Source organism: Shinella sedimenti, assembly GCF_022601905.1.
Classification (GTDB): domain Bacteria; phylum Pseudomonadota; class Alphaproteobacteria; order Rhizobiales; family Rhizobiaceae; genus Shinella; species Shinella sedimenti.
The window spans coordinates 1-57,671 of the sequence record NZ_JAKVIN010000013.1; the positions used below are offsets into that span (position 1 = coordinate 1).

The following is a 57,671-nucleotide window of genomic DNA, read 5'->3' on the forward strand; positions in this document are numbered from 1 at the left end:
GGGGTGGCCCAGCAGCGAGATCGACGCTCTCATGCCATGGAATTACCAGGCCTAAACGGCCTCAGCTCCCCGCTTACGCGAAGCCCTTTCCAAAGCCCAGTCAAAAAACCGATATCGCGGCCGATGTTGTTGCCGAAGGACGGTTCCCGATGAAGACGGTGGCAGATGTCCTGGGTGTGTCACGGTCCAATCTCGCCGAGCGTCTCAAAGGCAAGTCCAAGCCGCGTGGCTCATACCTCAAAGCGGACGATGCCGAGGTGCTGCCTGCCATTCGCAGGCTTGTCGATGCTCGACCGATATATGGCTATCGCCGGATCGCTGCCCTTCTCAACAGACAGCGGCGGCCGCCGATCTACCCGTTGTCAATCGTAAGCGGGTTCACCGCATCATGGCCAATCATGTCATGACCCTTGAGAAACACACGGCGGTGCGAATAGGCCGGTTCCACAATGGCAAGGTCATGGTGATACGGTCTAACCTTCGCTGGTGCTCAGACGGCCTTGAGTTCACATGCTGGAATGGCGAGGTGGTCCGTCTCGCGTTCATCATCGATGCGTTCGACCGGGAAATCATCTCATGGGCAGCCGTCGCCAATGCCGGGATATCCGGCTCCGACATTCGAGATATGATGTTGGAGGCCATCGAAAAGCGCTTCGGCACAACAAGCGCCCCGCATGCCATCGAACACCTGTCTGATAGCGGCAGCGCCTATACCGCGCGAGAGACCAGGCTGTTTGCTCAAGCCCTCAACCTGATCCCATGCTTCACGCCGGTAGCCAGCCCACGGTCGAACGGCATGTCTGAAGCCTTCGTCAAAACTCTGAAACGCGACTACATACGCATCTCACCTATTCCGGATGCCGACACAGCTCTCCGGAAAATCGACTGATGGATCGAGGATTACAACGAAGTCCATCCACACTCAGCGCTGAAAATGGCTTCCCCAAGGGAGTTCATCAAAGCATTGTCTTAATAGCTGATCTGTCCGGCGAAATGGGGAGCACTCCAGACCCCGAGGGCGCCGGGTCCACGCCAACTTAGGAGAATGCCGACTTACGAAGGCGCGGTCTCTTGAGCAATCTACTTTCGCAGAATGGTTGCGGCCTTCTAAAAGGCCTGCCTGCCTACGATCCTACTTCCGTGGATAAGGCCATCGCCAATTCTGGATCTCGGGCATGTCCTCCCCGAATTCGCGCACATAGGCGTGATGCTCGGCAAGCTTGCCCTTCAGCGCGTCGACGATAGCCACCGACCTTTCACCTGGAACCGGCAAACGCTCGATGGCCTCGATGGCGAGGTGATATCGATCGAGCTCGTTCATTACCGCCATGTCGAAGGGCGTCGTCGTCGTACCTTTCTCGATGAAGCCACGCACGTGGAAGTTCGGATGGTTGGTGCGTTTGTAGACCAGGCGGTGGATGAGATAGGGATAGCCGTGATAGGCGAAGACCACCGGCCGGTCGCGCGTGAAGATCCGGTCGAAATCCGCATCGGGAAGCCCATGCGGATGGTGATGCGGCGATTGCAGCGCCATCAGGTCCACCACATTGACGACGCGGACACGCAAATGCGGCAGCGCCGCGCGCAGGAGAGCGACGGCGGCAAGCGTCTCCATTGTCGGCACGTCGCCTGCGCAAGCCATCACGATATCGGGGCTCAGCCCCTCTTCCGTGCCCGCCCAGTCCCATATGCCAATCCCGGCCTCACAGTGGTGTACCGCCTCCGCCATCGTCAGCCATTGGGGCGCCGGCTGCTTTCCGGCGACGATGACGTTGATGCGGTTCCATGTCTTCAGGCAATGATCGCCGACCCAAAGCAGCGTGTTGGCATCCGGCGGCAGATAAACGCGCACAATATCGGCGCCCTTGTTGGCGACGAGATCGACGAAGCCCGGATCCTGGTGTGAGAAGCCGTTATGGTCCTGGCGCCAGACATGGGAGGTGAGCAGGTAGTTGAGCGAGGAGACCGGCTTTCGCCAGGGCAGTTCGCGCGCCACCTTCAGCCACTTTGCATGCTGGTTGAACATCGAATCCACGATGTGAATGAAGGCTTCATAGCAGGAGAAGAAGCCATGGCGGCCGGTCAGCAGATAGCCTTCCAGCCAGCCTTGGCAGAGATGCTCGCTCAGTACTTCCATCACGCGGCCCTGAGGCGCCAGATGATCGTCGGTCGAGAGCGTCTCAGCCATCCAAACGCGATCCGTCGCCTCGAAGACGCTGCCGAGCCGGTTCGACGCCGTTTCGTCCGGGCCGAAGACGCGAAAATTGTTCTCCGCCGCATTCAGCCGGATAACATCGCGCAGGTAGTCACCAAGAACCTTCGTCGCCTGCGCGTTCATGGACCCCGGATCGTCGACGGCGACCGCATAGTCGTTGATATCAGGGGTGCGCAGTTCTTTGCGCAAAGCGCCGCCATTGGCGTGACGAGTGGCGCCCATGCGGCGCTCACCCTTAGGTGCGAGCGCGCGCAGCTCCGGCTTGAGGCGACCACTTGCATCAAAGAGGTCGTCCGGCTCGTAGCTGCGCATCCAGGCTTCGAGAATATCGCGATGGCCGGCATTCGAGCGGCATTCCGAAACGGGCACCTGATGCGAACGCCAATGGCCCTCGACCATCTTGCCGTCCACCTCCTTCGGTCCCGTCCAGCCCTTTGGACTGCGCAGCACGATCATCGGCCAGCGCGGTCGGCGGGCCGGGTCCGCCTTGGCCGCCGCGCGAATAGCTGCGATGCGGTCGAAGGCGGTGTCGAGAGCGGCAGCCATGTCGCGGTGCATAGCCTGCGGCTCTTGGCCCTCCACGAAGATCGGGTCGTAGCCGTAACCCGTGAAGAGATGGGCAAGTTCCTCGTCCGGCAGGCGCGCCAGTACGGTCGGATTGGCGATCTTGTAGCCATTGAGATGCAGGATCGGCAGCACCGTGCCGTCACAGACCGGGCTGAGGAACTTGTTGGAATGCCAGGCGGCGGCGAGCGGCCCCGTCTCGGCTTCGCCATCGCCCACCACGCAGGCGACAACAAGACCGGGATTGTCGAACGCTGCGCCATAGGCGTGCACAAGTGCGTAGCCGAGTTCCCCGCCCTCATGGATCGATCCGGGCGTTTCGGGAGCTGCATGGCTTGGAATGCCGCCAGGAAATGAGAATTGGCGGAAAAGCTTTTTCAGCCCTGCCTCGTCTTCACCGATCTCGGGATAGATCTCGGAATACGTGCCCTCGAGATAGGTGTTGGCCACCATGCCCGGACCGCCATGGCCGGGGCCGCAGATATAGAGAATCTCGGCATCCCTTGCCCGGATGATCCGGTTGAGATGGGCATAGATGAAATTGAGCCCGGGTGTCGTGCCCCAATGGCCAAGAAGTCGGGGCTTCACGTGCTCAGCCTTCAAAGGTTCTCGCAGCAGAGGATTGTCCATCAAATAGATCTGCCCGACGGACAAATAGTTGGCTGCGCGCCAATAGCGATCGAGCAGCGCCAAGTCCTCGGTGTTCGGATCGTTCGCCATGGCATTTCTCCAAGTCACGTGTGTGGGATGTCAACGTATGCTCGCCCGGCTTGACCCGGCTGCGCGGATATCGATTGCGGCAATAAAACCGCAAGCGACCGACGGCTGCCAACGCCGCGAGCGTCGATAGTGATGCATGCTAGGCGATTTGGCGCGCTTAAACTTGATCTGCGTCAAGGGGAGCCAGCGACGCGCTCTCTAAGGTGCCCGACAATGAGCCATCCGGCCATGGGACTTGATGCAAAAAGCGGTTACCTTGCAGATACAAGACCACGCAAACGCTCTGAAGAATACGACCCGCGATATTTTGCACAGGTGAACAGCCGATGGACGACTTCCTTCGCAACCGCACTTTCGACGAACTTCAGCCGGGCGACACCGCATCCATCGTCCATCTTGTTGGACGCGACGACATCGAGCTTTTTGCCGCTGTCTCCGGCGATCACAATCCGGCCCATCTGGATGCCGCCTTCGCAAAGACCGGCCTCTTCGGGCACATCGTTGCACACGGCATGTGGACAGCTGCCCTCATCTCCGCCGTGCTCGGCACGCGTCTGCCGGGGCCAGGGACGATCTATCTCGGTCAGGACCTGCAGTTCCTCAAACCCGTCATGCCTGGCGATACGGTCACCGCAACCGTCACAGTGAAGGAGAAGCAGCCGCAGAAGCGCATTGTCCTGCTCGATACCATCTGCACCAATCTCCAGGGCGAGATCGTGCTGAAGGGAACCGCGAAGGTCATTGCGCCCGAGCACAGGATCGAATGGCCGCGCACGCAGCTGCCCGACATATCGTTGAAACGGCACGACCGCTACGAAGCCCTCGTGAAGCGGGCGCGGGACCTTCCCCCGTTGCGCGCGGCGATCGTGCACCCCTGCTCGGCCACGGCCATCACCGGCGCGCTGGAAGCGCGCGACGCTGGTCTGTTGGAGCCGGTCCTGATCGGCCCGAAGGCGAAAATTCTTGCTGCCGCGGAGGCGGCGCAGGTCTCTCTCGAAGGCGTGGAAATCATTTCGGTCGCGCACAGCCATGCCGCGGCCGAGCGCGCCGTTGAAGTTGCCGTTTCCGGCAGCGTTTCCGTTCTGGTCAAGGGCAGCCTTCACACGGACGAGTTGCTGAGCGCCGTCGTGGCACCGGGCTCGGGTCTTCGAACCGAAAGGCGCATCAGCCATGTCTACGCGATGGACATTCCGGCCTATGACAAGCCTCTCATCGTCACCGACGCCGCCATCAACATCCAGCCGACGCTGGAGCACAAGCGTGACATCTGTCAGAACGCTGTCGATCTGCTGCACCGGCTGGGCATGGAGGAGCCAAGGGTGGCGGTGCTTGCGGCGGTGGAGACCGTGAACCCAAAAATGCCATCGACGCTCGATGCCGCAGCGCTGACCGTGATGGCGGCGCGTGGGCAGATCACCGGTGCGTGCGTCGACGGCCCGCTCGCCTTCGACAATGCCATCAGCATGGATGCCGCGCGCACCAAGGGCATAGTCTCGCCCGTCGCGGGACAGGCAGACATCCTTCTGGTGCCGGATCTCGAGGCCGGAAACATGCTGGCCAAGCAGCTCATCTATTTCGCCGGTGCGACGGCGGCTGGGCTGGTGCTCGGCGCACGAGTGCCTATTGTCCTGACCAGCCGCGCCGATCCGCTCTCTGCCCGCATTGCATCGGCCGCCCTCGCCAAGATAGTCGCTGCACCGCACGTGGCGGAGGTATTGCGCGTATGAGCAGGAAGACGCTTCTGACCTTCAATGCGGGCTCCTCCACGGTGAAGATCGGGCTGTTCGCGCTTGGCTCCGATGGCCCCGCCCGGATCGCCCGCGGCGTGATCGACTTCCGCCATACACCCCTGACGTTACACGTGGACGCGGGTGAAACCAGTCTCGATTTCACATTGGATTCCCAGCCGCAGGCGGATTTGAGCGGCATCCTTGCCGAGACCTTCGCAACCTTCAGCCGCCATTTCGATATCGGCAAGGTCGCAGCGGCCGGTCACCGCGTCGTGCATGGCGGCGACCGCTTTGACGGCGCTGTTCGTCTCGATGCGGACAGTATCGCGGCCATCGAGGCGTTGACGGTGCTCGCCCCACTCCATCAGCCACAGAGCCTGCGCCTGATCCACGCCGTTGAACGCGTTCGGCCAGGCCTGCCGCAAACGGCCTCCTTTGATACAGCCTTCCATCGCACGAACGATACGCTCTTGCGCCGTTTCGCCATTCCGCGTGCGCTATATGACAGTGGCATCAAGCGCTATGGTTTTCATGGCCTGTCATACAAGTTCATAGCCGGCGAGTTGGCCCGCGTCGCGCCGGAAAACGCCGGCGGCAGAGTGGTGGTTGCACATCTCGGCAGTGGCGCGAGCCTGTGCGGTCTGCATGATGGTCGAAGTCGCGACACAAGCATGGGGTTTTCAACGCTCGACGGCATTCCGATGGCGACGCGGTGCGGCACGATCGACCCGGGCGTGCTGCTGCATCTGCTGATGCGCGAGCAACAAACGCCAGCGGCGCTGGAAGATTTCCTCTATCACAAGTGCGGGCTCCTCGGCGTTTCCGGCATCAGCGCTGATAGCCGCGACCTGCTGGAAAGCGATGCCTTGGCGGCAAAAGAGGCGATCGACCTTTTCACCTTCCGCGTCGCTGGAGAGATCGCCCGGCTGGCCGCCACGCTTGGCGGTCTCGACACCCTGGTCTTCACAGCCGGCGTCGGTGAAAACCAGCCGAAAATCCGAGCCGGCGTGTGCGATCGGCTCGGCTGGCTTGGTCTTTGTCTTGATCACGCCGCAAACGCCGCAAACACCACCCTCATTAGCGATCCCGCAAGCCGCATTGCCGCCTTTGTCATCGCCACGGACGAAGAGCAGGTGATCGCCGAAGAAGCGGTCGCGATGCTGGAGACCAGCTAGCGGCGGGCAAAAAACGGCGACCGTCCCGATGAATGTAATCCTGTCGGAGCAGGCCGGCCTTGCGCTGTGTCAATGCGCGACCAGCCATTCGGATGGAAAATCCCGCGAGTTTATCATGCAGATTTCAACGGCGATGTCGGGGAACGTGTGCCCTGACTTTTGCCGAGCGTCCCCTAATCGCTCGTGGTGAACGAGCATCCATCGATGGAGGGCATGCAATGAGAATCCGAGAGATGACGCACAGCGAATGCATCGCGATGGTTGCGAAGTACCATCTGGCGCGACTGGCCTGCGCGAAGGATAACGTCCCTTATGTCGTCCCGATTCATTATGCGCATTCAGGCATCCATCTCTATGCGTTTTCGATGCCGGGCAAGAAGCTTGATTTTCTCCGTGCCAACCCCCGCGCCTGCGTGCTGGTCGAAGCACTGGAAGGCAAGCATCGATGGAAGAGCGTGGTGCTGGACGTCGTATTCCATGAGCTTGAAAATACCGCCGAGCGGGACAGTGAGTGCCTTAAGGCGTGGTCACTTCTGTCCGATGACGTAGACTGGTGGGAGCCTGGCGCACTCAAGCCAAAACCCCTAGCGACCGTTGCGGTTTCCCCGCACGTGTTCTTCGATCTGGCGATCATCGAGACGAGCGGACGCGAAGCCACCGCCTAGGTCAGGCCCGCCCCGCGTGATACGACGGTTTACCTGAGTGCTCTGAGCGCATTGAGGATCACGGCCACGTCGATCACTTCCTGCAGGAATGCACCTTCGACGGGCTGCAGATATCCGAACGCCGCCGCAACCATCGCGGCGATGGAGAGCGCCAAGCCTGCCGATACGCTTTGCAACGCGATCCGGCGGCTACGCCGCGCGATTGCGATGGCCTTCGCGAGAGGACCAAGCTCGTCCACCAGAAGCACGACCCCGGCAGCTTCGGATGAGGAAGCCGTGCCGCGTGCACCCATGGCAACACCGATATCAGCGGCAGCGAGCGCGGGTGCGTCGTTGACGCCATCGCCCACCATCATCACCGTACCATTGCGCGCTTCCGCCCTGACGGCCGCCACCTTGCCTTCCGGCGTCAGCTCTCCCAGCACGGCGTCCATGCCCAGCTCCGCCCCGACAGCGCGCGCGATTTCCGCGCGGTCGCCCGATGCGAGCACGATCTTGCGGATGCCCGCCTCACGCAGGGCATCGAGCATGGATCGTGCGTCGGCGCGAATCTGATCGCGCAGGACGATTATGCCGGCCAGCTTTCCGTCAATCGCCACGGCCACTGTCAGCGAGGTTAGCGTAGCCGGCGTCGCCAGGGATCGAGGATCATCGCAACCCGATATTCGCCGTACGAAACTGCTTCCGCCAACGACCACCGTCTTCGCGTCCACCCGACCCTCTATCCCGGTTCCGGGCGTTTCCTTTACCGCCTCGGGTTTGGAGAGACGGAGCCCCCTGTCGATCGCGGCTCGAACCAACGTCGCCGCAACGACATGGCCGGACGCTTGGTCAAGACCCGCGGCGGCCGTCAGAACATCGTCTGCCGAAAAGCCTGACGTGGTCCTGATATCTATAACGTCCGCCTGCCCGTGAGTCAGTGTACCCGTCTTGTCGAGGATCGCCGTTTGCACCCGTGCCAGTGTTTCCAGCACGCCGCCGTTTTTCACGAGAACACCGTTCTTTGCGGCGCGCGACATGCCAGAAATGATGGCGACCGGCACCGCAAGGATAAGCGGACAGGGTGTCGCTACGACCAGAACGGCAAGCGCCCGGATTGCATCGCCCGTAAGATACCAGGCACTGCCGGCCATGGCGATCGTCAGGAGAAGAAAGCCCATGGCAAAACGGTCCGCGAGGCGAACCATTGGCGCCCGACTGGCCTGTGCCGCCTCGACAAGATGTACAATGCGGGCGTAGGTACTCTCGGCAGCGATGCGGCTTGCCACGAGGTCGAAGGGCGCGCCGACGCACGTGGCGCCGCTGAGCGCCTCGGCCCCTTGTGTAACCCGCTGGGGCAACGGCTCCCCCGTCAAAGCCGCCATGTCAAGCGTGGCCGCCTCACCGGAGACGACCCCGTCGACGGGTATGACTTCGCCTTGCCGGATGAGGAGGCGGTCGCCTGGCCCTATCTGCGAGATCGCGATCTCCTCCAGCCCCGATGCGGTGTAACGCATGGCGGAATGCGAGACGCGCCCCATCAGGGCCGTCATCTCCCGGCGTGCGCGTCCCTCGGCAAAGGCCTCCAGAAGTTGTCCGCCGGCATACATCAGACCGACGACGTTTCCGGCAAGCGGCTCGCCGAACGCAATCGCCGCGGACATAGACAGGGCCGCGACGATATCGAGCCCGACATCGCCCCTGCGCAACGCGCCGAAAATCTGAACGAGCAAGCTGACGAGGACAGCAAGTGTCGCAGCCGTCCAGACAAGACCGGCATGGTCGAAACCCCGCCATGACAGAACCAGACCGACGAGCAATCCACCTGACGCGATCCCGACGAGAATCATGCTTGAATGCTTGTGCCAGATCCTTCCGCTTATTTGGGGCACGTCGTCGTCTCCCTTGGCATGATGCCGGATGAAGGTCTCTGCCATGCATAAGCTAAAAACAAGCACGCCCGCCTTGCGGAAGATCAAGTGCGGCACTTCCGGGATTTGACGCGGATCAATAACGCGCGCCCGGCTTCGGCGCTGAATGCAGTATGCCGTTCAGGCGCATTAACCTGAATGACCTGGATCGAAATCGATGAGAGATGCGCCGTGTTGCCCATTGAATCAGTGGCTTCAAAGCATCAGCCGGCCGGCCGCCGACGGCAAACCGGAGGTGAGGTGACGTCGAAAGACCATATTCTACATCTTGTTGACAATCTATATATTTCCATTATTCTGGATTTATGGATACTACATCTGCGATAGTGGCGCTAGGCGCCTTGGCCCAGACCACGCGCCTGGAGACCTTTCGGCTTCTCGTTCGGCACGAACCCAATGGCATCGCAGCGGGTGAACTTGCCCGCCTGATCGAGGTGCCGCAAAATACCATGTCGGCGCATCTCGCAACGCTCTCGCGGGCAGGCTTGATAACGAGCGAACGACAGAGCCGGTCGATCATCTATCGAGCAGACCTCAACGGCCTGAGGGAGTTGAGCCTGTTTCTTCTGAAGGATTGCTGTGGCGGATCGACGGAGCTTTGCGCTCCGCTCATCGCCGAGTTGACGCCCTGCTGCGTGCCGGAGGCGAATTTGTCATGAGTGCCTTCAGGTTGGACCAAATTGAGGTCAACGACGCCGGCCTCACGGCAGCCTTGACGGACGCGCGTCGTCCAACTTCGGAGATCGAGGTCCGGCGCACCGTCGCTCAGGCTGCGCGAGACCTCGAGAACCGGATCGCAGCTCCCGTCAACTTGCCACTGGCGTTCATCGGAGGTTCGACTTCGCCGCAAGGAAAATCCGTCTGATGTCCACGTTCGAGCGTTTTCTGACGATCTGGGTGTTTCTGTGCATCATAGCCGGTGTCGCCCTCGGCCATCTCATGCCTGGCTTTTTTCAGATTATCGGCGCAGCCGAGGTCGCCAAGGTGAACATTCCTGTTGCCCTCCTGATATGGCTGATGATCATTCCGATGCTGCTCAAGATCGACTTTCGATCTCTGGCGCAGGTCAGCACCTACTGGCGCGGCATCGGCGTGACCTTGTTCATAAACTGGGCCGTCAAGCCATTCTCGATGGCGCTGCTCGGCTGGCTGTTCATCGGCTGGCTGTTCCGCCCCTACCTGCCAGCCGACCAGATAGACTCCTACATCGCCGGGCTGATTATCCTCGCTGCGGCTCCCTGCACGGCTATGGTGTTCGTCTGGAGCAACCTGACACGCGGGGAGCCGTTGTTCACGCTGTCGCAAGTTGCACTGAATGATGGCATCATGGTTGTCGCATTCGCTCCGATTGTCGGCCTCCTGCTCGGCCTTTCGGCCATTACCGTGCCGTGGGACACGCTCGTCCTCTCCGTCGCCCTGTATATCGCCGTGCCAGTCATTATCGCCCAGATCATCCGCCTCTTTCTCACGGCTGACGGTACAACGCGGGCGCTGGATGGCTTGCTGGCAAAATTGCAGCCGATCTCACTGGTGTCGCTTCTTGCGACTCTGGTTCTGCTCTTCGCCTTTCAGGGTGAGCAGATCATTGCTCAGCCTGCTGTCATCGGCCTGCTCGCCGTACCGATCCTGATCCAGGTCTACCTGAACTCCGGGTTAGCGTATCTGCTCAATCGTATGACCGGCGAACGGCATTGCGTTGCCGGCCCTTCGGCCCTGATTGGCGCCAGCAACTTCTTCGAGCTTGCGGTTGCCGCTGCCATCAGCTTGTTTGGCTTCCAGTCTGGCGCAGCACTCGCGACCGTCGTCGGCGTGCTCATCGAGGTGCCGGTGATGCTTTCGGTCGTGTGGATCGTGAACCGCTCGAAGGATTGGTACGAGGCCGCTCCCGCCGTTTCCCGAACCGCTATCACCGAAAGGCGCTGACCATGGATGTCACCATCTACCACAATCCTTCCTGCGGAACGTCGCGAAACACGCTGGCACTCATCCGCGCTGCCGGGATCGAGCCTGCTGTCGTCGAGTATTTGAAGAACCCGCCGACACGCGATCAGCTTGCGACGATGATCGCGGATGCCGGGCTCACGGTCCGGGAAGCCATTCGCCAGAAAGGTACGCCCTATGCCGAACTCGGTCTGGACAACCCTGACCTGACCGACAGCCAGTTACTTGACGCGATGATCGAAACACCGATCCTCATTAATCGCCCCTTTGTCGTAACTCCGCTCGGCACCCGGCTCGCCCGCCCGTCCGAGGTCGCCCTGGACATTCTGCCAAGCAGCTTCAAAGGCTCGTTCTTCAAGGAGGACGGTGAACAGATCTTCGATCAGGAAGGACAGCGCATTGCCTGATACCCTCCCAGCATTGCAGGAAGAACATCTGCATTCGACCGATGTCGATGCTCTGCGCCCAACAGCTTCGACGCATAAGCCACGTATCCTGATCCTCTACGGCTCGCTTCGCGAGGTCTCCTATAGCCGCCTGCTCGCGTTCGAGGTTCGCCGGCTGCTCGAGCGGCTCGGATGCGAAATTCGCATGTTCGACCCGAAAGGCCTGCCGTTGCCAGATGAAGCGCCGGTGAGCGATCCGAAGGTCCAGGAGCTACGCGAGCTCTCGCAATGGTCGGAGGGGCAGGTCTGGGTGAGCCCTGAACGCCATGGCGCGATGACAGGCATCATGAAATCCCAGATCGACTGGATCCCGCTTTCGGTCGGATCCGTACGGCCAACACAGGGCAAGACGCTCGCCGTCATGGCGGTCTCCGGCGGTAGCCAGTCCTTCAATGCCGTAAATCAGATGCGTATTCTCGGCCGCTGGATGCGGATGATCACCATTCCCAACCAGTCCTCTGTCGCCAAAGCCTACCAGGAATTCGACGCCGATGGGCGAATGAAGCCATCATCCTACTACGACAGGGTGGTCGATGTCTGTGAGGAGCTAGTGAAGTTCACTATCCTCACGCGCGACGCTTCTGCCTATCTCACCGACCGCTATAGCGAGCGGAAGGAGCAGGCGGCCGAGCTTGAGAAGCGCGTATCGCTACACTCGATTTAACAGGCTCACAGTGCCGGCGAGCATCCTTTTTGCAAGCGATTCGGCTTGCTAACCGGCGTCCGGGCGCATTCGCTTCTCGAATTCAAACATCCCGTCGTCGCCCGGAAGGTCAGGCTCATTCGGGCGGTTTGGATCGGGGTAACCAGCGTGATGGTATTTCACGATGTGAAAGCCGCAGATGTTGACGTAGAAGTGGATGTTGCGCTTCTCGAAGAAAGGGGTGTGCGTTGTCCAGACCGTCGTATCGGGGTAAGCCGCCTCGATAGCGGCCCAAGCCTTGCGGCCGATGCCACGGCCCAATTCACTGACACGCACAAAGAAAAAGTCGAGCGAGTTCCGGTGGGTTTCTGCATTGATCGAAACCACGGCGCCGCCGACCCATTGACCATCTTCGAGGATACGGTGAACGATTGCTTTCGGAGCGTGGAAGGAGGACGCCACGTCTTCGTCGGACGGGATTGGCCCCTCGTCGAGCGATCCGAAGGTTTCCACGACTGCAACTGCGAAGGAATCCTGAAGATCCCTGCGGAAGCGCGGCAGATCCTCCTTCGTCGCAATGTCCAGTGTCACGTTACCGCTTGTCGATGATGCGCTCACTTGTTTTCTCCAAAACTGAGTTCGAGAAGTTACAGGATAAGTGTTTTCCTGTTCTCATGCGCGATCCGAGCGCGTTTTCACTGTCTGACCGCCCCGGCAGCTTGATGCAATGTCTTGCACTCGGCAAATCGCATGATCGACGCGAAGAAGACCGGCACGAAGAGGACAGCGAGAACAGTGGCCGTGATCATACCGCCGAAGAGGCCTGTCCCCATCGCGTTCTGTGTCTCCGAGCTCGGACCTTTGGCAATGACAAGCGGCACGATGCCCAACGTGAAGGCGAGCGACGTCATCACGATGGGCCGCAGACGAAGGCGCGATGCCTCAATGGCCGCCTCGCGGCGGCTTCTGCCCTCCGAATGCAGCTTGCGTGCGAACTCGACGATCAGCACCGCATTTTTGGCCGACAATCCGACAAGCCAATTAGGGGCCAATCTTGAAAAAGGCGTCGTTTTCGAGGCCGCGCACATGAACAGCGAGCACTGTGCCCACGATACCAAGCCGCAGGACAAGCATGACGGAAAGCGGAATAGCCCAGCTCTCGTAAAGCGCTGCCAGCACCAGAAACACTACTATGAGAGAAGAGGCGACCAGGATGGATCCGACACCTAATCGCTCGGTGAACGCAATAGGCAGAAATCATCACCGCGAAAGCGAAGTGCTACATAGCTACACTGGTTCATATGTTCGACTAGGCAGGCTTGCTCCGGCTTTGACATTTCTTCCATCGTGCAGCGCTCTTCCGCACATACCTGACTGTAGATCTGACCAGTGGGAACATGCGCAACGAACAGCTCAGTCTCGGGTCCCTCCGGATTGAAGATTTCATATGCAGTTGTCAATCTCGCGAAAGCCGCACGATCCTCCCCAACAGGGTTAAGGTCGATACCCATCTCGCCAACCTCGCGGACAATTTTCATGTAACGGAGATGCTCAGACTCCGAACAGACAAGCCGATCAGCCTTTGCAGGTGCCGAACACGTCAACACGATTGCAACGGCAATCGTGATGTTACGCTTTATGCCGTTCAGGCTATTCTTGGCCTCGTGCAAAATCCCTGCTCCTGTCAATTTCCTATCTCTTTATTCGTAAAAATCTTGCTGATAGCGAGATACTGTTTTCTCACTTTCACGGCGATGCAATGTAGGGAAATTTTCCAAAACTCACAATGAGACGCAGTTCATTTATAGGAAGCGCCGGCATCATCTAGTCGACTCAAAACGTCAGCTTTCACGCTCGTGCTGGAAAGCTCGCATATGGATTCCGGTACCCATCGCCGTGTCCGAAAAGGCCGAAATCTTCAAGCTAAATCACAAAATGGAGCAAAGGTGTTGATCTTCGGCAGGATATAATCCGCTTTGTCTTTTCGCATCGCAAATCAATTTCGTTCTAAACAATTGACCGGAATAAGCTTTTTCTGGTCTGATCGGATCACGTACGAATGGAAAATCGGTTCCAATTGGTCAGAATCTAAGTATTGGGTCGCAAAGCGTGCACTGATCGAGATTTTTTGAGGTCTTTGTGAAACCGAACGCTTCGCAGCCTCGTATAGAAGTTTATCCGCATGTGACCTTCAACAAAAACAGGATGGTCAGGACTCGGTCGCGGTGTGTTGCTGGCAAATCCGGCTTGCAGAAGGGACCAGCGAGATGACCGTTTGGCGATCATATTTTTACAAAGGACGTCGCTATGCACCGAAATATTGACATCAGGATCTTCTTTTATCTTATGACATGCCTGATGGTAAATTACGCGACTGGAGCTGCGGCAGCCCCGAAAGTCGCCACGGTCGGACCCGACCACTATACTGGCACCTGGCTGGAGATCGGAAGGACGCCGATGCTCCTGACCGATGGCTGCGTCGCCGGTTACTCGACCTACCGACGGGGCGAGACACCTGACGAGGTCCTCATCGAGGATGGATGTCATGTCGATACGCCGAAAGGTCGTCTAAAGACTGTCAAAGGAACCGGAAAGATCGAGGACTATGGTGCGACAAACGCCAGAATGCGTGTTCGTTATCCGTTGCTGATCACATTTAAATACTGGGTTCTCTATAAATCGCCAGATAAAACCTGGTTCATTAGTTCCAGCCCGTCGATGACGAATCTTTGGATTTATTCAAGGACGGTCCCTTCGAAAGCGCGCTTGCAACGCATGGTCCTTAAGGCAAAAGAGCTCGGATATGATGTAAGAAAGCTCGAGTTTCCGGAAACTCGCTAAAAATATCAATGTATAGCATCTCAGAAGACTCGCTGTTGGAGGAACACGAAATTCATTTCAGTCGTGGTTGTCGCGTTCAAGATTAGGGGCTGAGACCAAAGCGATATCTCGTCCACGCGACTTGGCCGAGTGCTGCGATATCCTGTTTGAATAGGGGCGTCTCTGTTGAAAGCGCTTGTAATCGGATCGTCTGGCGGCATTGGCCGCGCGCTCGAAGCTCGTTTGCGGGCTGACCCGCGGTTTGGTACCGTCGTGACGCTTTCGCGAAGCGAGCAAGGCCTAGACATCTGTGACGAGACATCTGTCGCCGAAGCCGCTCATCGCCTGCAGATCGAGTACGACGCGTTTGACCTTATTATCAACGCGACAGGAGCGCTGGTGATCAACGACAGTCTACCGGAGAAGACAATCAAGACGCTGAGTGTCGACGCGATGATGGCACAGTTCCGTGTCAACGCCATAGGCCCAGCACTTCTACTAAAACATTTCCAGTCGCTTATGCCCCGTGAGATGCGAAGTGTGTTCGCATCCTTATCGGCGCGCCTCGGATCTATCGGCGACAACCGCTTGGGAGGGTGGATATCGTACCGAGCCGCCAAGGCGGCTCAGAACCAGATCGTCAAAACGGCGGCACTTGAGATCGCTCGGACCCATCCGGAAGCGGTCGTGGTGACACTTCATCCGGGAACCGTCATGACGCGATTATCGCAACCGTATTTAAAGGTTCACCAAGCCGTAACGCCGGATCATGCGGCGCTCAGAGTTCTGGATGTCATCGCGAATCTTCGCCCTTCACATTCCGGCGGGTTCTTCTCCTATAGTGGCCAGCCTATCGATTGGTGAGTTCACAAATAGTGGATGTGCTGCACTAGAAACGAACGAGGTTCGGCCCTCAGGCGGTCGCACCAATGAAGTTGCGAAGTCGGGTTGTTGCTTGTCGTGGTTTGAACTGTTGCCCGTGAGCGCGGCAGCCTTGAACAGTGCTTAACTTTCTCAGCTTTCGAGACTGCAGGTTCGGCAAAGCGTACGCCGTTCTCAGGAATGAACTATAGAAACAATCGCCATATTCGTAGCCATATGATTGCAGCGATATGTAGACGACGCCTTCGAAGTGAATTGCTCTGCGGTCGTATCGAGTGGCGAAGCGCCGAAAGTGCTCATCTTGTTGAACAACGCTCGATGCGATTTCGATCTTTATAGGCGGTTTCATCGTGCGGAATGATGATTCTACGCGAACGATTTGACGGGATGACAGCTTTGGCGCCCATGCTTGCGATCGTTTCGCGCAACGCATTGCTGTCATAGGCTTTGTCCGCCAACACGGCATCGCGACTCCGTCCTCGCAATAGGGCGCGTGCCTGCGTGATGTCACCGACCTGACCGGCGGTTACGATAAAACCCAAAGGGCGGCCAAGAGCATCGACAAGCATATGAATCTTGGTGGTCAGTCCGCCTCGGGAACTCCCCAGCGTCTGACCCTTTGCCAACCTTTTTTCGAGGCCGCCCGCTGATCGGCGCGGACGATCGTACTCTCGCTCATCAGATACTGGTTGTCGCAATCTGCGGTCAGCGCTTCGGAAGCTCGCTTCCATACACCGGCATGGCACCAGCGGCTGAAATGCTTATGCACCGACTTCCACTTGCCATACCGATCCGGCAGGTCGCGCCAGTGCGCTCCCGATCTTAAAACCCACAGACAACCATTGACGAACAGGCGATTGTCCGAGCCGCTACGTCCGGCGTCGCTGATCTTACCTCGCAACAACGATGCAATCTTTGTGCACTGAGCCGCGCTCATTTCATACCGCTTAGTCGCCATTGGCGGCGTCCGTGACGAAACACGGTGCTCTATGAATCAGCGATCGAGCGATTTGGGAATCCTGAATGTCGATTGGTCCTAGTGGCTAGGCTAAAGCTCGGAAGAAGCGGGTATTTTCGAAGAGCCCGCATCAGCCTCGCCGTTAGGATGCTTTGTCGAGCGCACGATACCCTCCGGTGGCCTTTATCTCGAGGAAATCTGCGAGACCGAACTCACCGTGTTCGCGGCCGTTGCCGGATTGCTTGAAGCCGCCGAAGGGCGATGCGGCTTCCCAGTCGGCCTCGTTGATATAGACCATGCCAACACGCAGCTGCCTTGCAATCCGGCGTGCGGCGGCATTGTCCTTCGTCTGGATGTAGCCGGCGAGACCATAGATCGTGTCGTTGGCAATGCGCACCGCATCGCTCTCGCCCGAATAGCCAAGGATCGACAGGACGGGGCCGAAAATCTCCTCGCGTGCGATCGTCATATCGGGCATCACATGGGCGAAGACGGTCGGGCGCACATAGTAGCCGCAGTTGAGGCCCTGCGGACGGCCAGGGCGCGACAAGGCGGGCGCCTTCGGATAGGCTATTAAGGTCGACAACGGGCTGCCGTCGCGTCTTAGCCACACAACATTGAAGACATTCTGCGCCTAGGAAGTGAGTTTGCTGGTCTGTCAGCTAGACATGAATTTCTCAACAGTGAACTCATCCAGCACGGCACAATCAAATTCGAACCCCCATCCCGCCCGATCGGTCAGGATCAGTTGCCCGTCTTTATAGGCCTGACGTGTTTCCCGTGTCACGATACGCTCGAAATTGTAAATATCCTTCTCAAGCAGGAAATGCTCGACGGCGATACAGTTTGGCGTGGCGGCAGCAAGCTGCGAATGCGCATTCGCGTGCCAATGCGGAGCGACAGAAATGCCGAAGCTCTCGGCTGCCCGGGTTATGCGGATCCATTCGCTGACTCCGCCAAGAACGCCGACATCCGGCTGGAGAATGTCAGCTGAGCGCTTTTCTATCAGCCTGCGGAACTCGTGACGTGTCTGGTGGATCTCGCCCGTCGCCACTGGCGTTTCCAGTCTGCGGGCCAACTCGGTATGCCCGTCATAATCATCCGGCGAGAGAGGTTCTTCGAACCACCACAGCCCACTATCTCCAGCCGCCTTCTCGAACGCCCTCGCCGCCAGAAGCGCCTCGCTGTAATCGCGGTAGGCATTGTTGGCATCAAGCGCGAGCCTGCCGTGGCCATCCATCGCATCGATGGCTGCGCGGACACGGTCAGCATCCTCTTTTATCGACAGACCGCCGACCTTGATCTTGTGATCCGAAAAGCCATGATCGATGTTGAACCGGATCTCCCGATGAACGGCATCGGCCCAGTCGCCGTCATCCGGGCGATAGTATCCGCCGGACGCATAGGCCGGCACCGGCCGCACGGCACCTCCCAACATCACGCAAAGCGGCAGGCTCCTGCGTTTTGCCGCCAGGTCCCAAAGTGCCATGTCGACGGCGGAAATCGCACGCAGGACGATCCCTTGCCGGCCGGTCAGGAGGGTTTCCTGGTACATGCGGTCCCAGTGGCCCCAGATGTCGTCAGCATCGGCGCCGATCAGCACAGGGGACAGGAGTTCGGCAACTATCTTCGCGGCAACCGCGCCGCCGCGCGTACCCGTATAGACATAACCCGACCCGATCACCTCGCTCTCGTCCCCTGCAACCTCCACGACGAGGTAGTCGCGCTTGTCGAGAACCCGCTTTGCAATCCGCGTGGGCCTGGCGACGGGTACGCTGACCGCACGCGCCTTGATTATGTTGATTTTCATTTCAAAGTTCCCCGGATGCGTATGATAGGTTCGGTCGAAACGACTGTGCGTCTCCGTCAGTCGAGCCTGTAGGTCGCCGGCCGGCGGTCCTTCCAGGGGGAGAGCTCGAACTCCCCCGCCTTGAATGCTATTGTCTTGTTGCGTGCTCGACCGACGTCGGCCGCTGCCAGCACGATGCCCTCATCCGTCCCGGCATTGATCATGACATTGCCAAGAGGATCGATGATCTGGCTCTTGCCCAGGAAATCGGCATCGCCTTCGCTATCGGCGCGATTGGCAACCAGGAAGAACACGAAATTCTCGGCGGCGCGAACGCGCGTGAAGTAGTCGGCGAGCAGCACGGACTGCACCGGCCAATTCGTCGGCAACGCAATGAAATCCGCTCCCGCCAGTGCAAGCGTGCGCGAGATTTCCGGGAAGCGGATTTCATAGCAGATCGCCACGCCGACCTTGCCAACCGCCGTGTCGAAGACCGAGATATCGGTGCCATCCGGCTCGTCCGCGAAACGGTCCCCACCGAGGAAAGGCAGGTGACGCTTGCGGTGGATGCCGATCACGCCCTTGGGGCCCATGACCGCCGCCACATTGTACAGCTTCGGCCCGACCCGCTCCATGAAGCCGACGACGATTTCCATTCCATATTCTGCACAAAGCAGGCGCATCTCTTCGATTTCTGGCCCGTTCTGCTCGATCGCGCTCGCATATGCATCGTCGCGGGTCCCGAACATGTAGCCGGAGAGGTAGCACTCCGGGAACACCAGAAGCTTCGCCCCTTTTTCGGCGGCCTGCTTCATCCAGCCTTTCATGGCCGCAAGATTTTGGGCGACATCACCCAGAACGGCAGGCACCTGGGCAACGGCCACATATGCGCTCTCAGTCATAGGATTTCCTTTTCAAGGGTCTAGGCAAAGGGTCGGGTCAGGCTTTCGGGCGCGCGAACAGAAAGAGGAAGATCGCCGCCATTGTTGGAAGTGTGACCAGCAGAATGAGGGTGGAGAGGGAAAAGACGATCGGCACCTGAGACTGCTGGGCCGATGCCATCGCCCAGTTATAGATCGGCATGGTGGTCTCGGTTCCACGCAGGAAGGTAGAGCGCAGCAACTCGTTGAAGGACAGGAGGAAACTGAAGATGCCGGCGCCGGAGACGCCCGGCATCAACAGCGGCAGCTCGATGTCCACAAATCGCCGGAAGGGCTTGGCGCCAAGATCTTCGGCTGCCTGTATCAGCCGGCGATCAAAGCGAAGCATGACGATCAGGATGAGAAGCAGCGCGAACGGAAACGCCCACACCATGTGCGCGATGAACAGGGACCAGAAGCCAAGCCGCAGATCCAGAACCGTGCGCAGCAGAACGAAAAGCGCCGCCCCTATCGTCAGTCCCGGCACGAAGAGTGGCAGGACCGCCATCATAACAACCGGTCCAGGCCGCGCCAGAGCGACGATCGAGCGCGCAACGAAAGTGCCGCAGATCATGCAGGCGACGGAAACCGTCAGGCCGAGCAGGATGCTGTTCAGGAAAGGCGCATGCCAGTTTGTATTGGCAAACAGCAGTTCGTAATGGTTGAAGGTCATCGGATATGGGCGGCCGGAAAGGGGCTCCGCGCTGACGGACATGATGCCCAGCCAGACGACGGGAATGTATATCAACGCGAGGGCGAAGAAACCGCAAAACCTCGCGATCCGGCTCCATGCATTGCCTTGATTGTTCCGCCTCGAAATGCGCGTGGCGGGAACGCTCTCGGCCTGGACGATCGTTGACATGGACGTGCTCCCTCAGTGACCGTGATTCTGGAAAATGGACGCCATGTTCATCCTGCCCCTGAGACTGAGTGTCAGAAGGGACAAGAGCAGGATCAGGATTGCGATGACGATGGTCGAAAGGGCGGCGGCAACCGGATAATTAAGGTTGGAAAGCGCGCTCTGGATGGATTGGCCAAGCAGATTGACCTGGCCGCCGCCCAGCAGCTGCGGTTCGACCCAAGCGGCCATCAACGGAACCATGGTGAAGATGGCGCCACCGATGATGCCCGGCATAGCAAGCGGCAGGATGATGTTGAACAGCGTCTGTCGTGCACTGGCGCCGAGATCGGCGCTCGCCTTGATGAGATCGTCATCAATCAGGGAGATCGTCAGGAAGATCGGGAATACAGCAGACGGATAGTAGCTTCCGATCATGCCGAAATGCACGGCAAAGCCGGAATAGAGAAGCCACGTGATCGGCTGGTCGATCAGTCCGGCATTCATCAGCAGCGTGTTGATGACGCCATTCGTGCCGAGGATCGAGCGCCAGACGATGATGCGGGAGGATGCGTCGAGAAAGAACGGGATCGTCAGCAGTGTGATAATAAGCGCCCTCACCCGGTCCGACCGGCACCCCTTTGCCAGCCAGAGCGCAAACGGAAAGGCCAGCAGAAGCTCGATGATGGTCACCGTCACGGCGAACTGGAGCGTGCGCGCGACCACGACCCAGCGGCCGGATTCGAAGAGACCGCTCCAGGTGGCGAGCGTTGGCTCGAAGACCATCTGGTACTGCTTGATGGAGAAGAAGCTGAAAACGGAAATGATCAGCAACGGCACAAGAACAATGCCAACCCAACCGCTGAGGAAGACCAGGGTGAACCAGCCGCTGGCCGTTTTTGGCAGTGCCAGTTTCCTTTGACCCGAGAACGTCGTCATCTTGTCCCTCTCCTTTCTGCCGATCCCGCCGGCTGACCGGCGGGATCGTTCTGTAATCGTGTCAGGCGCTGAGGAAGCGCTGCCACTCCTGTTCCATCACGTCGGCATTCTCGGCCGTCGGCTTGCTCCAAAAGGCATTGGGATTGGACATCTTGCGCTCGATCTTCTTGTCGGTCGCCTGAAGCGCCTCGATCTGTGCCTGATCCCAGCCTGCCTGCTTGGCGTATTCAACGCCCAGATCCATGTTGGGGCCTGCATAGCCGCGATCGCGGGCCTGGATGGCGCGAAACTCACCACCAAGGAAGTAGTTGAGCACCTTGTAGATGGCCTCCTTGTTGCCCCGTTCGATGGCCTGGGCAGGAACATAGGCGCCATGCCCCCACTTCTTGCCGCCCTCGACGGCAAACGCGTAGATCGGCGCCTTGTCGCCCATCGTCTTTTCCGCTTCCTTGACAGCCGGCTCCCAGCATTCCAGGACATCGACTTCGCGGTTCTGGATGAGCTGGACCTGCTCCTCGAAGGAGTTGTGGAACGTGCGGAACTGCCCTGCCCGCTTGCGTTCGATGGCGTAGTCGACGACCGCCTTGGCTTCCTCGGGCGTCAGGTTGGCTGGATCGCCGATCTCGAGACGTCCGTTGATCTTCAGGAAGTTGGCCATGCAGGCCATGGCCTGAGACAGGACTCGATCGAGCGCCACGCGGCCACGGGTGCGGTCGTCTTCGTAGAGTACCGCATAAGGGATTTCGTCCTCACCGTTCGGATTGGCGCCGATAACCTCGGGGAAATAGGCGAACGTATCGCAGTTGCCGAGGATCGGCGCACCATAGACCTTGCCGTCATACATCGAGATGTCGGACTTCTTCCAAAAATCGGGCGTGCGGTCCCAGAGGTTCAGTTGCGGGTCGGTGGTGTCTATCTCGGCATAGAAGCCGTTGGGGCCGAGAATATTCTGCGTGCCGTTGTCGAAGATGAGAATGTCATGCGTCTCGCCGATATTGTTTGCCATCACATCGCGCATGAAGACGCCGATGTCGGCATCCGTGCCCGTGAATTCGAGCTTGACGCCGGTTGCCTTGGTCAGAAGCGAAGGATCGCTCATTTGCGCGGTCGTGACGCCATAGGCCTTCAAGAGGACCTCGTCCTGCGCAAACGCAGCCGATTTGAAGGCGCCACCTGCTGCGATCGCGACACCGACGGCGGCCGTGGATTTGAGGAAGCAGCGGCGACTGATGTCTCCGCCGGTATGCTGCTGATGAACTGACATGCTGCTCTCCTTTTTTGGTTATCGTGATGCGTAAATTGATGCTTCGCGCCGTGTCACGGGTCCATTACCGTGCAGGCCGACTTCGCCCAGCCGATCCGCCGGACGCCGGCCGGCGGCTGTTCGGAATCCCACAGCCGGGCACGGACCGGACCAACCGAAGTTTCGAATGCGATGTCGAGATATTTGCCCTTGTAGACGGAGTTCTGGAGCGTTGCGTCCAGCACGTTTTCCAGTCCATCCTGCGGATCGAGCCTGACCCTCTCGGCTCGAACGCCGAGAACAGCTTTCTGGCCGGCAACAGGCACCGATGTTCCTGACCATTGCCCCGTGAGCACGTGTCCCCCCACGAACAAGGAGACCGAGGAGCCATCGACAGCAGTGATTACGCCTTCGAAAACATTGTCCACGCCCATGAAACGGGCCGTGAAGCTGCTGTTGGGCCGGTCGAACAGATCGGTCGGCGCACCCTCCTGAGCAATTCTGCCGTTGCGCATCAACAGGATGCGATCGCTCATAGTCAGCGCCTCTTCCTGACTGTGCGTGATGTAGACGAACGTGATGCCGAGATTGCGCTGGATAGCGATGAGCTCTTCCTGCATGTCCACCCGAAGCTTCTCGTCCAGCGCGCCAAGTGGTTCGTCGAGCAACAGAATGGCCGGCTTGGTGACGAAGGCGCGGGCAAGAGCGATGCGCTGGCGCTCACCGCCGCTTAGCTGGGTGATCCGGCGTTCCGACTTATGGGCTAGGCGCACCATTTCAAGCGCGTCCATCGCCTGCTTCTTGCGAGCGTCCCGCGAGATTCCACGGACCTTAAGGCCGTACTCGACGTTTTCGCGAACCGACATATGCGGAAACAGGGCATAGTGCTGGAACACGGTGGTACAGTTGCGATCGGAAGCACCGAGCGCACGAACGTCCTGACCTCCGATACGCAACGCCTGCGCCTCGGAAGGCTGCTCCAGCCCCGATATGATCTTCAGGAGTGTCGTTTTCCCAGAGCCGCTTTCGCCTAGGATCGTCAGGAACTCGCCCTCACCCGCCACAACTGACACGTTGTCCAGGGCCTTGACGCTGCCGTAATAGAGCGTCGCACCGAGCACCTCGAGCATATTCGCCCGCGGGGAATGCAGCGTCTCGGCCATGGTATCTTTCTTTGACATCAGATTACCTTCTTAATTTTTCCCGCGTGTCAGCTCGCAAGCCGACGCGGGTGCGTGATCGCCACATCCGTACTCACGAGGGATGCCGCAGTTGCCGCGGCGCGCCGCACCACATCGACCACCAGATTGCAGGGGTCGCGCGGCGACACCGTCACTTGCGTGGCGCCATTTGCCGAAAGCACGCGGAAAGGCGCCTCGAACGCACGCCCCGTGATGCTTCTGTTTCCAAGAGCCCGGCCGGCATCCCGCAGCCCGACGCCGCCTCCGGCTATCGTACCGGACTGGCGGGCAGCCTTGATCGTCTGCACAGCCCGCTGCGCCGATCCGATGCGCAGTACCCTTTCCGGCTCCGTGCGCCCACCGAGCGAGAGCGTCACGATACCGGCGGAGAGCCGGGCAAGGCGCTTTTCGTGCCGCTCGCGATCGAGGGATAGGTAGCGCGAGCGGGCGATATCGCCGCGGATCTGCGCCTTGCGAAAATCCAGTTCAGGCAGACCGCCGGCGCCCCCATCGAAGCGGCTGTCCGTCGCCGTCAGTTCCACTTTTGTCGCGCGACCGACCAGTTCCGGCCGAACGGTCCGCAACGAGTATCCCCCCTCGTCGCCGAAGACCGTAGCGCCGGTCGCAGCGGCGATATCGCCGAGATGAAAACGTCGCCAGTCCCCCTCTCCCGGCGCGCGCATCGCGGCGATCTTCGCTCCGGTCCTTCGAACCAGCGAGCCAAGTCTTTCTCTCGCCTCGTCGGAAAATGACGTCGCGACGAAAAGCAGAGTTTGATCCATGCGAACGAAGACATCCAGCATAGGCCCGATCTCGTCGATCGACTGAACGGCACCGTCGAATGTCACCACACAGGCATTTTCAAGAACGATCCGCCCCGCACCGGAAGCGGTGAAGTTCGGGCTCAACCAGCCGCCATCAAAGGCAAGGCCTTGCACAACCTCGAGCGCATCGGTTTCGGCCGCCGGCACGATATCGATATAGCCTTGCGGCCCTGCACGCAGCGCTGCTTCAAGAAGAAGCGGCGACAGGTCAGTACCTCCCGCTGCGGTTTCGATGACATGGCGGAGATCGTCCTCCTCCAAGATCGGTGTCGCGGACCGGGTCAGCGCCGCAACGATTTCGGCGACCTCGGCGTCGAGCGCTGCCGCGAGGGCGCGCCGGTCATGTCCGCTCTTCTCTGCCTGGTCGAGTGCCTGCAGCAGGGCTGCGGCGAGACAAACCACCGTCGCCGTGCCGTCGCCCCACCGATCGCTCATCTCCCAGGCCACGTTGCGCATGGCCTGCGCACCAATCTGTTCGACCGGACAGACGAGCTCGACATAAAGTGCCACATCATGACCGCTGGAACCGACGAGTGGTCCGGCGGGTGCCCTTTCGATGAGCACGGTTCGTGCGGCCGGTCCCAGCGTCAACTCGACAAGCCGGGCGACCTGCGTGGCGCCCCGCACGATCCTGCGTCTGGCATCATCGGTAAAATGCAAGCGCGTGGTAAACATGACCGCCTCGTTCCGGAAAGCCGTGGGCTAAAGCATCACGTCGCCGCCATTCGGCGACAGCGTCTGGCCAACGAAATAGGAGCCCGCCTTCGAGGCGAGAAGCAGCGCCGTCGGGGCAATTTCCTCGACTGTGCCGAAACGTCGAATCGGAAGTTCCGCATGTTTCATCGCCCGCCAGTCTTCCGTCATGCCGGCAAGCTGCGCGGTTTCGATCGGCCCAGGCGCGATCGCGTTGACAGTCACGCCAAACGGAGCCCCATCATAGGCGAGCGCCCGGGTGAACCCGACGACACCACCCTTGGACGCACAGTAATGCGCCATGGCAGGGGCACCCTTATAGGCCAGTTGCGAGGCGAAATTGATGACGCGCCCGTGGCCACGCTCGACCATCTGCTGGAAAAACGCCTGGGTAACGATGAAGGTGCCGCGCAGGTTAACGTCGATCATGCGATCGAAATCCTCGACCTTGACCTCGGCAAACGGCCGGTCGCCGCTGATACCGGCAGCATTGACAATGATATCGACGTGGCCGAGTTTCTCAACGGCGAAATCGCGAAGCCTTTCAACGTCCGCAGCGTCGCCGACGTCGCATTCGATGAAATCGACGGCGTGTCCCGCGCCTTCCAAGCCATAGGCCAGACGCTCGGCCTCGGCCCCGTCGTGGTAATGGCAGAATGCGACACGCGCACCGGCTTCGAGAAAGAGCTTCACGATGCCGGCTCCGATCCCGCGGCTGCCGCCGGTCACCAGGGCCGTGCGCCCCTCAAGGCTGAAAACATCCAGCATCGCTCAAACTCCTTCAGAATTGCCGTTTTCATGATTGATTGCAGCGACGAAACGGCGAATTCCCTGCTCAAGGGAAACGGAAGGCCGATAACCCAGTTCTTCGGTTGCCGCCGAAATGTCGAACTCGTGCTGGGTGTCGTCACCCGGATCAGGCCCCTCGCCCAGGGAGATCTGCGCCTGCGGCAGGACCTGCTGGACGAGAGCTGCCGTCTCTCCCAGCGTCTGGTAGTTCGCGCCCGTCAGGTTGAAAACGCGCATCGAGAGCGACTTTGCGTCGAGGCCTGCAATCAGGCCGTCGGCGGCATCGTCCGCGTGGATGTACTGACGGTAAAAGTCGCTTCCCCAGGGAAGTTCCGTTGCTTTGCCCGACAGGGCATCCCGCAGCATCCGCCCGAGCAGACAGGGTGTGCTGCGGTTCGGTCCATAGACCCACGAAAGACGGAACGATACAGCATCTACACCATGTTCGCGGGCAAATGCCGTCACCAGCGCTTCGGCTGCAAGCTTGGTCGCGCCATAAACCGTCGAGGGTGCGAGATGCACATCCTCCTTTACAGGCCCCTGCGCGGTCGAGCCGTAAACGCTGACGGACGAACAGTTGATGAAACGGCGCGCCCTAAAAATCCGTGCCAGTTCCAGCACATTCGCCGTTCCCATGACGTTGACAGCTACCAGGTCGTAGGGGTTGTCACGCGCAACCATCGGGCCGGAATAGGCGCCACAATGGATGACTGAATCCAGATCGACATCTCCGGCCAAAGCATAAAGGCGATGGATATCCTTGAGATCGCAGGTGATGACATTGCCGAAGGGAAAAACGGCCGAACTCTTGTCGATGGCGATGACGCGGTCGCCGCGCGTGACGAGCTTTTCAGCCACCGCCTGCCCGACCAACCCGGCAGCGCCTGTGATAAAATGGGTTCTTGCCGCCATGGCATACTCCGTCGCCGGCACGCATGACATCATGCGCACCCTCATGAAAGCCGTGAGGAAAAAAGCTTACTTCTTGAGTCGCATCGCCACGGGGCGCATCGGCGCGCCGGTTGCCCCGCGCAGCTTGATGCAGGCACCGAAGAAGGCGAATTCATGCACGCCGTCTTCGGCAAGTTCTTCAAGATTCACGATCTCGAGGATCGGAACACCTGCCTCGGCCAGAAGATAGGTGTGCACGACCTGCCAGTTTTCCGGATCCGCCGACGGCGCCTGCTCGAGGCAATGATTGTCCGCGCCGATGACGATCGCACCCGCCTTGGCCAGGAACTCTGCGCCTTCACGATTGAGGCCCGGAGGATTGGGTAGATACGTCGACCGATCCGGCCAAAGCCGCATGCGGCCCGTGCGGATAAGGACGACGTCGCCAACCATCAACTTGATACCCTGATGTTTTAGACATCCGCGCAGGTCAGCCTCGCCGATGCCGTAGCTTGGCGGAAGCACGTCCACGCCATGCAGGGCGGCGACGTCGAGCATGATGCCGCGCGCGATGATCGGCGGATGCTTGTCCGCGCCGGCCTTGCGCCAGGCGCGGCTGCCAAGGTGATCATCCACCGAGAAACCGTTGAAGATCTTGCCGTCGTAACCGAAGTGATTGAAGGCGTCGATGTGCGTTCCCGTGTGGGTGTACATCGAGATCGCGTCACCGGAATAGGAGACGAGGTCATTGGCCGCCGGGCCGACATTCATCATGTCATCGATCTTTTCGCCGCGCGGCGTGTGTGTCATCCAGATCTGATAGGGCTGATCCTCGGCACCGAACCATCCCGGCATGCCGATAAAATTATCGACCGACAGGTCGTACATCCGCGTTGGATCCGCACGATCCATGATCGCCTTGCGGGTCTCTCCAGTGACGAGATTGAGCATTCCGATCTCGTCTTCCGCGCCGAAGGGGCTCGCTGTCGCCTTGCGAAACGCCGCCCCATGGGCCGCAATCTTGTCCTTAATCGCCTCGGTAACCAGACATTCGGAGCACATGACAAATCCTCGCTTTTCAAGTTCCCGCGGCATTTTCCGAGCCTGAAACTGGATTGCCGTTTGCTTATGACCTCACCGATAGCACCAACGTCATTTCGGCGTCAACAAAATAAACAACATTTTTGTCGACAATGTTGTCGCCTGTATGTATGGTCGGTTTCAGATAAGGATGAATGCGGCAATGAACGGGGGAGAAAACGTGAGAGTCCAGAAAGACATGAAGGAACCGCTGGGCGGCGAACCCGAGGCAAAAGCCGCACGCCAGGACCCTGTCGCTGCAGTCGTGATGGCTCTCGAGGAAGATATTGTTCTCGGCCGGCTTCATCCGCGCGAGCGTCTCATCGAGGAAGAGCTTTCCGAACGGTTTTCCGTCTCGCGCCATTCCTTGCGGCTCGCGCTGGCGGAACTCGACAAGATGGGCTTGATCGAGCGTTTTCCCAATCGCGGTGCAATGGTACGGGCGTTCTCGGCCTCCGACGTCGAGCAGCTTTATGCCGTTCGCGAACTGCTGGAATCCACTGCTGCAGCGCAGATCGTTTTTCCGGTCGAGGAGACGCATATTAACGCACTCAAGACGATCCAGGCACAGCACGACGCGGCGGTCGATGCAGACGATCTGGTCGGGGTCTTCCGGCACAATCACGAATTTCATCGCAAGCTTTTCGGGCTGTGCCGCAACCACTATCTCGCCAGCGCGATAGAGACCTATTCGCAGCGTGCGCACGGAATTCGTTTCCTCGTGCTTGCTGACAAGGCAGAGCGTAACAAGGCTCGAAACGAACATCACCTGATGATCGCCGCGCTGGAGCGCGGGGATGGCGACGCACTGGTGGCATTGTGCCGGCAACATCTTCCCGCATCGAAAATGGCCTATCTGCGGGCCTTCGGAAAGATCGTCGGCTAGCTCGCCGGTCTTTCTCACCAACAACATTTCCGGAGCATTTTATGACGGACAAGCAAGAGCCGGTCGGGATTTCGCGCGGCCTCACCAATTACGGCGACTTCGATTTCGCACGTTATCTAAGGATGTCGTTCGCGCGATCAATGGGATATTCCACGGAGATGCTCGCGCGCCCCGTCGTGGGTATTGCGGGAACCTACAGCGAATTCAACAACTGTCACCGCCTGGTTCCCGAGCTGATTGCCGCCGTCAAGCGCGGGGTCATCGCAGCCGGCGGCCTACCCCTCGAGTTCCCCACAGTCTCGCTCGGCGAGGTCTTCCTGAAGCCGACAAGCCTGTTCTTTCGCAATCTCATGTCCATGGACACCGAGGAGATGCTGAAAGGCCAGCCGATGGATGCCGTCGTCCTGATCGGTGGCTGCGACAAGACGGTTCCGGCACAGCTGATGGGAGCCGTCTCGGCAAATATTCCAGCCATTCAGCTCGTCACCGGACCGATGATGACTGGTCGTTGGCGTGGTGAACGTCTTGGCGCCTGCACGGATTGTCGGCGCTTCTGGGCGAAATATCGCGCCGGCGAGCTCGACAGCGAAAGCATTCAGGAAGTCGAGGGAAGCCTGTCGACGACCGCGGGCACCTGCGCGGTGATGGGAACGGCCAGCACGATGGCGGCGATTGCGGAAGCCCTTGGCATCATGCTGCCGGGCACGGCCGCGATCCCGGCCGTACATGCGGATCGGCTGCGCGCTGCCGAGGCAAGCGGCGTCGCCGCCATGCGGCTTGCCCGCGACAAGCTGACCCCGAATCGAATCATCACCGAAAAGTCCATCGAGAACGCCCTCCGCGTTCTGCTCGCCATCGGCGGGTCGACCAATGCGATCATTCATCTGACAGCTATTGCCGGGCGCGCCGGGATCAAGATCGACCTGCAACGGCTCAACAAACTCTCCGACACGACTCCGGTCCTCGTGGATCTCAAGCCCACCGGCAGCTATTACATGGAGGACCTTCATGCGGCAGGCGGGATTGGTGCCGTCATGCGGGAACTGAAAGATCTGCTGCATCTCGACTGCATGACGGTTTCGGGCGAGACCTTGGGCGAACGCCTCGATGCGCCGCAGCCCTATGTCGACCGCAAGATCATCCACTCCGTCTCGGCGCCGCTGCAGCCCGAGGGTGGCCTTGTCGCACTTTACGGCTCGCTCGCACCGAACGGGGCGATCCTGAAGCGCGCGGCCGCAGATCCGCGTCTGTTCGAATACGAGGGCCGTGCCGTGGTCTTCACAAGCCTTGAGGATATGGCAGCCCGCGTCGATGATCCCGATCTCGACATTAGCGAGGATGACATCATGGTGCTCCAGAATGCCGGACCAAAGAGCGCATCCTGCATGCCGGAGGCCGGCTATCTGCCGATCCCGACAAAACTGGCGCGCAAGGGCGTGAAGGACATGCTGCGAATCTCCGACGCGCGCATGAGCGGCACGGCCTATGGCACCATCGTCCTGCATGTCAGCCCCGACGCCGCCTCAGGCGGCCCTCTCGGGCTGGTGCGGACGGGAGATCGCATAAGGCTTTCCGTCAAGGAGCGCCGCGTCGATCTACTCGTCGATGCAGCCGTGCTTGCCCGGCGTACGCCGGGACAAGCCCCTCCTCTCCCCAAACGCGGCTACGCCCGCCTCTACGGCCAGGAGGTCCTCCAGGCCGAACAGGGATGCGACTTCGCCTTTCTCGTCGCAGAGCCGTCGGACCCGTAACGTGGATATTCTCTTGAAAAGCCTGCTTGGCGGTGCGATGACTGCGGTCATCGCGCTGGCGGCCAAACGCGGCAATACGCTGCCGGGCATCCTGCCGCTATTCCCGCTTTTCGGCTTCATTTCGCTGATGATAATCGGCGCAAAGAACGACATCAACGCGTTCCGGGAAACATGCCTCGCGAGTGCGAAGACACTTCCCGCCTACGTCGCGTTCGTCACGACGTGCTACCTAGGTATTGCCGTTTTTCCGGCTCCGGTCGCAGTCGTCGTTGGCATTTGCGTATGGACGATCTCTGCTTTGGTCATGTTTGGAATTACGTAATCATAGCCTCTGCTTTGAAAGTAAGTTGGGAAGGGCTTGAACAGATACGAGCTCACGACCCGCAGATCTTCCAATGGCTAATCGCGCTGAACATCCAAAATGATATCCTTCAGCAGCGACATAAACTGTACCGCAGCATAGCCTGCGCCCTTCGGCATCGAGTTGATCAACATGTCCCGGGCTTTGGCTTCGGCGGTCGATCCGACCTCGCCTGAACGTAAATCTGACAGTATAGCCCGGCATGCCCGGCTATCCTTGTTTATCGGCACCTCCGAACATGTCCTTGGCCGTATACTGGACTGCCCGGACGAAGCTGTCGGTCAGAGAGGACGTGTGCGCATTCTGCAGTCTGCATATCCTGAGATCCGACCTGATGATCGGCACGAATGGCCGGATATCCAAACGCTGTTTCTGTCCATAGGCAAGAAGCGGATCCATTACAGTGACGCCCAGGCCGTCGGCAACCAGCTCGCAAACTGTTGTCGCCAATGTCGCCTCCAGCACGAAACGGGGCCTCACGCCCTGCTGTAGCAAAACCTGCTCGATCTTCTGGCGTATGCGGTTTTCATTCGAGAAGCGAATGAATGGCGTGCCGTCGAGATCACCTGCCATGATCTGGTCCTTCGACGCAAGCGGGTGGTCGCGGGGCAGAATGCAGGCGAGATGTCCCGGCCCCAGCGGCAGCGCTTCAATGAGCGGGTGATCAACGCCACCGTTGACGATGCCGACATCCAGCTGATTGGACAGCAGCCACTCGATGACGAACTGCGATGCCCGGCCGATCAGCGAAACATGCGCCTCTTCATTGCTCGCCAGAAAGCGCCTTGTGGCATTGCTGATGAACATGCCGGACAGCGCCGGCAGAACACCCACCACGATACGTTCCTGCTCTTCGCGCTTTATCAGATCCACGGCGTGCTCGACCTGCTTTATACTGGCGAAGATGCGGTCGATGTGACGATAGAGTTTCATGCCAGCCGCGGAGGGCACGAGTCGGCCACGAACGCGCTCGAACAATTCAAGCTCGGTGTCTTCCTCCAGATGCGCAAGAAGCTTGCTGACGGCCGGCTGGGTGACATGCATGACATTCGCCGCCTGGCTGACCGTGCCGGATTCGACAACAGCCTTGAAGGCCTCGATCTGCCGCAACTGGATAGGGCGCCTCATGCCATAACCTCAGGGAATACCTTTGTCGTTTTTTGGACTTTGATGTTACCGATACTGCCACATAACGTATGCAAATAACCCTCCTTCGGGCCATGCCTCCTTTCCAAGAAGCATCGGATTCCTGTCTCATACTCCAGTTTCGATTGGAAGACATGTTTCCGTGCCATTGCCAAAGCGGAAAACGTGGCTGGGTATAACCTGAGGCAGGGATACGGCTCAAAACCAACAAAAGGGAACTGGACAGGATAATGAAACTTCTCAAGCTCGCCGCGGGCATCGCACTCGGCCTCGCCATCGGCACGTCTGCCTTCGCACAGGAATACCCGGCCAAGCCGATCGAACTTATCGTTCCTTTCGGTCCGGGTGGCGGCACGGACGTCGCGGCGCGCTCCATCGCCATCTTCATGGAAAAGCATCTCGGCAAGGGCACGTCGATTGCGGTGATCAACACGCCCGGCGCAGGTGGTGTCATCGGCTGGACCAACCTCGCCAAGTCCAAGCCGGACGGCTACACCATCGGCATGGTCACCCCGCCGAATTTCGTCGCACAGACGATTGCGGGAAATGCGAAGTACGACCTCGACGACTTCCAGCTCATCGGCAACATCGTTCTCGACCCGGGCGTTCTTGTCGTCCGCAAGGATAGCAAGTACCAGACGCTCGAAGAACTCGTGAAGGCATCGCAAGCCGCCAAGGGCGCCGTGGTCATCGGCACATCCGGCGCGGCCGGTTCCTCCGAGCATATCGGCCTTCTCAGCTTCAACCGCATCGCCAAGGCTAGCTTCACGCCGGCGTTTTTCGGCGACACTGCCTCTGTCCGCCAGGCTATTCTCGGCGGCCATATTCCCGCAGCCACGATGAACCTCTCCGAAATCACCCAGCTGATACGCAGCGGCGATCTGCGGTTGCTTGGCGTCATGTCTTCCGAACGCTCTCCTTACCTGCCTGATGCGCAGACATTTGCCGAACAGGGCTACGATCTGGTCGTAACGGCCTCGCGCGGCCTCGCGGCTCCGGCCGGCGTCCCGGCTGATATCATCGAGAAGCTGCAGAATGCGATGCAAGCTGCGATGGAAGACCCCGCCTATCAGGAAGCTGCCAAAAAGGCCGAGATCCCCCTCGCCTTTCTGAATGCAGCGGACTACGACAAGCTGCTCGCGAAAATGGAAGGCGACCTCGTTGAAACCTGGAAGGTGACTCCGTGGCACTGAGATCCGTTTCGCGGCGCCATGCGGAACTTGGCTTTGCGGTTGCCCTCGTGGCGGCCGCAGGCTTCCTCTTCCTGCAGGCAGCCGACTATCCCGGTGTAACCGGATCGTATCCGCGCACGCTTTCCATTCTGCTCGGCATCGGCGGACATCTCATGCTGGTCCGAACCTTGCGCCAACACAATCCGGATGATGAACAGCCTCTGTTCGAGCGCCCCGGGCGCGTCTATCTTGGAGCCGCGGCCGTACTCCTCTACATCGCGGCCGTCTCCTATATCGGCTATCTCATCCCGAGCCTGGTCCTGGGCATCGCCGTGCCCTATGCGCTTGGTTACCGAAACATGCGGCACTCGGCGCTCGTCGTGACTGCGACCCTCGCCTTCATCGTGCTGGTCTTCGTCGTCGCGCTTCAGCGACCGATACCACGCGACCTGCTCGACCCACTGCTGGCGGTGCTCAGATGATTGACGCAATTCTTCAAGCCCTTCCGGGTGCCTTTGCTCCGGCAAACCTTTTGGCCGTGATACTCGGCACGATGGCCGGCATCATCGTCGGCGCCCTGCCCGGTCTCTCCGTCATGACCGGAATGGCAGTTCTCATCCCCCTGACTTTCGGCATGGACCCGCTTTTCGCGCTGGGAATGATGGCCGGCATGTACAACGGCGGCAGCTACGGCGCGGCCATTCCGGCAATCCTCATGCGTGTTCCGGGCACGGCAGCCTCCGTCGCGACCGTGATGGATGGGCATGCCATGACCCGTCAGGGCAAGGCCGGCTACGCGATCCAGGTCGCCGTCGTCTCAGGCGTCATCGGTTCCGTCTTCTCCGCATTGTCGCTCATCACGCTAGCGCCGACACTGGTCAAAATCAGCCTGATGTTCGGCCCCTCGGAATTCTTCTGGCTGGCAATCCTCGGGCTTGCCACGGTGGCATCGTTGCTGGGCGAAGATCTGCTCAAAGGACTGATCGCCGCCTGCATGGGTCTCATCCTCGGGACCGTTGGCATGGACATGGCCACCGGCGTCGAACGCTACACTTTTGATCGCCTCGAACTTTCGGATGGGCTAGACCTTGTCGTGCTGCTCACCGCATTGTTCGCCATACCGCCCGTGATCCAGATGATCGAGAATGCCCGTCAGGAAGGTATGCCGGCGGAACTCCTCAACCTTCGTCGGCAGAAATCGCCGTTGAGGGACTGGAAGCGCTTCCTCCCCATCTGGCTGCGCTCTTCCGTCATCGGCATTATCATCGGCATCCTGCCGGGCGCCGGCGGATCGATGTCTTCCTACCTCGCCTACAACGACGCCAAGCAGCAGTCCAAGGATCCGGACAGCTACGGAAAGGGCAACCCGGAGGGCGTGGCGGCCTCCGAATGCGGCAATGGTGCGGACAATGCTGCCTCGCTTATACCGGCTCTGTCCCTCGGCATTCCAGGCTCGGGCGTTGCGGCTGTTATCCTGGGCGGACTTCTCGTCCATGGTCTGCGTCCCGGACCACAGCTTTTCGACGAGCATGCCGACATCGTCTACGGCTTCATGCTGCAGATGCTGCTGTCGGGCCTGCTGGTCGGCCTGCTGGGAGGACTGACGGCGACCAAGATATTCGGACAGGCTCTCCGCCTGCCGGAAGTCCTGCTCGCGCCGCTGATCCTGCTTTTCGTGACGATCGGCGTCTACTCGGTCAACAATTCGATCTTTGACCTGCAGGTCATGGTCGTGGTCGGGCTGATAGCCTGTGTCGTCGAGCGTCTTGGATATCCGAGTGCACCGATCATCCTCGGCATGATCCTCGGGCCAATCGCCGAAGTGCAGTTGTCGCTGGCGCTGACCATCTCTGGCGGAGAGCCACTGGCGCTTGCCTCGTCGCCTGTCTCGATGGTGCTGATCGCACTGATCCTCCTGATCCTAGTGGTGCCGCTCCTGAAACGCCGTAAGGCTTCGGCAGGGCCGAACTGAGCCACAAGGCGCTCGGAATCTCCGGCTGTCCACGGATCATACCGCGTCCCGCGCCAGGGACGCGGCAAGTCCTCGAGCGCCCCGGCAATTCGAGAACGCCGCATATCAACTCATTTTCCAGTAGTCGGGCGCCGACGGCAGTCCTGCGGATACAATGAACAAGGTCATTCAAGTGCATAAAGTCGCAATCATCGGAGCAGGCGCGATCGGCAACGCCATGGCAGCATATCTCACCCGAAGAGGTCATTCGGTGGGTATCTGGTCGCGATCTCTGGCCAGCTCGCCACGCCTCCATTCCGGCATGGTTCGCCTCCAGACAAGCGGCATCTTTTCCGACGTGTTCGAGATCGAGGCACTCGACAGCCTCTCGCGCATCCGGGAGTTTGACGTCGTCGTGATTGCGCTTCCGGCGACGGCTTATTCCGACGTCATGCCAGCCCTTGCCGGACATCTGACGTCCCTACACAACGTTATCGTTAGCGGCTCGCTTTCGCTGGCTCCTCTCTGGCTCCATGACATGGCTCGGACGTCGGGCGTGCAACCGGTCATCACCGCGTGGGGCACGACACTGCTGGCGGCAAGTTTCCAGCCGGACGGCACGCTGCATATTCCCTTCACCCGCAAGCGGTTCGACATCGCATCCCTTCCGGCAGCCGACACGCCGCAGTCGCTTGTGCTGTGTCGCGACCTTTTCGGCATCGAATTCGACGCTGCCCGCTCGGTGCTCGACATCAATCTTTCCAATATCAATCCGATCGCCCATGCGGGCCAGTTGTTGATCAACTTCAGCCGAATAGACAAATCCGAGACCTGGAAGCTTTTCGAAAACTTCACCGAGAGCGGTATCCGGCTCGCGGAAGCCCTCGATGCAGAACGGCTGGCCCTCGCTTCGGCAGTCGGATCGAAGCCACGGTCGCTCCGTCGCCACTACGCCCAGTCATATCCTGTCGAGGACAACGTGCTTTCGGCCATGGTCCGCCAGATCAGCGAGGATGGATCGAAAACACTGGGACCCCGCGCTCTGAACCACCGCTATCTGATCGAAGACATGCCCTACGGGTTGGCCTTCATGGAGAGGTTGGCCAGCGCGGCCGACATGCAGCTACCGATGACCAGTGCCGTGATCTCTATTCTGGAGGTCATGACGAACACTCCGATCCGCAAGAACAACCGCATCGCCGATGCCGTTATCGGTACACTCGAAGGAAAAGAAGCTCTTCTGGAGCGTTGCATGGGATACCCCCATGACGCCTGAGATCGGCTATATGCAGGGCCATCTGACTTGGCATTTCGGGGAGAGGCAGAAAGCGTTGGGCTTGACGATCGCCAACACCGATCCCGACAAGTCTACCCATCTGGATCCAAGGTGATTATTGGGTCGAGCCCGTTCGCAGCAAACAATCTTCGAAAGCTGGCGGCCAAGACACGTCTTGGGTCGTGACGACGGGTTGACCACGGGCGGATCGGCATTGGCGCAGGTTACCTTAGCAGTCGCTACGATTGAGCACAGTGATGACATTGCGGACGTTACCAAGCCGTCCGCGCTTTTGCCCACCCGCTCGATTATAGGCGTTTCGTTCTACACCGCGCCTCCATTTGGCGACGAGCTCGTTGAGGAGATATTGTGGGCTGGGGGCAACTGGTTCGCGAATGGCGATCCGGTGTTCGGGAATGAGGATCCTGTCACACCAGAAACCTACATGGCCCGCTGGCCGGTCAACCGCATGTGTTGGAAATCGAAATGCCTTTGTTTTGGATCAAGAGATGCAAAGGGGAGCGGAAAATCTATCGTGTGGTCACACGTCCGACTGGCCCTGGCACAAAGGGATTACAGATACCGATCTTTGGTCATGCGTGCCTCGCTTGTTCAATGAGCTTCGGGGTACTACGATAGACAGCAGCATAAAAACGCGCCTCGCGGTCTCGCTGATCGCGACCGCGACGCTCCAAGGCGGCCTCCGTCTGTCTCGCTCCGATGCAGTTGCCTTTGACCGCAGCTGTCGGTGCCCGCATCCGATTGATCGCCTCGGGCCGCCGGCACGCCGATGTGGTTCTGCTGCTGGGCCTGTCGCAGCGTCCGATCGAGAAGCATCTTCGGTGTATTCGTCATCGTTTGGCGGTCAGCAGTACAGTACAATCGGTGGAAGCCCTTGTCCGTTCAGGAGCTTTCGAAGCCTAGCTCGCAAGCCGTTGGTGTGCCCAGCGCAGCTACAAACGCTCGAGTCGATAGTTAACACACGGGGCCGCAAAAAATTCTGCGCATGTCCGCCGCAACATCTAGCCTGCGCGCTAATCGTTTGCGGGCTCACCGTGCAAAAGTCGCATGCATCGCGTGAGCACTGGGATAGCCTTATCGCACCGGCGATTGCCGCAGGTGGACCGATCTCGTTGTGGAGATCAGTTCATCGGAACTTTCGCCACGAACAACAGCCCACTCGGATCATATGAAATATCAGCGACACCACCTGCCTCGCTTACAAGAAGGCGCTTTATCAATTGCGTTCCGAAACTGGTTTTCGTCGGCGGCGTGACGGTGGGACCTTGCTTCTCACGCCACTTGAGGGTCAGCTCTTTTCCTGAGGGTGTGACGTCGGTGGTCCACTCGACTTCCACCAAGCCACTGTCGTTCGACAACGCCCCGTACTTGGTTGCGTTCGTCGCGAGTTCGTGCAAGGCAAGTGAGTAAGCGGGCACGACGTTCGACGGAAGCTCGATCTCTTCGCCGACCACCGCGAACCTCAGGGCATCATCGACGCCGAAGGGTGCCAGCGTCCGCATTACGAGTGTTCTAAGGGAGGCGTTGCCGAAGTCCTCGGTTACAAGGAGATCGTTGGCAATCACCATCGCATGTATCCTCGCCGTCAGTGTTGTATCGACCTCATCCAGCGACCTGGACCGCTTGATCGTCTGCGACACGATCGACTGAAGCGACGCTAGCGTATTCTTCAGACGGTGGTTCAGCTCACGAGCCAAAAGAGCGCGATGACCTTGTTCCTGACGTCTTGCGGTGATGTCCTGGGTGACGCCTGTGATGGACAGTGGTGTGCCGTCTACGGCGTATTTGGCCTGGCCGCGTATCTGCACCCACCTGAGGTCACCCGCAGGCGTGACCAACCGATACTCGGCCTCGAGCAGAGATTTGTTTTCGATAGCCTCGTCGATTGCCTCGACCTGCAGGACGCGATCGTCGTCGTGAATAGATGCCCGCAGATCATCGAGCGTGAGGCCTTCGTCCGGTGCCCGCCCGCAAATCGATTTGCATTCGGCCGAGGCGCTGAGTTCCCCAGTCAACAGGTCGATAGTCCATGTTCCTAGCTTCCCGGCTTTGAGTGCCAGACGAAGGCTTTGCTCGCTGGCATCCAGCTCCGCGGTACGGTCCGCGACTTCGGCTTCCAGGTCGGCCTTGCGCCGCTCTATCGTGACGAGGTCTTCGAGTTCCAGGGTCACGTCCTGCTGAGACGCCACGAAAAAAATTACGGTCTCGTTTTCGATCACAGGCGAGACCAGAAGCCTGTTCCAGAAGCTGCTTCCGTCTTTGCGGTAGTTTAGGAGGTCGACTTCGATTTCTTCGTTGGCGGCGATCGCCGTTCCCAGTCGTTCCACGGCCGAAGGATCGGTCCCTTTCCCTTGCAGGAAGCGGCAGTTCTTGCCGACAATCTCGTTCTCGGAGTAACCGCTCATCGCCATGAAGGCCGCGTTGGCGTAGACGATGGGATTGTCGGGAAGCCGAGGATTTGTGACGACCATCGGGGTTCTTGTCGCGTTGACCATTGCCAAGAAAGGGCCACCGGATGTAAGCGCCTCGCGGAAACCATCTGTGGATTTTTTGTTACTCGCGATGTTCATTCTGGCGCTTTCGATCGGTTTTTCAAACGTTTATTGCGGACCCTTGAGCGCGTCTACACGAAACCGGACTGGGCAATCTCGCTCGGTGCCCCTCTTCGGCCTGGATTTGTGGCTACAGTAGTGCGTCGTGGCCATGCTCGCCCATACATGGTTTTCGGCCTGGGGACTTGCAAGTATTCGCAACCATGATTGAAAGCTATCCGATGCCCCTTGCAGTTGGCGTTTGGGATGCGACGCGGGGCTATGGAATGTCGTGCCGTCGTCGCTCGGTCAGGTATTGACGTCATCCGCCCAGAGCTTATCTCATCCGTCCGGACACAGCGTATCTTCGGAACTATATCCGCTATCACCTCATTGGGATGCCAAATGCGAGCGAATGGCTTATGAGCGAGACCGAGCAATACATTGATGCGCGTAACGCAGGTGACAGGCTTCTTGCGGAACATGCGTCCGAAGACCCGTTCGCGGCCGCCTTCAAGGCGACCCGCATGCCGATGATCATCACTGATCCACGACAGGCCGACAATCCTATAATCTTTCTGAATAAGGCTTTCTCCGAGCTCACAGGATACTCCGCCGACGAGCTCCTTGGTCGGAACTGCCGCGTGCTTCAGGGTCCCGAGACCGACCGCGCCGCTGTTGACCGTATCCGAGCGGCTATCGCCGCCGGTGAAGACATCTCCATCGATATCCTCAATCACCGCAAGGACGGCTCGACCTTCTGGAACGCCCTTTTCGTCAGCCCGGTGCGCAACCGCGAGGGGGAGATTATCTATTTCTTCGCCTCCCAGCTTGATTTCACGAACATCAAGAGTAAGGAAGCCGAGCTGGCCGCCGCTCGGCATCTCGCCGAAGAGGAGGTCCAGAGGCGGACGGCCGACCTGGAGCACGCGCTGGGTGCGAAGACTGTACTCGTCCACGAGGTCGACCATCGCGTAAAGAATAATCTTCTGACTATTGCATCCATCGTCAAGCTTCAGGCGCGTATTTCGGAGGACGACACCGTGAGGAAGACACTGCGCTCCGTCCTCAACCGCGTAGAAGCGCTTAGTACAGTGCAGAGAAAGCTACTGAACGACGATGACGTCGGCCATTTTGACGTGGCTGACTTTGCGAATGAGCTTGTCCTTGACATGGTCGGCTCACTCAAGCGCGCGGACATAAAGGTCACGACCGATCTCAAGGAGGTCATCGTTCCTGCTGCAAAGGCCTCGCCCATCGCCCTTGTGGTCAACGAACTCGTTGGGGACGCCGTCCGCCGCGGACTTGGCGAAGGCGGGGGCCATATACATCTGGAGGTCCGTCGTCTCAACGGGCATTTCCTGATCCGGGTCGCCGACACTGTTACGCCAGTCGACATGGACCGCGAGGAACAGGCATTCAGCCAGTTGATGCTGAACACATCGCTCAAGCAGCTTGGGGCAAAAATTGAAAGAACCGTCAAAGGTCGGCAGACCAATGTCAGCGTAACGCTCCTTGTCGACGAACGGAAGGAATAGGAAATGCGCGTGCTAATTGTCGAGGATGAGGCCCTACTGGCACTGGAACTCGAAAGCGAGATCGAGGCCGCCGGCCACAAAGTCATCGGGCAGGCGGCAGCGGGCAAGACCGCGTTCGAGCTCATAGAAAAGGAACGGCCCGAGTTCGCTTTCGTGGACGTTCAGCTGCTCGACGGCCCGACGGGTATCGATATCGGCCGCCACCTTGCCAAGACAGGCATTCCTTTTATCTTCGTATCCGGTAACCTGAAGCGCATTCCAGATGACCTTGTCGGAGCCATAGGAGCTCTCGAGAAGCCGTACACGATGAGCGGCCTCCAGAACACGCTCGCCTATGTGGAAGCCGTGATTTCAGGCGATACGCCAGACCTTGCGCCGCCGAGCCTTGTGTTCCCCAAACACGCGAAGGGAGAGTGTGAGGCTTCTGTGGGCAACCACGACCAACCTCAGTAGTCAACGCCCTTAGCGGGTGCTTTTTCGATAAGCTGCACAATGGTGCGGTCGGCAATAAAGTGCCGATCTCACTTATGAAATCAGGAGGCTCAACCAGCCCACCTCCCTGAATGAGGCCGGAAAACTCTAACCAAAAACGGCCCAGTTTGAAGGGTTCAGATCTTTCTCACCGACAAATGTACTGGGCGCATTTGTTTTAACGCTCCAAAGAAGCGGTACTATCGAAGAGCGGCATCAGCCTCGCCGTTAGGATGCTTTGTCGAGCGCACGATACCCTCCGGTGGCCTTTATCTCGAGGAAATCTGCGAGACCGAACTCACCGTGTTCGCGGCCGTTGCCGGATTGCTTGAAGCCGCCGAAGGGCGATGCGGCTTCCCAGTCGGCCTCGTTGATATAGACCATGCCAACACGCAGCTGCCTTGCAATCCGGCGTGCGGCGGCATTGTCCTTCGTCTGGATGTAGCCGGCGAGACCATAGATCGTGTCGTTGGCAATGCGCACCGCATCGCTCTCGTCCGAATAGCCAAGGATCGACAGGACGGGGCCGAAAATCTCCTCGCGTGCGATCGTCATGTCGGGCATCACATGGGCGAAGACGGTCGGGCGCACATAGTAGCCGCGGTTGAGGCCCTGCGGACGGCCAGGGCCACCCGCAACAAGGCGGGCGCCTTCGGCAATTCCGCTTTCGATGAGCGCCTGAATACGTTCATATTGCTGGCGGTTGACCACCGGCCCCTGTTCGGAGGCGGGATCGGTGGGCGAGCCGACGCGGATCGCATTGGCTGTGCGGGCGGCGATACGGGCGGCTTCGTCCATCCTTTCATGCGGCACAAGCATGCGGGTGGGTGCCTTGCAAGCCTGACCGCAATTCGTGTAGCAGCCATGCACGCCGCGAACTATGGCCTCTTCGAAATCGGCATCCGCCAGGATGATATTGGCCGACTTGCCGCCAAGCTCCTGATGCACACGTTTGATCGTGTCGGCGGAGGCTTTGGCGACGGCGACGCCAGCGCGGGTCGAGCCCGTGATCGACATCATGTCGATATCCGGATGGCGCGACATCGCCTCGCCCACAACGTGGCCCTCGCCGTTGATATAGTTGTAAACACCCGGCGGAAAGCCGGCCTCGTTCACCAACTCGCTGAAGCGGATGGAGCTGAGCGGCGAATATTCGCTGGGCTTTACGACCATCGTGCAGCCTGCAGCGAGCGCCGGCACGACCTTCACCACGAGCTGGTTCATCGGCCAGTTCCACGGCGTGATCAGCCCGCAAACACCGACGGCCTCGCGCGAGATCAGAACATCTCCGCGCAGTTCCTCGAACGGATAGGTCTCCAGCACCGCGATGATGGTTTCGAGATGGGCGCGGCCCACCCAGGCCTGGGCGGCGTGCGAGAATCTGGCTGTCGTGCCCATCTCCTCCGTCATCATGGCAGCGATCTCGTCATAGTTCTCGTTGTACAGTTCGAGAAGCCGCTGGAGCAGACGTCGACGCTCTGCCGGCGTCGTCATCGAATAGGATGGGAAAGCCGCCTTGGCGGCCGCCACGGCGCGATCGACATCCTTTGCGCCACCCATCGCAATCTCGCAGACCGGCTCCTCGGTGGCAGGGTTGATTAGCGTATGCCGGCCAGTGCCGATCGGCTCGAGCCAGCGTCCGTCGATAAGGAATTTCAAGGCGTTCGCGTGCATGACAGTCCTCGATGAGATAGGCCGGAGGGCGCCGCGGAGTTGCCGCGCGGCGCTCCGTCAGTGGAAGTAGATGCCGCCGCAGACATTCAGCGACTGGCCGGTTACGAAGTCCGACTGGCTGGAGGCGAAGAATCGCACCGGGCCAATGATGTCCTCGGGATAACCGAGGCGCTTCAGCGACGCGACGGTTTCCCAGTGGCGGATGGCCTCGTCGCTGCCGAGATTGTTCCTGCCCATCTCCGTGAGGATGATGCCTGGGCAGATGGCGTTGACGGTAATGCCGTCCATGCCGACCTCCTGCGCGAGAACGCGTGTCAGCGTGATGACGGTCGATTTCGTCGCGGCATAGTGGCCCTGCATCGCCACGCCCTGCCGGCCGGCAATCGAGGCGATGTTGATGATGCGGCCGCTCTTCTTCACGCGCATCTGCGGCAGCACCGCCTGGCACATCAGAAGCACGCCCTTGGCGTTGACGTCGAAATGCGCGTCCCAGTCCTTTTCGCTGAGATCTTCCAGCGTCGACAGCTTGAGGATCCCGGCATTGTTGACGAGAACGTCGATGCCGCCGGCTTCCGCGAGGATCGACGCGACCGTCGCCTCGATCTCGGCCTTCGAGGTCACATCGAGTTCATGCACGAAGGCCTTGCGGCCGGCGGCGCGGATTTCCGCAGCCGTTTCGTCAAGGGCGGCGCGCTGCGCGCCGAGGTCGAGGATGGCGACGTCATAGCCGAATTCAGCAAGGCCCACGGCGATGGCACGGCCGATGCCCCTGCTTGCTCCGGTGACGACGGCAACGCTGCCGGTTGGCATGATCTGCATGGTGTTTCACTCCTGGATGATTAGGGTCACGCCGCGTTCTTGCAGCGGAGGGGAAGGCTGTTCATGGCCGCGAGCGTATCGTCGAACGAAACGAGCTTGCCGTCCGAGCCGAGACCCATGGCGACCTTCGCCGCGACGGCGGAGGCGAACCGCGCGGCCTCGCGCAAATCCCAGCCCTTGATGATGCCGACGATGATGCCGGCGGTGAAGCTGTCGCCGCAGCCGGTCGTGTCGGACACAGGGATGTCGTAGGCCGGAAGGACGAAATCCTCGCCGTCCTCCGGCGATACATAGACACCGTCCGCGCCCATGGTCAGGATGGCATTCTTCACGCCGCGCGCCTTGTAGAACCGCGCCACCTCGCGGGGCTCATGCGTGCCGGCCATCTCGCCGGCCTCCTCGATGCTCGGAACGAAGTGGTCAATATAGGGCAGGCACGGCTCGACGAGCGCAAAGGTCTCGGGATTGGCCTGGATGAGATCGAAGGTGGTGATGCGCCCGAGTGCCTTGGCCCTCTCGAGAAGACGCACCGTCGGCGCGCCGTCGAAGGCCTTGAGAAGACCGGTGCCGCCGACATGCACGACGCGGGCGTCGAGCGCGGCGTCGAGGTCCTCGTCGGTGACGGTGAAGATGGCCGCCGTTCCCGGCACATGCAGCGCCGGGCGTTCGCCGTTGGGCCGCACCGGCAAAATGGTAGCCGAGGTCTGCGTGGCGCCGCTGCGCTTGACGAGACCGCAATCGACGCCGAACTTCACCATCTTAGCATTCAGGAAGTCGCCCATCTCGTCGTCGCCGACCGTGGTGACGGCCTGGGTAGAAAGGCCGAGGATGGCGCAGTCGACGGCGGTCGCGCCGGCCGTGCCGGCCACGGTCATACGGATTTCCTCGATATAGTCGGCGCGCCCTCCCTCCGGGATCCGCGTCACCGGCCGCCCCAGGATATCCAGGACATAAAAACCGATCGAACTCACATCAAAACGTGCCATGGACGAATTCTCCTAGGGATCAGTGGCCGCGGCCACGCAGACCGAAGCTGAGAGCGAGGATAAGGAAGACGAGCACGCCGACGCCGACCTGCTGCCAGTAGAAGTTCCAACCGACCAGAAGCAGGCCGTTCTTAACGATGGCCAGCAGCGCCACGCCGAGCAGCGTGCCGATCACCGACGGGCGTCGTTCGGAGCTAATCGTCGTGCCGATGAAGGTCGCGCCGATCGCATCGAGCAGGAAGGCGTTGCCGGAAAGCGGCACATAGGAGCGCACCGTCGAGGACAACAGGATGCCGGCGACACCGCACAGGATGGCGCAGCCCACATAGACCAGCGACATGTTGAACGGCACGCGGATACCCGAATACCAGGCTACACCCGGCTGCGCGCCGAACGCCCGCACATAGCGGCCGAAGACGGAGCGATGCAGCGCGGCGTATACGGCACCGAGGCAGGCGACGAGAACGATGAGCGGCATGGGAAGGCCGAGCACCTGCGTGCGGACGATGGCGTTGAACACCGAGGCGAAATCGCCAGTCACGAGATAGATCGGCTGTCCGCCGCCGGTCGCGATCTGCTGCACGCTCTGCCCGATGAACAGCACGCCGAGCGTCGCCAGGAACGGGCTGATCTTCAGCCGCGTGATGAGGATGGCGTTGAGAAGGCCGACAGCTGCCGCCGCGCACAATCCGACGGCGACACCGATGACCGCGCCATAGCCGGCGGCCAGCAGCATTATGAAGACCATGCTCGCCATATCCACAGACACGCCGACGGACAGGTCAATCCCGCCGGCCGTGATGACGATCGTCATGCCAAGCGCCACGATGGCCAGCATCACGACATTGTTCAGCAGAACGTTGTAGAGATTGGCGCCCGTGAAGAAGGTGGGGCTCGCCAGCGAGAACGCCACCAGCAGACCAAGGAAGGCGAGGACGACGGTGTAGCGGGAAACATTATCGGCGGAGAAGAAAGGGCCGGCGTTCGACGGTACTTGTGTGCTCATGATCAACGCTCCGAGGATTTGGCAAAGGACGTGGCGGCGACGACCAGCAGGATCAGCGTGCCCTGGACCCCGGTCACCCAGTAGCTGGAGACGTTGAGGAGCTGGAAACCGTTGGCGAGGAAGCCGATGAACAGCGTGCTAAGAATGGTACCGCCCGCGGTGGGCACGAAGCGGCGGGAGAACACCGTCCCCAGCAGGGCCGCCGCTATGATCGAGAGCAGCAGCTCCCCTGTGCCAGGCGTGCTGGCACTGAGGCGCGAAACGAGCAGGATGCTGCCCAGCCCCGCGCAGAGGCCGGCAAACAGGTAGGTGCCGCCGACATAGGCGCCGACATTGATACCCGCCGCACGCGCCGCCTCGGGATGCCCGCCGACGGCATAGAGCCGCAGACCCGTGCCCGTGAAATGCAGGAGCGCCACCATGAAGATCGTGAAGGCGATCAGGCACCAGGCCAGCATCGACACGCCCATAAAGGAGCCGACGGCGATGTTCATGGTGAAGTCGGATGCCATCGAGACGACGGTGTTCTGCGTCAGGATCAGTTCCGCGCCGGCGACGATGTTCATGACGGCAAGTGTTGCCAGGAGCGGCAGGATGTTCAGCGACACGACCGCCACGGCGTTCAGCAGACCGACGAGGATGCCCGTGCCGACGGTCATGGCGAGCGTGACCGACAAGGGGAAGCCCGCCGAGGTCGAGACGGCGAAGACGGCGGCGCAGAGGCCCGTATTGGCGGCGAGCGACAGGTCGATGCCGCCGGTCTGGACATCGCTTCCGCCGCCGATGACGACGACGGACATCCCGAAGGCTAGGACGCCGAGCACGGCGGACTGCTCGATGACGTTGAGGATGTTGTAGAAATTCAGGAAGCCCGGCGCCATCAGTGCGAAATAGGCCAGGATGACGGCGAAGGTCCCGATTGCACCCATCCGCACGAGCATCGTGCCGAGTGCCTTGCGCCGCGTCGTTCCAGCCAAGGCAGGGCTTTCCGCTGCGCTCATCACCAATTCTCCGTTTGCTGGGGTCGCGGTCATACCGAGGTCCTCCGTGCCGGGGCCCTTGCTCCCGACGCTGCCGAGAGCAGCACGTCGCTGTCGAGTGCGCCGGGGCCGTACTCGTTGGTCAGCTCGCCGCGATAGATCACGAGAACCCGGTCGCAGAAGCCCGCAAGCTCCATCAGGTCCGACGACATGAAAAGGATGGCGGCGCCTTCGGCGGCAAGCCGATTCAAAAGCGTGTAGATCTCGACCTTGGCACCGACATCGACGGCCACGGTCGGCTCGTCGAGAATATAGACCCTGGACTGGCAGCTTAGCCATTTGGCAAGCGCCACCTTCTGCTGGTTGCCGCCCGACAGTGTTCTGACCAGCGCATCGCGATGCGGTGTTTTGATCGAAAGCTCCTTGATCAAACCGTCGACGGAGGCGTTTTCGGAGGCTTGCGAAACGAAGCCGGCCTTGCTGTAGCGCGACAGGCTAGCGAGCGAGATGTTTTCACGCACAGAAAGTCCGACCGCGACGCCGTGCGCGCGCCGGTCTTCCGGCACGAGCGCCACCTCGCACGACACCGCCGCGACCGGCGACGGGAAGCGCGCCGCCTTGCCATCGATGGTGACGGAACCCCGGTCGGGGTGGTCGAGGCCGAACAGGCACTGGATAAGCTCCTTGACGCCCGAGCCGAGAAGGCCCGTCAGGCCGACGACCTCGCCCGCCTTCACGTCGAAGGAGACATCGCGGAAATGCGGTGCCATGCCAAGACCGGACACCTCGATAACCGGTGAGCCGACCGTATTGCCGCGCTTGGGAAACATCTCGCCGACGTCACGATTGATCATCATGGCGACGATATCGTCGATGGCGGTGGTGCGCGGATCGACGACGCCGACGTCAGTCCCGTTGCGCATTACCGTCACGGTATCGCAGAGATCCTCGATCTCCTTCATGTAGTGCGAGATGAAGATGACGGCGATGCCATCCTCCTTGAGACGGCGCAGCACGCGAAAGAGGCTGTCGACTTCCTTCTTCACAAGCGCGGCGGTCGGCTCGTCGAGCACGAGCACCGAGGCCTTCTGGGCAAGGGCACGGGTGATCTGGACGATCTTCTGCTGGGCTGTGGTCAGGTCCTGCACGAGCATACCCGGCGGCAGATTGAGATCGAAATACTGCTTGAGCAGCGCGGATGCGCGCCGCGCCATTTCACGGCGATGGATGAAGGGACCGATCTTCGGTTCGTGATGCAGGAAGATCGCCTCGGCAATCGTCGCGGTCGGCACCAGAAGCCGGTCCTGATGGATGAAGTGGACACCGAGGCGCTCGACGCTTGCCGGCGTCAGCTTCGACACGGTCTCGCCATTGATGCGGATGGTACCCGCATCCGGCTTGAGGATGCCGGCCAGCACTTTGATGATGGTCGATTTGCCCGCGCCGTTCTGGCCGACCAGTCCGTGGATCGAGCCGCGCGCGACCGTCAGGTCGGCCTCGACGAGCGCTTTCACCACCCCGAAACTCTTGGATATGCCGCGCATGTCGACGGCGAGGTTTTGCTCAGACGCCATGGTGTCCTCCCGCGAATTTCAACAAGATTACCGTGCCGCCGCAATGGGCGGCACGGCGAGAGCGCGGCTTAGTTCGCCGCACCTTCCTTCTTGGGGAGGAAAGGACCAGCCGTGTCCTTGGCGTTGTCCTTGGTGATCAGAACCGCCGGAACGAAGGTGAAGGGCGGCACATGCTCGCCGGCCAGGTAGCGGGCCGCGTTGCGCGCGGCCGAACGACCGATCTCGTAGGGCTGCTGCGCGCCGACGGCACCGGCCGCCGATTCCGGGTTTGCGACCATTTCGACAACTTCCGGGCTGCCGTCGATCGCGTAGGTCTTGATACCTTTGCGGCCGGCCGCCTCGATTGCCTGCGTGGCGCCGATCTGCGGAATGTCCCAGCAGGCCCAGACCGCGGAGATGTCACCCTCGTTCGGATACTTTGTCAGCATGTCCGTCACGTTGGAATAGGCGCTCTGCACCGTGTTCGGGATGACGTCGCGCAGTTCCGGCTCGATGATCTTCACGTCCGGATAGCTTTGGAGAACATATTTCAGTTGGTCATAGCGGATCTTGCAGACCGGTACGCCATAGAAGCCGTTGAAGACGAGCACGTTGCCCTTGCCGCCCATGTCGGCAACCATCTGCAACGCCACTTCGGAAGCGAGCGAATAGTTGTTCGACGTGCTGTTGTTGAGCGAATGCGGCGTCGCGGTATCGACAGTGAAGAGCGGGATATCCGCATCGCGGATGCGCTTCAGCCACGGATTGAGAACATCCAGGTTGCCGAGCATTTCGATGATGGCATCAGGCTTCTGCGCGATGAGCGTCTGGAGCTGCGAAACATGCGTCTGGTCGTTGCGCTTGGCATCGAGCGCGATCGGTTCGCCGCCCAGTGCCTTCACTTCATCGATAATGCCCTGATAGGCCATGAGGTCCCAGTGGTGGTCGGTACCGACCGCCGAGATGCCGATGCGCTTGCCGGCAAGCGAGAGCTTTTCCGAACCGGAATCCTGCGCCTGGGATGCATTACACCAGGCAACGGCACCGACCGCGACCGTCAGCATGGCGGCTGTCGCCTTGAAAAAGTTGCGGCGGCTCTTGTTCTTTCTCAGTGACATGGACGTTTCTCCTCCCGAGTGTTGTCCGAGTTCGCCGGTGACCGGCCTTTTGCCTTGCGGGCAATATGTGAGGCGCTGCAGCGCCGAAATCAGTCCTTGTGTCCGTAGCTTCCCATCTTCTCCAGCACGTGTGCGATCTCCTCCTTGGACAGCAAAGGCGGCGTCCCGAGCTGCAGGGCGCCGTGAAACTGGCGCGCAAGCGTTTCCACCTCGACGGACAGCCAGAGCGCCTTTGGAAGCGTGGCTCCGACGGCGATGATTCCGTGATGGGCAAGAAGGCAGGCCTTACGCCCCTTGAGCGCCTCGACGGCATGTTCGGAAAGCTCCTGGCTGCCGAAGGTCGCATAGGGCGCGCAGCGAATGTCGTCGCCGCCGGCAACGGCGATCATGTAGTGGATGGCTGGGATATCAAGCCCCATGATCGCGACAGTCGTGGAATAGGGTGGATGGGCGTGCACGACCGCATTGACGTCGGGCCGTGCAGCCATGATGTCCCGATGGAACCGCCATTCGCTGGAGGCCTGAAGCGGCCCATTCGCGGTGCCATCCATCTCCAGCCTCACGATCGTTTCAGCCGTAAGCTTCTCATAGGGCGTGCTGGTCGGCGTGATCAGGATGTAGTCCTCGTGGCGGACGCTGATATTGCCGGAGGTACCCTGATTGATTCCGAGCCGGTTCATCTCGAGGCACGCCTCGATGATTGACTGCCGCTTTTCCAACTCTGCTGCGCTATAGGTCATCTGGTTCATGGATATGCTCACAATGCGGTGTAGCCGCCGTCCACCGACAGGATGGATCCGGTCACGTAGCTGGCAGCGGGAGAGGCGAGAAAAAGGATCGTCGACGCGATTTCGGACGGTTCGCCGCAACGCTTCATCGGCGTCATGTCCATCCAGACGTCGAAAAGCTCGGGCCGCTCGCGCATCTTGAGGGTCATATCCGTACCAACATAACCCGGTGCGACTGCGTTGACGCGCACGCCGCTGTCGACCCACTCGACCGCCAGCGCCTTCGTAAGCATGTGCACGGCACCCTTGCTTGCCATGTACGACGACGCAAACTGCGGTCGATTGATGATGTGGCCTGACATTGAGCCGAGATTGACGATGCTGCCCTGGCGCTGCGCAACCATGTGCCGACCGAATGCTCGCGACGCCCAGAAGGTGCCGTTCACATTAACATCCATGACGAGGCGCCACTCTTCGTCGCTCACGTCGAGTGCAGAATGAAGCCGAGCGATGCCGGCGCTGTTGATGAGAACGGTGACCTTGCCATGCGCGGCAACCACCGCGTCGGCTGCGGCATCGACGGCAGCGGGATCCGTAACATTCACCACATGGGTGGAAGTATGGACGCCAAAGACCGCAAGCGCCTCGGCAGCTGCCGAAAGCGCGTCCTCACCGAGATCCAGCAGCGCAATGCTCGCGCCGCAAGAGGCGAAAGCCTTCGCGGTTTCAAGACCGATGCCGCTGGCTCCGCCCGTGATGGCAACCACTTGGCCCGAGAAATCGAGCTGGTTCCGGTAATCCATTGCGTCCTCCCGCATGTCCACAGTCATGGATCGTGCGCTCGCAGGAACGCACCGTTCCCGCGTCATGACACTGATCAGCGATGTGAATTTTCTCCCAGGCGCTCCTCACGCCGTTGAAAGCAGGATAGGTCGCGCCATCGTGCATGTCAATCTGGTTATCACCAGAAATGAGAATTTTTGTACCGAACGGTCTACGGTTCAGGACTCAATCCGGAGATGAATGCGTGCCACGGCCGAATTGTAGAAGGCCCGGTAATACTCCAGTACACCGCCATCGTAGTCATAAGCAATTGATTCTATGGCGATAAGAGGCGCATCCGCTGGCACGCCCATGCGCTGGCAGGAAATGGCGTCCGGCATTTCTGCTGTGAACCATCGCTCCGCACGCTGAACGGTCAGTCCATATCTTTCACGGATGGTCTGGAAGATCGAACGGTTGTCGATATCGAGTTTCTCCATCCCCGGCACCTTATGCGCCGGCAGGGAGATGTGGGTGTGGGTGATTGGGCGCCCGTCGCAATAATAGACACGCACGATGCGCACCACATCGCCCTCCGGCGGGATGCCGAAAACCTTCTGCTCGTTCTCGTTCGCCTTGTCGCGATAGAATTCGAATGTCTTGGTCGTAACCACGTGCCCCTTGGCCGTGAGGTCGCCGAAGACGCTGAGGTTGGACGTCATGAAGTCGACGTCCTGGCGCGGCTGGGCGACGAACATACCCTTTCGCGGCATCTTGATGACATGGCCCTCGGCGGCGAGCGCCCCGAGTGCGGCCCGCACGACAGGCTTCGACACGTCGAAGATCTCGCACAGCGCGGTCTCGGACGGCATGCGGGAATTGGGCCGCAGCGTTTCGGAGGCGATCGCGTCCTGGATGCGGTTCTTCAACTGCACCCAGAGCGGCGCGGTCTCGCTGCGGTCCAAGGTATTGAGAGCGATGGACTGAAAGGCGTCGGTCGCGCTGTGGTCGAGATCGTCATAGCGCGGGCGTCCACGCATACGGGGCTTCAAGGTTTCCATGCGGGCACATTTCTGATTACGTCTAGAATTTTACAATCATGCGCTTTGCATCATTCGTCAAGTTGCAACCCGCCCGGCCAGGTCGCCAGAAAGACAAAGGGCCGCGTCGCCGCGGCCCTTCGCATGGAGATGATGGCCGGTCAGTCCTGCGACCCCTCCCCTTCCCATTTGTCCTTGTAGGTTTCCCGGGCAAGGAAGGTGCAGCCAGTACTGACGATCCCCAGAATGAAGACATAGATGATCACGCCGGTGGGCTCGCCGCCATAGGCGGCAAGTAGCGCCGTCGCGATGAGCGGAGCAAGGCCGCCGGACAGGACGGCACCGACCTGATAGCCGATCGATGCGCCGCTGAGACGGACCTTCGTGCCGTACAACTCCGAGAAGTAGACCGCCTGCGGGCCGTAGAGAGAGTCATGCAGCACGTTGAGGCCGATGACGATTGCCACCGTCAGCAGGAAGATCGATCCACTCTGCGCCATCGAGAAGAACGGCACGATGAACAGCGTGGAAGCGATGCAACCGAACAGATAGACCGGCTTGCGGCCGATCTTGTCTGTCAGCCACGACCAGAGCGGCAGAGTGACGAAACCGACGATGGACGAAATGACGACGGCGTTGAGACCAACCTGGCGATCGAAGCCGAGCGAATTCACGATGTAGGATAGCATGAACACGCTGTAGAGATAGAAGACCGCATTCTGCAGGAACTTCATGCCGATCGTCAGCAACAGGATGCGCCACTGGCCGCGCAAGACGTCGACCACCGGGCGCTCGGCCTGCTGGTTGTTCTGCTTCACCGCCTGAAAGGCCGGCGATTCGCTGACGCTCGAGCGGATATAGACACCGACCAGAATAAGCGCGGCACTCAACAGGAAGGGCACGCGCCACCCCCAGGAGAGGAAGGCCTCGTTGTCCATCGAGCCGGAGGCGATGGCAACCGCAACCGTGGACATCAAAAGACCCGCGGGAACGCCGAGTTGCGGGAAGCTGCCGTAAAGACCCCGCTTTCCGGGCGGCGCATGTTCGACGGCCATGACCACCGCAGCCCCCCATTCCCCGCCGACTGCAAAGCCCTGCGCAATGCGCAGGAAGCACAGGATGACCGCCGCCCAGATGCCGATCTGGTCATAGCTCGGGATCAGGCCGATGAGCACCGTACTGACGCCCATGATCAGCAGGCTCAGCATCAGCATGGCCTTGCGGCCGACCCTGTCGCCGTAATGCCCGGCAACGACGCCACCGATCGGACGTGCCACGAAACCCACCGCGTAGGTGGCGAAAGCCACCAGCGTGCCGACATAGGGGTCATAGGATGGAAAAAACACATAGGGAAACACGAGCGCCGCGCATGTCCCGTAGAGATAGTAGTCGTACCATTCGATGGCCGTGCCGATGAAGCTCGCGGCCGCAACCTTGCGATGCTCCTTGGACAGTCCCTTGGCCGGCGCGGCCGCTGCTGCACTGTAAGTCATAGCTCCTCCTCCCACAGAGTTTGCCCCGCAAGACGCCGCGATCAGGGCCACGCCTGTAGACACAGGCGTCTCCTCCCCCGGTTGTCGTGGCTGTTGCATGTCGGGACGATCACATAACGGACGACTCAAGTACCGACCGTTCGGTACACCGTGCTGCCAGCCTTGCCATGTGTCAAGGCGAAACCGCGAAAGAATCTGCAAATCCGGTGCGTCAACCGTGCTGGCGCGTCGGCGAAAGCTTGCAGCGCGCTCGGCGACCCCGCCGCTCGCATGAAGCAGCCGGCGGCGAACCGTCAAGATGTCGAGCGATCATCGCTCCAGGCAGATCGCGACGCCGAGGCCGCCGCCGATGCACAGGGACGCCAGGCCGCGCCGGGCGTTGCGCTTTTTCATTTCGTGCAGCAGCGTCACCACGATGCGGCAGCCTGAGCCCGCGAGCGGATGCCCGAGCGCGATGGCGCCGCCGTTGACATTGATGCGGTCCGGGTCCCAGCCCATTTCTCGATTGACCGCGATGGCCTGCGCGGCGAAGGCCTCGTTGACCTCCATGAGGTCGAGATCGTCCACGCTCCAGCCCGCCTTCGCAAGCGCCGCGCGCGATGCAGCGACCGGACCGAGCCCCATATCCATCGGTTCGACGCCCGCAGAGGCGTAGGATGCGATGCGCGCAAGCGGTTCCAGCCCGAGCGTCGCAGCCCGTTTTCCCGACATGACGAGCACCGCAGACGCCCCGTCGTTGAGGCCGGAGGAATTGCCCGCCGTTACCGTGCCAGCCGGGTCGAAAACCGGCCGCAGACGGCCGAGCTTCTCCAGATCCGTGCCAGGATTGGGATGCTCGTCGGCGGATACCGTGACATCGCCGCGACGCGTGGAATAGGTGACGGGCACGATTTCCGCCGCGAACCTTCCGGCTTCGACCGCAGACGACGCCTTGTCCTGCGATGCAAGCGCGAATCGATCCTGCTCGTCACGGCGCACCTGATAGCGATTGGCCAGGTGCTCGGCCGTCACGCCCATATGGACATCGTGAAAGGCATCCCAGAGTCCGTCGATGATCATGGAATCCTTGACGACCGTATCGCCCATGCGCACGCCGTCGCGCATCCCGTAGAGCAGATGCGGCGCCTGGCTCATGCTGTCCTGACCGCCTGCAACCACGATCTGCGCATCCCCGCATCGGATGGCCTGGGCAGCAAGATGAATGGATTTCTGGCCCGCGCCGCAGACCTTGTTGACGGTCATCGCCGGCACGTTCACGGGGATACCGGCGGCGAGTGCGGCCTGTCGTGCGGGGTTCTGTCCCGCACCGCCGGTCAGGACCTGCCCCATGATGATTTCGTCGATATCGCCACCCTCAAGCCCCGCATCCTCAAGCAGCGCCGCCATGACAGCCGCGCCGAGTGCGGCGGCCGATTGCGAGGCGAGCCCACCGTTCAGCTTGCCGATGGGAGTGCGCCGTGCGGCGGTGATGACGATATCCCGTTCCATGATTATCCCTTGCCCGCTGCCCGCAGCGTAATACCGGTGAAATCTTCGGCAATGGCATCGATCGCCATCGCACCGTCGCCCTTGATCCACAGGAAGCTGTAGAAATACATGCCCAGGATCGCCTTGACCTCGATCTTCGACAGGGCGCGCAGCACGCCCTGTCGAGCACCATCCTGAAATACGCGCATCCAGATATCCTGGTAATCGGCATGTAGTCCCAGTACGCCCTTGCGCTTGACATCGTTGAGCGCGTGGACTTCGCGGAAACAGACAGTCATCTCCGGTCGGCTGGCGAACATGATCTCCATGAAGCTGTGGCTGAGCGCACGGATACGCTCGGGCACGCTTGCGCCGCTGATCTCGATGGTGCGCGCCGCGTTGATCAGCTCCACCATGTAGACGGTCATGATGTCGAAGAGCAGCTCTTCCTTCGACTTGATGTGGTAGTATAGCGCGCCCTTGCCGAAGCCAGCGGCATCGCCGACCTCGCTGATGCCCACGCTTCCATAGCCTTTGTCTGCAAAAAGCTTTGCGGCAACTTCCATGATCATCCGCTTGCTTTCGGAAAGCTCGTCCGGTCGCGGCGTGCTCAAAATCTCGTCCATTGGGTCCCCCGGGTGTATGCAGGCACCGGATGCGATGCGCATGCCAGCGTCGATACATGACACGATTTCGCATTGACAGCGCAACTCTCAACTCGCATTGTACCGATCGGTCGGTACTTGCGCAACAAAAAAGCTGCTGATCCTGGAGGAGGAAAAATGCAATCCGATATCGTCTGGCAGCCCAATGAGGCTTGTTTCGAAACATGCAATCTTGCGAGATTTGCGCGCGAAAACGGTTTGGACGCCCGCGACTATGACACGCTTCACCGCTGGTCGATCGCGGACAAGGGCGCGTTCTGGCGGGCGGTTTGGGATTTCACCGGCGTGATCGGCGAGGCGGGGGAGCGAGCCTTCGTCGAAAGCGCGGAGAACGCGATGACGGGTGCCGCCTTCTTCCCCGATGCCCGGGTCAATCTGGCCGAAAACCTGCTGCGGGGCGACGACGACGCCATCGCCATTCACGAAGCTGACGAAACGGGCGCTCGGCGAACCGTCACGCGTGGTGAATTGCGCACCATGGTCGCCCGCACGGCGGACGGCCTGCGCCGTGCGGGCGTGAGCCGAGACGATTGCGTGGCCGGCATCCTGCCGAACCGCACCGAAGCGCTCGTCGCCCTCCTGGCAACCGCTGCCCTCGGCGCGACATGGTCGTCCTGCTCGCCCGATTTCGGCGTCACGGCCATTCTCGATCGCCTCGGCCAGATCAAGCCGAAGGTTCTCTTTGCGGCGGCGTCCTATCGCTACGGCGGCAAGGATCACGATATCGCCCAGCGCATCGTCGACATCGCGAAGGGCATGGAGAGCGTGGACCACGTGATCGTCACGAATGGCAGCCTGCCGGAATCGACCGGCGAGCGCTTTGCCCGCCACGACTATGCGACATTCGGCTCGGATGCGCCGCTGGCCTACGAGCGCGTGCCATTCCGCCATCCGGTCTATGTGCTCTATACGTCAGGCACGACGGGCGCGCCCAAGGCCATCGTGCATTCCACGGGCGGCGTCCTGATGCAGCATCTGAAGGAGCATGTGCTGCACGGCGACGTGCGCCCCGGTGACGTCGTCAGCTGGTACACCAACACCGCCTGGATGATGTATCACTGGCTGATCTCGGCCCTCGCCTGCGATGCCGCGATCCTGCTTTATGACGGTGCGCCGATCCTAAAGACGCCGGCGGGCCTGGATGTCACCCCGCTCTGGAAAGCGGCGGAACAGGCGGGCGTCACGCATTTTGGCACGAGCCCGAAGTATCTGGCGACGCTGGCCGATGAAGGCTACTCCCCCGCGCAGCGCCACGATCTTTCAGCGCTCAAATCGCTGTTGTCGGCCGGCGCGCCGGTCTCGCCGCACCAGTTCGACTGGGTCTACACGCATATCAAGCAGGACATGGTGTTCGCCTCGATCTCCGGTGGCACGGAGATCATCGGCTGCTTCATGCTCGGCTCGCCGATCCATCCGGTGCGCCGGGGCCACCTCACCGTCAAGGGCCTCGGCCTCGCCGTCGCCGTCATGGATGACCGCAACGCACCGATCGTCGGTCGGCAGGGCGATCTCGTCTGCACGGAAGCCTTCCCCTCCATGCCGCTCACCTTCTGGGGCGAGGGAGGAATGCAGCGGTATCATGACACCTATTTCTCGCATCGCCGGGAAATCTGGACGCACGGTGACGTCGCCGAGATGACACCCTACGGCTCGGCAGTCATCTACGGCCGGTCCGACACGACGCTGAAGCCCGGCGGCGTTCGCATCGGCACGGCGGAAATCTACGCCGCCTGCGAACTCTTCCCGGAAATCGAGGATTGCCTCGTCTTCGGTGCGCCCGTGCCCGGCGACGAGGAAATTGTGCTCTGCGTGAAGCTGAAAGACGAGGCGGGCCTTTCCGAAAGCTTTGCGAAGGAAGTCCGCCGCAAGATCCGCGACATGGCCTCGCCACGCCACGTTCCCCACCGCATCCATGCCGTGAGCGCCATTCCGTATACCCTCAACGGAAAGCGGGTCGAGGGTGCCGCCCGCACCGTACTGGAAGGCGGCGTGGTCAAGAACATGGGCTCGCTTGCCAACCCCGAATGCCTTGATGAGTATCGCGGGCTCGACCGGAGTGCCGCGGCATGACGACGGCACGTTCCAAGGGCGCGATCGTCGGGATCGGCGAACTCAAGCCGCAGCGCTTGACCGAAGGCGTCACCACGCTGGAGATGCTCGCCAGGGTATCGTCGGCGGCCGTTGCCGATGCCGGCATCGAGCCATACGAGATCGACGGCCTGCTGGTCGGTCCGCAGGTCGGCGAGACGCCGCAGCATGTGCCGGCGACGATCGCCGAATATCTCGGCCTGAAGCCGACTATGGGCAATGTCGTCGATCTAGGCGGCGCATCCGGCGCCGGCATGGTCTGGCGCGCAGCCGCCGCCATTCAGGCCGGCATGTGCGAGACGGTGCTCTGCGTTCTCGGCAATGCGCGCGAC

The 57,671-nt window shown here is 60.4% G+C and carries 50 protein-coding genes and 4 pseudogenes (1 of these 54 running past the window's edge); 22 read left to right on the forward strand and 32 right to left on the reverse strand.

Annotated features, from left to right (window positions below; genetic code table 11):
* Nucleotides 1-73: 73 nt before the first annotated feature.
* Nucleotides 74-973, forward strand: a pseudogene (locus MKI86_RS22495) (IS3 family transposase); the annotation flags it as partial.
* A 159-nt stretch (nucleotides 974-1,132) separates the two neighbouring features.
* Here the strand turns inward: MKI86_RS22495 and MKI86_RS22500 are convergent.
* Nucleotides 1,133-3,499, reverse strand: coding sequence for a phosphoketolase family protein (locus tag MKI86_RS22500; RefSeq protein ID WP_241605548.1), 2,367 nt, complete (start codon nucleotides 3,497-3,499; stop codon nucleotides 1,133-1,135).
* A 326-nt stretch (nucleotides 3,500-3,825) separates the two neighbouring features.
* On the opposite strand from MKI86_RS22500, the gene MKI86_RS22505 reads away from it, so the two are divergent.
* The 3 genes from MKI86_RS22505 (at nucleotide 3,826) to MKI86_RS22515 (ending at nucleotide 7,069) form a co-directional block, all read left to right on the forward strand.
* Nucleotides 3,826-5,226, forward strand: coding sequence for a bifunctional enoyl-CoA hydratase/phosphate acetyltransferase (locus MKI86_RS22505; protein WP_241605550.1), 1,401 nt, complete (start codon nucleotides 3,826-3,828; stop codon nucleotides 5,224-5,226).
* On the forward strand, nucleotides 5,223-6,404 hold the full coding sequence (locus tag MKI86_RS22510) for an acetate/propionate family kinase (RefSeq protein WP_241605551.1): 1,182 nt from the start codon (nucleotides 5,223-5,225) through the stop codon (nucleotides 6,402-6,404). Before MKI86_RS22505 ends, MKI86_RS22510 begins: the two co-directional genes overlap by 4 nt.
* A gap of 233 nt (nucleotides 6,405-6,637) precedes the next feature.
* Nucleotides 6,638-7,069 carry a pyridoxamine 5'-phosphate oxidase family protein gene (locus MKI86_RS22515; RefSeq protein ID WP_241605552.1) on the forward strand — a complete coding sequence of 144 codons (432 nt, stop codon included), beginning with the start codon at nucleotides 6,638-6,640 and terminating at the stop codon, nucleotides 7,067-7,069.
* Between the two features lie 29 nt (nucleotides 7,070-7,098).
* On the opposite strand, the gene MKI86_RS22520 is transcribed toward MKI86_RS22515, so the two are convergent.
* Complete coding sequence (locus MKI86_RS22520; protein WP_241605554.1) at nucleotides 7,099-8,898, reverse strand: heavy metal translocating P-type ATPase; 1,800 nt, start codon at nucleotides 8,896-8,898, stop codon at nucleotides 7,099-7,101.
* Between the two features lie 386 nt (nucleotides 8,899-9,284).
* Between MKI86_RS22520 and MKI86_RS22525 the strand changes: the two genes are divergently transcribed.
* From MKI86_RS22525 to arsH, 4 genes are all read left to right on the forward strand, one after another.
* Complete coding sequence (locus MKI86_RS22525; RefSeq protein ID WP_241605556.1) at nucleotides 9,285-9,638, forward strand: ArsR/SmtB family transcription factor; 354 nt, start codon at nucleotides 9,285-9,287, stop codon at nucleotides 9,636-9,638.
* 205 nt (nucleotides 9,639-9,843) lie between these two features.
* The gene (arsB, locus tag MKI86_RS22530) at nucleotides 9,844-10,902 is read left to right on the forward strand and encodes an ACR3 family arsenite efflux transporter (protein WP_241605558.1); all 1,059 of its coding nucleotides are present in this window, start codon (nucleotides 9,844-9,846) and stop codon (nucleotides 10,900-10,902) included.
* Nucleotides 10,903-10,904: 2 nt separating this feature from the next.
* The gene (gene arsC / locus MKI86_RS22535) at nucleotides 10,905-11,327 is read left to right on the forward strand and encodes an arsenate reductase (glutaredoxin) (protein WP_241605560.1); all 423 of its coding nucleotides are present in this window, start codon (nucleotides 10,905-10,907) and stop codon (nucleotides 11,325-11,327) included.
* The gene (arsH, locus tag MKI86_RS22540) at nucleotides 11,302-12,030 is read left to right on the forward strand and encodes an arsenical resistance protein ArsH (protein WP_256465760.1); all 729 of its coding nucleotides are present in this window, start codon (nucleotides 11,302-11,304) and stop codon (nucleotides 12,028-12,030) included. Before arsC ends, arsH begins: the two co-directional genes overlap by 26 nt.
* Before the next feature lie 48 nt (nucleotides 12,031-12,078).
* On the opposite strand, the gene MKI86_RS22545 is transcribed toward arsH, so the two are convergent.
* From MKI86_RS22545 to MKI86_RS22555, 3 genes and pseudogenes are all read right to left on the reverse strand, one after another.
* Entirely contained in the window at nucleotides 12,079-12,627 is a 549-nt protein-coding gene (locus tag MKI86_RS22545; RefSeq protein ID WP_241605562.1) for a GNAT family N-acetyltransferase, read from the reverse strand.
* A 77-nt stretch (nucleotides 12,628-12,704) separates the two neighbouring features.
* A pseudogene (locus tag MKI86_RS22550) lies at nucleotides 12,705-13,224 on the reverse strand (efflux RND transporter permease subunit); the annotation flags it as partial.
* A gap of 11 nt (nucleotides 13,225-13,235) precedes the next feature.
* Entirely contained in the window at nucleotides 13,236-13,679 is a 444-nt protein-coding gene (locus MKI86_RS22555; protein WP_241605564.1) for a hypothetical protein, read from the reverse strand.
* 688 nt (nucleotides 13,680-14,367) lie between these two features.
* On the opposite strand from MKI86_RS22555, the gene MKI86_RS22560 reads away from it, so the two are divergent.
* Together MKI86_RS22560 and MKI86_RS22565 are read left to right on the forward strand one after the other, a co-directional pair.
* Nucleotides 14,368-14,850 carry a lipocalin family protein gene (locus tag MKI86_RS22560; protein ID WP_241605641.1) on the forward strand — a complete coding sequence of 161 codons (483 nt, stop codon included), beginning with the start codon at nucleotides 14,368-14,370 and terminating at the stop codon, nucleotides 14,848-14,850.
* 162 nt (nucleotides 14,851-15,012) lie between these two features.
* Nucleotides 15,013-15,693, forward strand: a complete 681-nt coding sequence (locus MKI86_RS22565) for an SDR family NAD(P)-dependent oxidoreductase (RefSeq protein ID WP_241605642.1) — start codon at nucleotides 15,013-15,015, stop codon at nucleotides 15,691-15,693.
* A 203-nt stretch (nucleotides 15,694-15,896) separates the two neighbouring features.
* On the opposite strand, the pseudogene MKI86_RS22570 reads toward MKI86_RS22565, so the two are convergent.
* From MKI86_RS22570 to MKI86_RS22625, 12 genes and pseudogenes are all read right to left on the reverse strand, one after another.
* A pseudogene (locus tag MKI86_RS22570) lies at nucleotides 15,897-16,669 on the reverse strand (IS5 family transposase).
* A gap of 142 nt (nucleotides 16,670-16,811) precedes the next feature.
* Nucleotides 16,812-17,222 (reverse strand): annotated as a pseudogene (locus MKI86_RS22575) (aldehyde dehydrogenase family protein); the annotation flags it as partial.
* Between the two features lie 105 nt (nucleotides 17,223-17,327).
* Entirely contained in the window at nucleotides 17,328-18,479 is a 1,152-nt protein-coding gene (locus MKI86_RS22580) for a mandelate racemase/muconate lactonizing enzyme family protein (RefSeq protein WP_241605566.1), read from the reverse strand.
* Nucleotides 18,480-18,535: 56 nt separating this feature from the next.
* Nucleotides 18,536-19,360, reverse strand: a complete 825-nt coding sequence (locus MKI86_RS22585) for a carbon-nitrogen hydrolase family protein (RefSeq protein WP_241605568.1) — start codon at nucleotides 19,358-19,360, stop codon at nucleotides 18,536-18,538.
* A 37-nt stretch (nucleotides 19,361-19,397) separates the two neighbouring features.
* Entirely contained in the window at nucleotides 19,398-20,240 is an 843-nt protein-coding gene (locus MKI86_RS22590) for an ABC transporter permease (RefSeq protein ID WP_241605570.1), read from the reverse strand.
* A 12-nt stretch (nucleotides 20,241-20,252) separates the two neighbouring features.
* Entirely contained in the window at nucleotides 20,253-21,155 is a 903-nt protein-coding gene (locus MKI86_RS22595) for an ABC transporter permease (protein ID WP_241605572.1), read from the reverse strand.
* A 61-nt stretch (nucleotides 21,156-21,216) separates the two neighbouring features.
* Nucleotides 21,217-22,419, reverse strand: a complete 1,203-nt coding sequence (locus MKI86_RS22600) for a type 2 periplasmic-binding domain-containing protein (protein WP_241605574.1) — start codon at nucleotides 22,417-22,419, stop codon at nucleotides 21,217-21,219.
* A gap of 53 nt (nucleotides 22,420-22,472) precedes the next feature.
* The gene (locus MKI86_RS22605) at nucleotides 22,473-23,579 is read right to left on the reverse strand and encodes an ABC transporter ATP-binding protein (protein ID WP_241605576.1); all 1,107 of its coding nucleotides are present in this window, start codon (nucleotides 23,577-23,579) and stop codon (nucleotides 22,473-22,475) included.
* A gap of 29 nt (nucleotides 23,580-23,608) precedes the next feature.
* Nucleotides 23,609-25,078, reverse strand: a complete 1,470-nt coding sequence (locus MKI86_RS22610; RefSeq protein WP_241605578.1) for a TCP-1/cpn60 chaperonin family protein — start codon at nucleotides 25,076-25,078, stop codon at nucleotides 23,609-23,611.
* A 27-nt stretch (nucleotides 25,079-25,105) separates the two neighbouring features.
* On the reverse strand, nucleotides 25,106-25,864 hold the full coding sequence (locus tag MKI86_RS22615) for an SDR family NAD(P)-dependent oxidoreductase (RefSeq protein ID WP_241605580.1): 759 nt from the start codon (nucleotides 25,862-25,864) through the stop codon (nucleotides 25,106-25,108).
* Between the two features lie 3 nt (nucleotides 25,865-25,867).
* Nucleotides 25,868-26,797: an NAD-dependent epimerase/dehydratase family protein gene (locus MKI86_RS22620; protein ID WP_241605582.1), complete on the reverse strand. Its 930-nt coding sequence runs from the start codon at nucleotides 26,795-26,797 to the stop codon at nucleotides 25,868-25,870.
* A gap of 66 nt (nucleotides 26,798-26,863) precedes the next feature.
* Complete coding sequence (locus tag MKI86_RS22625; RefSeq protein WP_241605584.1) at nucleotides 26,864-27,838, reverse strand: cyclase family protein; 975 nt, start codon at nucleotides 27,836-27,838, stop codon at nucleotides 26,864-26,866.
* 199 nt (nucleotides 27,839-28,037) lie between these two features.
* On the opposite strand from MKI86_RS22625, the gene MKI86_RS22630 reads away from it, so the two are divergent.
* From MKI86_RS22630 to MKI86_RS22640, 3 genes are read left to right on the forward strand one after another with little or no spacing between them, the layout of a single operon-like run.
* Nucleotides 28,038-28,742, forward strand: a complete 705-nt coding sequence (locus MKI86_RS22630) for a GntR family transcriptional regulator (protein ID WP_241605585.1) — start codon at nucleotides 28,038-28,040, stop codon at nucleotides 28,740-28,742.
* 41 nt (nucleotides 28,743-28,783) lie between these two features.
* On the forward strand, nucleotides 28,784-30,493 hold the full coding sequence (locus MKI86_RS22635) for an IlvD/Edd family dehydratase (protein ID WP_241605587.1): 1,710 nt from the start codon (nucleotides 28,784-28,786) through the stop codon (nucleotides 30,491-30,493).
* A gap of 1 nt (nucleotide 30,494) precedes the next feature.
* Entirely contained in the window at nucleotides 30,495-30,815 is a 321-nt protein-coding gene (locus MKI86_RS22640; RefSeq protein WP_241605590.1) for a GlpM family protein, read from the forward strand.
* A gap of 249 nt (nucleotides 30,816-31,064) precedes the next feature.
* Here MKI86_RS22640 and MKI86_RS22645 read toward each other — a convergent pair whose 3' ends face one another.
* Entirely contained in the window at nucleotides 31,065-31,964 is a 900-nt protein-coding gene (locus MKI86_RS22645; protein ID WP_241605591.1) for a LysR substrate-binding domain-containing protein, read from the reverse strand.
* 266 nt (nucleotides 31,965-32,230) lie between these two features.
* Here MKI86_RS22645 and MKI86_RS22650 point away from each other — a divergent pair, with 266 nt between their 5' ends.
* The 5 genes from MKI86_RS22650 to MKI86_RS23940 all read left to right on the forward strand — a co-directional run bounded on the left by MKI86_RS22650 (nucleotide 32,231) and on the right by MKI86_RS23940 (nucleotide 36,514).
* A complete protein-coding gene (locus tag MKI86_RS22650) occupies nucleotides 32,231-33,193 on the forward strand; it encodes a Bug family tripartite tricarboxylate transporter substrate binding protein (protein ID WP_241605593.1) in 963 nt (320 codons plus the stop codon).
* The gene (locus MKI86_RS22655; RefSeq protein ID WP_241605595.1) at nucleotides 33,184-33,654 is read left to right on the forward strand and encodes a tripartite tricarboxylate transporter TctB family protein; all 471 of its coding nucleotides are present in this window, start codon (nucleotides 33,184-33,186) and stop codon (nucleotides 33,652-33,654) included. The genes MKI86_RS22650 and MKI86_RS22655 overlap by 10 nt, the downstream gene beginning before the upstream one ends.
* Nucleotides 33,651-35,144, forward strand: a complete 1,494-nt coding sequence (locus tag MKI86_RS22660) for a tripartite tricarboxylate transporter permease (protein WP_241605597.1) — start codon at nucleotides 33,651-33,653, stop codon at nucleotides 35,142-35,144. The genes MKI86_RS22655 and MKI86_RS22660 overlap by 4 nt, the downstream gene beginning before the upstream one ends.
* A 172-nt stretch (nucleotides 35,145-35,316) precedes the next feature.
* Complete coding sequence (locus tag MKI86_RS22665; protein WP_370880052.1) at nucleotides 35,317-36,399, forward strand: NAD/NADP octopine/nopaline dehydrogenase family protein; 1,083 nt, start codon at nucleotides 35,317-35,319, stop codon at nucleotides 36,397-36,399.
* Nucleotides 36,389-36,514 (forward strand): hypothetical protein, encoded by a 126-nt coding sequence (locus MKI86_RS23940; protein WP_313666073.1) that lies wholly within the window; start codon nucleotides 36,389-36,391, stop codon nucleotides 36,512-36,514. Before MKI86_RS22665 ends, MKI86_RS23940 begins: the two co-directional genes overlap by 11 nt.
* A gap of 1,027 nt (nucleotides 36,515-37,541) precedes the next feature.
* Here the strand turns inward: MKI86_RS23940 and MKI86_RS22675 are convergent.
* Complete coding sequence (locus tag MKI86_RS22675) at nucleotides 37,542-38,990, reverse strand: PAS domain-containing protein (RefSeq protein WP_241605599.1); 1,449 nt, start codon at nucleotides 38,988-38,990, stop codon at nucleotides 37,542-37,544.
* Between the two features lie 383 nt (nucleotides 38,991-39,373).
* Here MKI86_RS22675 and MKI86_RS22680 point away from each other — a divergent pair, with 383 nt between their 5' ends.
* Nucleotides 39,374-40,489, forward strand: a complete 1,116-nt coding sequence (locus MKI86_RS22680) for a PAS domain-containing protein (protein WP_241605601.1) — start codon at nucleotides 39,374-39,376, stop codon at nucleotides 40,487-40,489.
* A gap of 3 nt (nucleotides 40,490-40,492) precedes the next feature.
* On the forward strand, nucleotides 40,493-40,942 hold the full coding sequence (locus tag MKI86_RS22685; RefSeq protein ID WP_241605603.1) for a response regulator: 450 nt from the start codon (nucleotides 40,493-40,495) through the stop codon (nucleotides 40,940-40,942).
* Nucleotides 40,943-41,188: 246 nt separating this feature from the next.
* On the opposite strand, the gene MKI86_RS22690 is transcribed toward MKI86_RS22685, so the two are convergent.
* The 13 genes from MKI86_RS22690 to MKI86_RS22750 form a co-directional block, all read right to left on the reverse strand.
* Nucleotides 41,189-42,634, reverse strand: a complete 1,446-nt coding sequence (locus MKI86_RS22690) for an aldehyde dehydrogenase family protein (RefSeq protein ID WP_241605605.1) — start codon at nucleotides 42,632-42,634, stop codon at nucleotides 41,189-41,191.
* A gap of 57 nt (nucleotides 42,635-42,691) precedes the next feature.
* A complete protein-coding gene (locus tag MKI86_RS22695) occupies nucleotides 42,692-43,444 on the reverse strand; it encodes an SDR family NAD(P)-dependent oxidoreductase (protein ID WP_370880053.1) in 753 nt (250 codons plus the stop codon).
* Between the two features lie 35 nt (nucleotides 43,445-43,479).
* Nucleotides 43,480-44,439 carry a carbohydrate kinase family protein gene (locus MKI86_RS22700; RefSeq protein ID WP_241605610.1) on the reverse strand — a complete coding sequence of 320 codons (960 nt, stop codon included), beginning with the start codon at nucleotides 44,437-44,439 and terminating at the stop codon, nucleotides 43,480-43,482.
* 19 nt (nucleotides 44,440-44,458) lie between these two features.
* Nucleotides 44,459-45,445: an ABC transporter permease gene (locus MKI86_RS22705; protein WP_241605612.1), complete on the reverse strand. Its 987-nt coding sequence runs from the start codon at nucleotides 45,443-45,445 to the stop codon at nucleotides 44,459-44,461.
* A 2-nt stretch (nucleotides 45,446-45,447) separates the two neighbouring features.
* The gene (locus tag MKI86_RS22710) at nucleotides 45,448-46,446 is read right to left on the reverse strand and encodes an ABC transporter permease (RefSeq protein ID WP_241605613.1); all 999 of its coding nucleotides are present in this window, start codon (nucleotides 46,444-46,446) and stop codon (nucleotides 45,448-45,450) included.
* Nucleotides 46,447-46,475: 29 nt separating this feature from the next.
* Nucleotides 46,476-47,999 carry a sugar ABC transporter ATP-binding protein gene (locus MKI86_RS22715; RefSeq protein ID WP_241605614.1) on the reverse strand — a complete coding sequence of 508 codons (1,524 nt, stop codon included), beginning with the start codon at nucleotides 47,997-47,999 and terminating at the stop codon, nucleotides 46,476-46,478.
* A gap of 68 nt (nucleotides 48,000-48,067) precedes the next feature.
* Entirely contained in the window at nucleotides 48,068-49,096 is a 1,029-nt protein-coding gene (locus tag MKI86_RS22720) for a sugar ABC transporter substrate-binding protein (protein ID WP_241605615.1), read from the reverse strand.
* A gap of 89 nt (nucleotides 49,097-49,185) precedes the next feature.
* A complete protein-coding gene (locus MKI86_RS22725; RefSeq protein WP_241605616.1) occupies nucleotides 49,186-49,845 on the reverse strand; it encodes an L-fuculose-phosphate aldolase in 660 nt (219 codons plus the stop codon).
* Nucleotides 49,846-49,853: 8 nt separating this feature from the next.
* Nucleotides 49,854-50,627, reverse strand: a complete 774-nt coding sequence (locus MKI86_RS22730) for an SDR family NAD(P)-dependent oxidoreductase (protein ID WP_241605618.1) — start codon at nucleotides 50,625-50,627, stop codon at nucleotides 49,854-49,856.
* Nucleotides 50,628-50,825: 198 nt separating this feature from the next.
* On the reverse strand, nucleotides 50,826-51,626 hold the full coding sequence (locus MKI86_RS22735; protein WP_241605620.1) for a GntR family transcriptional regulator: 801 nt from the start codon (nucleotides 51,624-51,626) through the stop codon (nucleotides 50,826-50,828).
* Nucleotides 51,627-51,787: 161 nt separating this feature from the next.
* Complete coding sequence (locus MKI86_RS22740) at nucleotides 51,788-53,119, reverse strand: MFS transporter (RefSeq protein ID WP_241605622.1); 1,332 nt, start codon at nucleotides 53,117-53,119, stop codon at nucleotides 51,788-51,790.
* A 309-nt stretch (nucleotides 53,120-53,428) separates the two neighbouring features.
* Nucleotides 53,429-54,607: an acetyl-CoA C-acetyltransferase gene (locus MKI86_RS22745; RefSeq protein ID WP_241605624.1), complete on the reverse strand. Its 1,179-nt coding sequence runs from the start codon at nucleotides 54,605-54,607 to the stop codon at nucleotides 53,429-53,431.
* Between the two features lie 2 nt (nucleotides 54,608-54,609).
* On the reverse strand, nucleotides 54,610-55,212 hold the full coding sequence (locus MKI86_RS22750; RefSeq protein ID WP_241605626.1) for a TetR/AcrR family transcriptional regulator: 603 nt from the start codon (nucleotides 55,210-55,212) through the stop codon (nucleotides 54,610-54,612).
* Between the two features lie 156 nt (nucleotides 55,213-55,368).
* Between MKI86_RS22750 and MKI86_RS22755 the strand changes: the two genes are divergently transcribed.
* Both MKI86_RS22755 and MKI86_RS22760 read left to right on the forward strand, forming a co-directional pair.
* Entirely contained in the window at nucleotides 55,369-57,321 is a 1,953-nt protein-coding gene (locus MKI86_RS22755) for an acetoacetate--CoA ligase (protein WP_241605628.1), read from the forward strand.
* Nucleotides 57,318-57,671: the 5' portion of a thiolase family protein gene (locus tag MKI86_RS22760; RefSeq protein ID WP_241605630.1), read on the forward strand. Its footprint extends 804 nt past the window's final position; the window shows 354 of its 1,158 coding nt (coding positions 1-354); its start codon is at nucleotides 57,318-57,320; its stop codon lies beyond the right edge, outside the window. Before MKI86_RS22755 ends, MKI86_RS22760 begins: the two co-directional genes overlap by 4 nt.

Coding starts and splice junctions, on each gene's coding strand:
- MKI86_RS22500 (WP_241605548.1), bottom strand. CDS start 3,499: ATGGCGAACGATCCGAACACCGAGGACTTGGCGCTGCTCGATCGCTAT.
- MKI86_RS22505 (WP_241605550.1), top strand. CDS start 3,826: ATGGACGACTTCCTTCGCAACCGCACTTTCGACGAACTTCAGCCGGGC.
- MKI86_RS22510 (WP_241605551.1), top strand. CDS start 5,223: ATGAGCAGGAAGACGCTTCTGACCTTCAATGCGGGCTCCTCCACGGTG.
- MKI86_RS22515 (WP_241605552.1), top strand. CDS start 6,638: ATGACGCACAGCGAATGCATCGCGATGGTTGCGAAGTACCATCTGGCG.
- MKI86_RS22520 (WP_241605554.1), bottom strand. CDS start 8,898: ATGATTCTCGTCGGGATCGCGTCAGGTGGATTGCTCGTCGGTCTGGTT.
- MKI86_RS22525 (WP_241605556.1), top strand. CDS start 9,285: ATGGATACTACATCTGCGATAGTGGCGCTAGGCGCCTTGGCCCAGACC.
- arsB (WP_241605558.1), top strand. CDS start 9,844: ATGTCCACGTTCGAGCGTTTTCTGACGATCTGGGTGTTTCTGTGCATC.
- arsC (WP_241605560.1), top strand. CDS start 10,905: ATGGATGTCACCATCTACCACAATCCTTCCTGCGGAACGTCGCGAAAC.
- MKI86_RS22560 (WP_241605641.1), top strand. CDS start 14,368: ATGGTAAATTACGCGACTGGAGCTGCGGCAGCCCCGAAAGTCGCCACG.
- MKI86_RS22580 (WP_241605566.1), bottom strand. CDS start 18,479: ATGAAAATCAACATAATCAAGGCGCGTGCGGTCAGCGTACCCGTCGCC.
- MKI86_RS22585 (WP_241605568.1), bottom strand. CDS start 19,360: ATGACTGAGAGCGCATATGTGGCCGTTGCCCAGGTGCCTGCCGTTCTG.
- MKI86_RS22590 (WP_241605570.1), bottom strand. CDS start 20,240: ATGTCAACGATCGTCCAGGCCGAGAGCGTTCCCGCCACGCGCATTTCG.
- MKI86_RS22595 (WP_241605572.1), bottom strand. CDS start 21,155: ATGACGACGTTCTCGGGTCAAAGGAAACTGGCACTGCCAAAAACGGCC.
- MKI86_RS22600 (WP_241605574.1), bottom strand. CDS start 22,419: ATGTCAGTTCATCAGCAGCATACCGGCGGAGACATCAGTCGCCGCTGC.
- MKI86_RS22605 (WP_241605576.1), bottom strand. CDS start 23,579: ATGTCAAAGAAAGATACCATGGCCGAGACGCTGCATTCCCCGCGGGCG.
- MKI86_RS22610 (WP_241605578.1), bottom strand. CDS start 25,078: ATGTTTACCACGCGCTTGCATTTTACCGATGATGCCAGACGCAGGATC.
- MKI86_RS22615 (WP_241605580.1), bottom strand. CDS start 25,864: ATGCTGGATGTTTTCAGCCTTGAGGGGCGCACGGCCCTGGTGACCGGC.
- MKI86_RS22620 (WP_241605582.1), bottom strand. CDS start 26,797: ATGGCGGCAAGAACCCATTTTATCACAGGCGCTGCCGGGTTGGTCGGG.
- MKI86_RS22625 (WP_241605584.1), bottom strand. CDS start 27,838: ATGTGCTCCGAATGTCTGGTTACCGAGGCGATTAAGGACAAGATTGCG.
- MKI86_RS22635 (WP_241605587.1), top strand. CDS start 28,784: ATGACGGACAAGCAAGAGCCGGTCGGGATTTCGCGCGGCCTCACCAAT.
- MKI86_RS22650 (WP_241605593.1), top strand. CDS start 32,231: ATGAAACTTCTCAAGCTCGCCGCGGGCATCGCACTCGGCCTCGCCATC.
- MKI86_RS22660 (WP_241605597.1), top strand. CDS start 33,651: ATGATTGACGCAATTCTTCAAGCCCTTCCGGGTGCCTTTGCTCCGGCA.
- MKI86_RS23940 (WP_313666073.1), top strand. CDS start 36,389: ATGACGCCTGAGATCGGCTATATGCAGGGCCATCTGACTTGGCATTTC.
- MKI86_RS22675 (WP_241605599.1), bottom strand. CDS start 38,990: ATGAACATCGCGAGTAACAAAAAATCCACAGATGGTTTCCGCGAGGCG.
- MKI86_RS22680 (WP_241605601.1), top strand. CDS start 39,374: ATGAGCGAGACCGAGCAATACATTGATGCGCGTAACGCAGGTGACAGG.
- MKI86_RS22685 (WP_241605603.1), top strand. CDS start 40,493: ATGCGCGTGCTAATTGTCGAGGATGAGGCCCTACTGGCACTGGAACTC.
- MKI86_RS22690 (WP_241605605.1), bottom strand. CDS start 42,634: ATGCACGCGAACGCCTTGAAATTCCTTATCGACGGACGCTGGCTCGAG.
- MKI86_RS22695 (WP_370880053.1), bottom strand. CDS start 43,444: ATGCCAACCGGCAGCGTTGCCGTCGTCACCGGAGCAAGCAGGGGCATC.
- MKI86_RS22700 (WP_241605610.1), bottom strand. CDS start 44,439: ATGGCACGTTTTGATGTGAGTTCGATCGGTTTTTATGTCCTGGATATC.
- MKI86_RS22705 (WP_241605612.1), bottom strand. CDS start 45,445: ATGAGCACACAAGTACCGTCGAACGCCGGCCCTTTCTTCTCCGCCGAT.
- MKI86_RS22710 (WP_241605613.1), bottom strand. CDS start 46,446: ATGAGCGCAGCGGAAAGCCCTGCCTTGGCTGGAACGACGCGGCGCAAG.
- MKI86_RS22715 (WP_241605614.1), bottom strand. CDS start 47,999: ATGGCGTCTGAGCAAAACCTCGCCGTCGACATGCGCGGCATATCCAAG.
- MKI86_RS22720 (WP_241605615.1), bottom strand. CDS start 49,096: ATGTCACTGAGAAAGAACAAGAGCCGCCGCAACTTTTTCAAGGCGACA.
- MKI86_RS22725 (WP_241605616.1), bottom strand. CDS start 49,845: ATGAACCAGATGACCTATAGCGCAGCAGAGTTGGAAAAGCGGCAGTCA.
- MKI86_RS22730 (WP_241605618.1), bottom strand. CDS start 50,627: ATGGATTACCGGAACCAGCTCGATTTCTCGGGCCAAGTGGTTGCCATC.
- MKI86_RS22735 (WP_241605620.1), bottom strand. CDS start 51,626: ATGCGTGGACGCCCGCGCTATGACGATCTCGACCACAGCGCGACCGAC.
- MKI86_RS22740 (WP_241605622.1), bottom strand. CDS start 53,119: ATGACTTACAGTGCAGCAGCGGCCGCGCCGGCCAAGGGACTGTCCAAG.
- MKI86_RS22745 (WP_241605624.1), bottom strand. CDS start 54,607: ATGGAACGGGATATCGTCATCACCGCCGCACGGCGCACTCCCATCGGC.
- MKI86_RS22750 (WP_241605626.1), bottom strand. CDS start 55,212: ATGGACGAGATTTTGAGCACGCCGCGACCGGACGAGCTTTCCGAAAGC.
- MKI86_RS22755 (WP_241605628.1), top strand. CDS start 55,369: ATGCAATCCGATATCGTCTGGCAGCCCAATGAGGCTTGTTTCGAAACA.